This window comes from Bradyrhizobium sp. LTSP885 (assembly GCF_000938305.1).
Lineage (GTDB): Bacteria > Pseudomonadota > Alphaproteobacteria > Rhizobiales > Xanthobacteraceae > Bradyrhizobium.
In genome coordinates, this window is the sequence record NZ_JYMT01000015.1 from 114524 (window position 1) to 169935 (window position 55412).

At 64.3% G+C, this 55412-nt stretch carries 56 protein-coding genes (2 of these 56 running past the window's edge); 26 read left to right on the forward strand and 30 right to left on the reverse strand.

The window, feature by feature from the left end:
• A protein-coding gene (gene infC / locus UP09_RS09875) for a translation initiation factor IF-3 (RefSeq protein ID WP_044538017.1) crosses the window boundary here: on the forward strand, positions 1 to 306 show its 3' portion. The gene continues 234 nt to the left of window position 1, outside the view; the window shows 306 of its 540 coding nt (coding positions 235–540); its start codon lies off the left edge, out of view; it ends in the stop codon at positions 304 to 306.
• A 157-nt stretch (positions 307 to 463) separates the two neighbouring features.
• Here the strand turns inward: infC and UP09_RS09880 are convergent, their stop codons facing one another.
• Positions 464 to 904 (reverse strand): hypothetical protein, encoded by a 441-nt coding sequence (locus UP09_RS09880; RefSeq protein WP_044537946.1) that lies wholly within the window; start codon positions 902 to 904, stop codon positions 464 to 466.
• Positions 905 to 1155: 251 nt separating this feature from the next.
• On the opposite strand from UP09_RS09880, the gene rpmI reads away from it, so the two are divergent.
• Entirely contained in the window at positions 1156 to 1356 is a 201-nt protein-coding gene (gene rpmI, locus UP09_RS09885) for a 50S ribosomal protein L35 (RefSeq protein ID WP_044537947.1), read from the forward strand.
• A 77-nt stretch (positions 1357 to 1433) separates the two neighbouring features.
• A complete protein-coding gene (rplT, locus tag UP09_RS09890) occupies positions 1434 to 1793 on the forward strand; it encodes a 50S ribosomal protein L20 (protein WP_044537948.1) in 360 nt (119 codons plus the stop codon).
• A gap of 3 nt (positions 1794 to 1796) precedes the next feature.
• Here the strand turns inward: rplT and UP09_RS09895 are convergent, their stop codons facing one another.
• Positions 1797 to 2207, reverse strand: coding sequence for a hypothetical protein (locus UP09_RS09895; protein ID WP_044537949.1), 411 nt, complete (start codon positions 2205 to 2207; stop codon positions 1797 to 1799).
• 148 nt (positions 2208 to 2355) lie between these two features.
• Here UP09_RS09895 and pheS point away from each other — a divergent pair, with 148 nt between their 5' ends.
• From pheS to UP09_RS09915, 4 genes are all read left to right on the forward strand, one after another.
• Positions 2356 to 3438 carry a phenylalanine--tRNA ligase subunit alpha gene (gene pheS, locus UP09_RS09900; protein ID WP_044537950.1) on the forward strand — a complete coding sequence of 361 codons (1083 nt, stop codon included), beginning with the start codon at positions 2356 to 2358 and terminating at the stop codon, positions 3436 to 3438.
• Positions 3439 to 3547: 109 nt separating this feature from the next.
• Positions 3548 to 6157 carry a phenylalanine--tRNA ligase subunit beta gene (gene pheT, locus UP09_RS38965; protein ID WP_044537951.1) on the forward strand — a complete coding sequence of 870 codons (2610 nt, stop codon included), beginning with the start codon at positions 3548 to 3550 and terminating at the stop codon, positions 6155 to 6157.
• A gap of 202 nt (positions 6158 to 6359) precedes the next feature.
• Entirely contained in the window at positions 6360 to 7136 is a 777-nt protein-coding gene (locus UP09_RS09910) for a sulfite exporter TauE/SafE family protein (RefSeq protein WP_044537953.1), read from the forward strand.
• A gap of 39 nt (positions 7137 to 7175) precedes the next feature.
• On the forward strand, positions 7176 to 8117 hold the full coding sequence (locus tag UP09_RS09915; RefSeq protein WP_044537954.1) for an MBL fold metallo-hydrolase: 942 nt from the start codon (positions 7176 to 7178) through the stop codon (positions 8115 to 8117).
• Positions 8118 to 8486: 369 nt separating this feature from the next.
• Here UP09_RS09915 and UP09_RS09920 read toward each other — a convergent pair whose 3' ends face one another.
• Positions 8487 to 9164, reverse strand: coding sequence for a Dph6-related ATP pyrophosphatase (locus tag UP09_RS09920; RefSeq protein ID WP_044537955.1), 678 nt, complete (start codon positions 9162 to 9164; stop codon positions 8487 to 8489).
• Entirely contained in the window at positions 9164 to 10579 is a 1416-nt protein-coding gene (locus UP09_RS09925) for a flavin monoamine oxidase family protein (RefSeq protein ID WP_044537956.1), read from the reverse strand. Before UP09_RS09925 ends, UP09_RS09920 begins: the two co-directional genes overlap by 1 nt.
• Before the next feature lie 211 nt (positions 10580 to 10790).
• Between UP09_RS09925 and UP09_RS09930 the strand changes: the two genes are divergently transcribed.
• Positions 10791 to 11678, forward strand: a complete 888-nt coding sequence (locus UP09_RS09930; protein WP_245301864.1) for a YiiX/YebB-like N1pC/P60 family cysteine hydrolase — start codon at positions 10791 to 10793, stop codon at positions 11676 to 11678.
• Positions 11679 to 11770: 92 nt separating this feature from the next.
• On the opposite strand, the gene UP09_RS09935 is transcribed toward UP09_RS09930, so the two are convergent.
• Together UP09_RS09935 and UP09_RS09940 are read right to left on the reverse strand one after the other, a co-directional pair.
• Entirely contained in the window at positions 11771 to 12718 is a 948-nt protein-coding gene (locus tag UP09_RS09935; protein WP_044537957.1) for a hydroxymethylglutaryl-CoA lyase-like TIM-barrel protein, read from the reverse strand.
• Between the two features lie 7 nt (positions 12719 to 12725).
• Positions 12726 to 13895, reverse strand: a complete 1170-nt coding sequence (locus UP09_RS09940; RefSeq protein ID WP_044537958.1) for a CaiB/BaiF CoA transferase family protein — start codon at positions 13893 to 13895, stop codon at positions 12726 to 12728.
• A 105-nt stretch (positions 13896 to 14000) separates the two neighbouring features.
• Between UP09_RS09940 and UP09_RS09945 the strand changes: the two genes are divergently transcribed.
• The 3 genes from UP09_RS09945 (at position 14001) to UP09_RS09955 (ending at position 17300) form a co-directional block, all read left to right on the forward strand.
• Positions 14001 to 14927 carry a LysR family transcriptional regulator gene (locus UP09_RS09945; protein WP_044537959.1) on the forward strand — a complete coding sequence of 309 codons (927 nt, stop codon included), beginning with the start codon at positions 14001 to 14003 and terminating at the stop codon, positions 14925 to 14927.
• A gap of 128 nt (positions 14928 to 15055) precedes the next feature.
• The gene (locus UP09_RS09950; protein WP_044538019.1) at positions 15056 to 16468 is read left to right on the forward strand and encodes an MFS transporter; all 1413 of its coding nucleotides are present in this window, start codon (positions 15056 to 15058) and stop codon (positions 16466 to 16468) included.
• Between the two features lie 79 nt (positions 16469 to 16547).
• Positions 16548 to 17300: a sulfate transporter family protein gene (locus UP09_RS09955; RefSeq protein WP_044537960.1), complete on the forward strand. Its 753-nt coding sequence runs from the start codon at positions 16548 to 16550 to the stop codon at positions 17298 to 17300.
• Here the strand turns inward: UP09_RS09955 and UP09_RS09960 are convergent.
• The 6 genes from UP09_RS09960 to nth form a co-directional block, all read right to left on the reverse strand.
• Complete coding sequence (locus tag UP09_RS09960; protein WP_245301866.1) at positions 17297 to 18856, reverse strand: DHA2 family efflux MFS transporter permease subunit; 1560 nt, start codon at positions 18854 to 18856, stop codon at positions 17297 to 17299. The genes UP09_RS09955 and UP09_RS09960 overlap by 4 nt on opposite strands.
• A complete protein-coding gene (locus UP09_RS09965; protein ID WP_044537962.1) occupies positions 18853 to 19365 on the reverse strand; it encodes an isoprenylcysteine carboxyl methyltransferase family protein in 513 nt (170 codons plus the stop codon). The genes UP09_RS09960 and UP09_RS09965 overlap by 4 nt, the downstream gene beginning before the upstream one ends.
• On the reverse strand, positions 19362 to 20414 hold the full coding sequence (locus tag UP09_RS09970; RefSeq protein ID WP_044537963.1) for a type III polyketide synthase: 1053 nt from the start codon (positions 20412 to 20414) through the stop codon (positions 19362 to 19364). Before UP09_RS09970 ends, UP09_RS09965 begins: the two co-directional genes overlap by 4 nt.
• A 109-nt stretch (positions 20415 to 20523) precedes the next feature.
• Positions 20524 to 22164, reverse strand: coding sequence for an MFS transporter (locus UP09_RS09975; RefSeq protein ID WP_044537964.1), 1641 nt, complete (start codon positions 22162 to 22164; stop codon positions 20524 to 20526).
• A complete protein-coding gene (locus tag UP09_RS09980) occupies positions 22151 to 23287 on the reverse strand; it encodes an HlyD family secretion protein (RefSeq protein WP_044537965.1) in 1137 nt (378 codons plus the stop codon). Before UP09_RS09980 ends, UP09_RS09975 begins: the two co-directional genes overlap by 14 nt.
• Before the next feature lie 66 nt (positions 23288 to 23353).
• A complete protein-coding gene (gene nth / locus UP09_RS09985; RefSeq protein WP_044538020.1) occupies positions 23354 to 24112 on the reverse strand; it encodes an endonuclease III in 759 nt (252 codons plus the stop codon).
• Positions 24113 to 24134: 22 nt separating this feature from the next.
• On the opposite strand from nth, the gene UP09_RS09990 reads away from it, so the two are divergent.
• Together UP09_RS09990 and UP09_RS09995 are read left to right on the forward strand one after the other, a co-directional pair.
• Positions 24135 to 24698 (forward strand): DUF2244 domain-containing protein, encoded by a 564-nt coding sequence (locus UP09_RS09990; protein WP_082070075.1) that lies wholly within the window; start codon positions 24135 to 24137, stop codon positions 24696 to 24698.
• A gap of 134 nt (positions 24699 to 24832) precedes the next feature.
• On the forward strand, positions 24833 to 25729 hold the full coding sequence (locus UP09_RS09995) for a methylated-DNA--[protein]-cysteine S-methyltransferase (RefSeq protein WP_044537966.1): 897 nt from the start codon (positions 24833 to 24835) through the stop codon (positions 25727 to 25729).
• 147 nt (positions 25730 to 25876) lie between these two features.
• Here the strand turns inward: UP09_RS09995 and UP09_RS10000 are convergent, their stop codons facing one another.
• The 8 genes from UP09_RS10000 to dnaK form a co-directional block, all read right to left on the reverse strand.
• Positions 25877 to 26500 carry a 2,3-bisphosphoglycerate-dependent phosphoglycerate mutase gene (locus UP09_RS10000; RefSeq protein ID WP_044537968.1) on the reverse strand — a complete coding sequence of 208 codons (624 nt, stop codon included), beginning with the start codon at positions 26498 to 26500 and terminating at the stop codon, positions 25877 to 25879.
• A 26-nt stretch (positions 26501 to 26526) separates the two neighbouring features.
• A complete protein-coding gene (dapB, locus tag UP09_RS10005) occupies positions 26527 to 27339 on the reverse strand; it encodes a 4-hydroxy-tetrahydrodipicolinate reductase (RefSeq protein ID WP_044537969.1) in 813 nt (270 codons plus the stop codon).
• Between the two features lie 60 nt (positions 27340 to 27399).
• Positions 27400 to 27696: a DUF1330 domain-containing protein gene (locus UP09_RS10010; RefSeq protein ID WP_044537970.1), complete on the reverse strand. Its 297-nt coding sequence runs from the start codon at positions 27694 to 27696 to the stop codon at positions 27400 to 27402.
• Between the two features lie 18 nt (positions 27697 to 27714).
• Positions 27715 to 28425 carry an orotidine-5'-phosphate decarboxylase gene (pyrF, locus tag UP09_RS10015; protein ID WP_044537971.1) on the reverse strand — a complete coding sequence of 237 codons (711 nt, stop codon included), beginning with the start codon at positions 28423 to 28425 and terminating at the stop codon, positions 27715 to 27717.
• A 6-nt stretch (positions 28426 to 28431) separates the two neighbouring features.
• Entirely contained in the window at positions 28432 to 29010 is a 579-nt protein-coding gene (locus UP09_RS10020) for an NADPH-dependent FMN reductase (RefSeq protein ID WP_044537972.1), read from the reverse strand.
• Between the two features lie 47 nt (positions 29011 to 29057).
• Positions 29058 to 29657, reverse strand: a complete 600-nt coding sequence (locus UP09_RS10025; protein ID WP_044537973.1) for a class I SAM-dependent methyltransferase — start codon at positions 29655 to 29657, stop codon at positions 29058 to 29060.
• A gap of 92 nt (positions 29658 to 29749) precedes the next feature.
• Positions 29750 to 30889, reverse strand: coding sequence for a molecular chaperone DnaJ (gene dnaJ, locus UP09_RS10030; protein WP_044537974.1), 1140 nt, complete (start codon positions 30887 to 30889; stop codon positions 29750 to 29752).
• Between the two features lie 158 nt (positions 30890 to 31047).
• On the reverse strand, positions 31048 to 32949 hold the full coding sequence (dnaK, locus tag UP09_RS10035) for a molecular chaperone DnaK (RefSeq protein WP_044537975.1): 1902 nt from the start codon (positions 32947 to 32949) through the stop codon (positions 31048 to 31050).
• 593 nt (positions 32950 to 33542) lie between these two features.
• Here dnaK and UP09_RS10040 point away from each other — a divergent pair.
• Positions 33543 to 34481 (forward strand): hypothetical protein, encoded by a 939-nt coding sequence (locus UP09_RS10040; protein ID WP_044537976.1) that lies wholly within the window; start codon positions 33543 to 33545, stop codon positions 34479 to 34481.
• Positions 34482 to 34704: 223 nt separating this feature from the next.
• A complete protein-coding gene (pncA, locus tag UP09_RS10045) occupies positions 34705 to 35427 on the forward strand; it encodes a bifunctional nicotinamidase/pyrazinamidase (protein WP_044537977.1) in 723 nt (240 codons plus the stop codon).
• Positions 35428 to 35483: 56 nt separating this feature from the next.
• Here pncA and grpE read toward each other — a convergent pair whose 3' ends face one another.
• Entirely contained in the window at positions 35484 to 36089 is a 606-nt protein-coding gene (gene grpE / locus UP09_RS10050) for a nucleotide exchange factor GrpE (protein ID WP_044537978.1), read from the reverse strand.
• Positions 36090 to 36279: 190 nt separating this feature from the next.
• Positions 36280 to 37368: a heat-inducible transcriptional repressor HrcA gene (gene hrcA, locus UP09_RS10055; RefSeq protein ID WP_044537979.1), complete on the reverse strand. Its 1089-nt coding sequence runs from the start codon at positions 37366 to 37368 to the stop codon at positions 36280 to 36282.
• A gap of 258 nt (positions 37369 to 37626) precedes the next feature.
• Between hrcA and rph the strand changes: the two genes are divergently transcribed.
• The 3 genes from rph to hemW are packed head-to-tail and all read left to right on the forward strand — an operon-like array spanning position 37627 to position 40131.
• Entirely contained in the window at positions 37627 to 38340 is a 714-nt protein-coding gene (rph, locus tag UP09_RS10060) for a ribonuclease PH (RefSeq protein WP_044537980.1), read from the forward strand.
• A gap of 11 nt (positions 38341 to 38351) precedes the next feature.
• On the forward strand, positions 38352 to 38987 hold the full coding sequence (gene rdgB, locus UP09_RS10065) for an RdgB/HAM1 family non-canonical purine NTP pyrophosphatase (protein ID WP_044537981.1): 636 nt from the start codon (positions 38352 to 38354) through the stop codon (positions 38985 to 38987).
• Positions 38974 to 40131: a radical SAM family heme chaperone HemW gene (hemW, locus tag UP09_RS10070; protein ID WP_044537982.1), complete on the forward strand. Its 1158-nt coding sequence runs from the start codon at positions 38974 to 38976 to the stop codon at positions 40129 to 40131. The genes rdgB and hemW overlap by 14 nt, the downstream gene beginning before the upstream one ends.
• A 510-nt stretch (positions 40132 to 40641) precedes the next feature.
• Here the strand turns inward: hemW and UP09_RS10075 are convergent.
• Positions 40642 to 41841: a penicillin-binding protein activator gene (locus tag UP09_RS10075; protein WP_044537983.1), complete on the reverse strand. Its 1200-nt coding sequence runs from the start codon at positions 41839 to 41841 to the stop codon at positions 40642 to 40644.
• A 224-nt stretch (positions 41842 to 42065) separates the two neighbouring features.
• Here UP09_RS10075 and rsmI point away from each other — a divergent pair, with 224 nt between their 5' ends.
• From rsmI to UP09_RS10110, 7 genes are all read left to right on the forward strand, one after another.
• Positions 42066 to 43019 (forward strand): 16S rRNA (cytidine(1402)-2'-O)-methyltransferase, encoded by a 954-nt coding sequence (rsmI, locus tag UP09_RS10080; RefSeq protein WP_044537984.1) that lies wholly within the window; start codon positions 42066 to 42068, stop codon positions 43017 to 43019.
• Positions 43006 to 43389, forward strand: a complete 384-nt coding sequence (locus UP09_RS10085) for a YraN family protein (protein WP_044537985.1) — start codon at positions 43006 to 43008, stop codon at positions 43387 to 43389. Before rsmI ends, UP09_RS10085 begins: the two co-directional genes overlap by 14 nt.
• Positions 43390 to 43422: 33 nt before the next feature.
• Positions 43423 to 44370: a glutathione synthase gene (gshB, locus tag UP09_RS10090; protein WP_044537986.1), complete on the forward strand. Its 948-nt coding sequence runs from the start codon at positions 43423 to 43425 to the stop codon at positions 44368 to 44370.
• Between the two features lie 180 nt (positions 44371 to 44550).
• On the forward strand, positions 44551 to 45522 hold the full coding sequence (locus UP09_RS10095; protein WP_044537987.1) for an MBL fold metallo-hydrolase: 972 nt from the start codon (positions 44551 to 44553) through the stop codon (positions 45520 to 45522).
• 107 nt (positions 45523 to 45629) lie between these two features.
• Complete coding sequence (locus UP09_RS10100) at positions 45630 to 47168, forward strand: YifB family Mg chelatase-like AAA ATPase (protein ID WP_044537988.1); 1539 nt, start codon at positions 45630 to 45632, stop codon at positions 47166 to 47168.
• Positions 47169 to 47285: 117 nt separating this feature from the next.
• The gene (locus tag UP09_RS10105; protein ID WP_044537989.1) at positions 47286 to 47753 is read left to right on the forward strand and encodes a hypothetical protein; all 468 of its coding nucleotides are present in this window, start codon (positions 47286 to 47288) and stop codon (positions 47751 to 47753) included.
• A 114-nt stretch (positions 47754 to 47867) separates the two neighbouring features.
• Positions 47868 to 50117: a response regulator gene (locus UP09_RS10110; protein ID WP_044537990.1), complete on the forward strand. Its 2250-nt coding sequence runs from the start codon at positions 47868 to 47870 to the stop codon at positions 50115 to 50117.
• A gap of 17 nt (positions 50118 to 50134) precedes the next feature.
• On the opposite strand, the gene coaA is transcribed toward UP09_RS10110, so the two are convergent.
• From coaA to hisB, 7 genes are all read right to left on the reverse strand, one after another.
• Complete coding sequence (coaA, locus tag UP09_RS10115) at positions 50135 to 51091, reverse strand: type I pantothenate kinase (protein ID WP_044537991.1); 957 nt, start codon at positions 51089 to 51091, stop codon at positions 50135 to 50137.
• 51 nt (positions 51092 to 51142) lie between these two features.
• Positions 51143 to 51463, reverse strand: coding sequence for a phosphoribosyl-ATP diphosphatase (locus tag UP09_RS10120; RefSeq protein ID WP_044537992.1), 321 nt, complete (start codon positions 51461 to 51463; stop codon positions 51143 to 51145).
• A gap of 97 nt (positions 51464 to 51560) precedes the next feature.
• The gene (gene hisF / locus UP09_RS10125) at positions 51561 to 52337 is read right to left on the reverse strand and encodes an imidazole glycerol phosphate synthase subunit HisF (RefSeq protein WP_044537993.1); all 777 of its coding nucleotides are present in this window, start codon (positions 52335 to 52337) and stop codon (positions 51561 to 51563) included.
• 9 nt (positions 52338 to 52346) lie between these two features.
• Positions 52347 to 53078 carry a 1-(5-phosphoribosyl)-5-[(5-phosphoribosylamino)methylideneamino]imidazole-4-carboxamide isomerase gene (hisA, locus tag UP09_RS10130; RefSeq protein WP_044538022.1) on the reverse strand — a complete coding sequence of 244 codons (732 nt, stop codon included), beginning with the start codon at positions 53076 to 53078 and terminating at the stop codon, positions 52347 to 52349.
• Positions 53075 to 53725, reverse strand: a complete 651-nt coding sequence (gene hisH / locus UP09_RS10135; protein ID WP_044537994.1) for an imidazole glycerol phosphate synthase subunit HisH — start codon at positions 53723 to 53725, stop codon at positions 53075 to 53077. The genes hisA and hisH overlap by 4 nt, the downstream gene beginning before the upstream one ends.
• The gene (locus UP09_RS10140; RefSeq protein WP_044537995.1) at positions 53722 to 54252 is read right to left on the reverse strand and encodes a DUF2628 domain-containing protein; all 531 of its coding nucleotides are present in this window, start codon (positions 54250 to 54252) and stop codon (positions 53722 to 53724) included. The genes hisH and UP09_RS10140 overlap by 4 nt, the downstream gene beginning before the upstream one ends.
• Positions 54253 to 54279: 27 nt before the next feature.
• Positions 54280 to 54873, reverse strand: a complete 594-nt coding sequence (hisB, locus tag UP09_RS10145; protein ID WP_044537996.1) for an imidazoleglycerol-phosphate dehydratase HisB — start codon at positions 54871 to 54873, stop codon at positions 54280 to 54282.
• 242 nt (positions 54874 to 55115) lie between these two features.
• Between hisB and hslV the strand changes: the two genes are divergently transcribed.
• Positions 55116 to 55412 carry the 5' portion of an ATP-dependent protease subunit HslV gene (hslV, locus tag UP09_RS10150; RefSeq protein ID WP_044537997.1) on the forward strand. It continues 261 nt past the right edge of the window, so only the first 297 of its 558 coding nucleotides appear in the window; it begins with the start codon at positions 55116 to 55118; its stop codon lies off the right edge, out of view.

Genomic DNA, 55412 nt, shown 5'->3' on the forward strand with positions numbered 1-55412 from the left:
TCTGCGCAGAAGAAAGCCGCCGAAGCCCGCAAGAAACAGAAGGTCGTCGAGATCAAGGAGATCAAGCTCCGCCCGATGATCGACGATCACGACTATGACGTGAAGATGCGCGCGATGCAGCGCTTCTTCGAGGAAGGCGACAAGGTCAAGATCACCTTGCGCTACCGCGGTCGTGAGATGGCGCACCAGGAGATCGGCACCAAGCTGCTGGACAAGGTGAAGGCCGACGTTGCCGAATTCGCCAAGGTCGAGCAGGACGCAAGGTTCGAGGGCCGCCAGGTCGTGATGGTGCTGGCGCCGCGCTAATTCGAATTTGTTCGATTGCCGATAGAAAGCGGCCCGTCAGATCATCTGGCGGGCCGTTTCTTTTTCGTAGCCCGGATGGAGCGAAGCGAAATCCGGGGCAGGTCGATCCGCGTATGCACCTGCCCCGGATTGCGCTGCGCTTCATCCGGGTTACCCGCTACGTCCGTGTCGCCTGCCAGGTGCCGCTGCAGCGGTCGCCGGAGATTTCGCCGCGCCAGGTCCCGGCACCGTTGCCGGCAGCCAGCCGACCGCCGCCCGTGGCGTGGGAGCGGCCGACCGAGACGTTGACCGCGACGCTGCCGGTGCGGTTGACCGCGCCCGAGACCCGTCCGCCACCGGCCGACGACACCCGGCTGCCGGTCACCGTGAACGGGACGCTGTAACCGGAGCTGCAGGTGCCTTGTGTCGTGGCAAAGACCACGTTCCAGACACCGTCATAGGCGCCACCACGCGCGGGCCTCGCCTTGGCCTCGGTGGGGCCTGACATCATCCCGACCGCAAGGCAGGCCAGCAAAGGGAGCGCCCGCAGGGCGCGAGAGGGCCGCAAAACAGCAAAAGGGGAACTTGCAAAGGAACTTGATGGGGAGGAATGGGTCATGATTATCGCACCTTGGGTGACTGCAATGCCCCTCAGTCACATCAGCCGGCTGCCCGGTTCATCGTTGCAAAACTGCTTTTCCTCTGTCATAAGCCCGGCTTCGTCGACCGGCTGATCAAGGGCTGCCGTGGCGACGTCTGTGCGGGTTCTTTCAATTCGGGAAAAACCTTAGCACTTCCAACGCTCTAACGAGCATTTTAGCCGACCGAACGCCTTTTGGGCGATATTCGTGTTGGCCATAGGAGAGCCAAATGCCCAAGCTGAAGACCAAGTCGGGCGCTAAAAAGCGCTTCAAAGTGACTGCCACCGGCAAAGTAATGCACGCCCAGAGCGGCAAGCGCCACGGCATGATCAAGCGGACAAAGAAGCAGATCCGTCAGCTCCGCGGCACCCGCGTGCTGTTCAAGACCGACGGCGACAACGTCAAGAAGTACTTCTTGCCGAACGCCTGATCGCGTCCATCCGCTTGAACCCGGCCGCGTCCGCGCAGGCCAACCAGTCACCTCTTTAGAATCCAAGGATTTCCGTCATGTCACGCGTCAAACGCGGTGTGACCTCTCACGCCAAGCACAAGAAAGTCTACAAGGCCGCCAAGGGCTTTCGCGGCCGCCGCAAGAACACCATCCGCGCCGCCAAGCAGGCCGTCGAAAAGGCCGGCCAGTACGCCTTCCGCGATCGCAAGCGCAAGAAGCGCACCTTCCGCGCGCTCTGGATCCAGCGCATCAATGCCGCGGTTCGTCCGTTCGGCATGACCTACAGCGTCTTTATCAACGGCCTCTCGAAGTCGGGCGTCATGGTCGACCGCAAGGTGCTGTCGGATCTCGCGATCACCGAACCGGCGGCGTTCCAGGCGATCGCCGAGAAGGCCAAGGCCGCGCTGGCCGCCTGATATCTAGCGGGCCTTCGGGCCCGCCTTCAGCGCCTTCTGAGAATAACGCTGCGACACCTCTGCCCGGCAAAACGCCGTGAACGAGCGGTACATGGTGCCGCTGTCGTTCGCGTATTTGGCGTCACAACGGCTGAGTTGGCTCGCATAAGCCTTTTTCTGCGATGCTCCGAGGCGAGGCAGAAAATCCGCCTCGCATTTTTGCTCGACGATGGCGCCGAACTGCACGTCAGGGCTGGCGCCATATTCACATGCTCGAAAAATCTTCATCGCGCGGTCGCAGTTTGGCGCTGCCTGCAGCGCCGCGATGATGACGTCCCCCTCGGTCGATTGGGCGGGACACTCCTCGGTGGCGGCCCGTGCCTCACTGAGGGCACACAGCACCGCCAAAGCGGCCAGGCAAGATCGCAACACCATCGCGTGGGCCTCCCAAAGCTCCCCTTGATCCCACGTCGCGACCAGGGGTTCAACAGCCGATCATCCGCCCGAAATGACCGGCTTTTTGCTTGACGTTACGGCCTTTGGGCGGCGACAACCCAGCGGCTTTTGCAAACAGAGAACGCCAGTGTCCGACCTCGCAACGCTCGAAACATCCATCCTCGACCAGATCGCCGCCGCCGGCGACGAAGCCGCCCTTGAGGCGGTCCGCGTCGCCGCCCTCGGCAAGAAGGGCTCGATCTCCGCTCTGCTCGCGACCCTTGGAAAAATGTCGCCGGACGAGCGCAAGACGGAAGGCGCGAAAATCAATCTCGCCAAGGATGCGGTAACGCAGGCGCTGACCGCGCGGCGCGACGTGCTGAAGTCCGCCGCACTCGATGCGCGCCTCACGTCGGAGACCATCGACGTCACGCTGCCGCTGCGCGAGACGCCGGCGGAGGCCGGCCGTATCCACCCGCTGACCCAGGTCTGGGACGAAGTCACCACGATCTTCGCCGACATGGGATTTTCGGTCGCCGAAGGTCCTGACATCGAGACCGACGACTACAACTTCACCAAGCTGAATTTCCCGGAAGGCCATCCGGCGCGGGAGATGCACGACACCTTCTTCTTCAACCCGAAGGAAGACGGTTCGCGCATGCTGCTGCGGACCCACACCTCGCCGGTGCAGGTGCGCACCATGCTGACCCAGAAGCCGCCGATCCGCATCATCTGCCCCGGCCGCACCTATCGCATCGACTCCGACGCAACCCATACGCCCCAGTTCCATCAGGTCGAAGGCCTCGTGATCGACAAGGGCTCGCATCTCGGTCACCTCAAATGGATCCTGCACGAGTTCTGCAAGGCGTTCTTCGAAGTCGACCACATCAACATGCGGTTCCGGCCGTCGTTCTTCCCGTTCACCGAGCCGTCGCTCGAAGTCGACATCCAGTGCCGCCGCGACAAGGGCGAGATCCGCTTCGGCGAAGGCGAGGACTGGATGGAGATCCTCGGCTGCGGCATGGTGCACCCGAACGTGCTGCGCGCCTGCGGCATCGATCCTGATGTCTACCAGGGTTTCGCCTGGGGCATGGGCATCGACCGCATCGCGATGTTGAAATACGGCATCGCCGATTTGCGCCAGATGTTCGAGAACGACGTCCGCTGGCTCAACCATTACGGCTTCAAGCCCCAGGACATCCCGACACTGGCGGGGGGATTGAGCTCGTGAGTCTCACCCTCGCTGCCATCGCGGAGAGAGCCCCCACCCTAACCCTCTCAGCGCGAGCGAAGCTCGTCGCGACCCGCAAGCGGGAGAGGGGACAAGAGAAGCCAACGTCATGAAATTCACCCTCTCCTGGCTGAAGGATCATCTCGAGACCGACGAGCCGCTGGAAAAACTCGCCGACAAGCTCACCATGATCGGGCTCGAGGTCGAGAGCATCGAGGACAAGGCGAAGGCGCTGGCGCCGTTCACCATCGCGCGCGTCATCTCGGCCGAGCAGCATCCGAACGCCGACCGCTTGCGCGTCTGCATGGTCGACACCGGCGACGGCGGGGCGCCGGTGCAGGTGGTGTGCGGGGCGCCGAATGCGCGGGCGGGGCTGATCAGCGTGTTCTCACCGCCCGGCACTTACATCCCCGGCAAGGACATCACGCTTGGCGTCGGCACCATCAGGGGTGTCGAGAGCCGCGGCATGCTGTGCTCGGCGGCCGAGCTGCAAATCTCCGAAGACCATGACGGCATCATGGAGCTGCCCGCTGATGCACCCATCGGCAAGGGTTATGCCGCCTGGGCCGCGCTTGGCGATCCCGTGATCGAGATCAATCTGACACCCAACCGGCAGGACTGCACCGGCGTGCATGGCATCGCGCGCGATCTCTCCGCCGCCGACATGGGCAAGTTTAAGGATCCCGGCATCAAGCCGATCAAGGGTGAATTCCCCTGCCCGGTGCAGGTGACGGTGGAAGACGCCACGCTGTGCCCGGGCTTCGCGCTGCGCCTGGTGCGCGGGGTGAAGAACGGCCCGTCGCCGGACTGGCTGCAGAAGCGCCTGACTTCGATCGGGCTCCGTCCGATCAACGCGCTGGTCGACATCACCAATTTCATGACCTACGACCGCGCGCGTCCGCTGCATGTGTTCGACGCCAAGAAGGTGAAGGGCAATCTGACCGTCCGTCGTGCGAAAGACGGCGAGACGCTGCTCGCGCTCGATGGCCGTACCTACACGCTCGACAGCAAGGTCTGCGTGATTGCAGACGAGCACGGCGTCGAATCGCTCGCCGGCATCATGGGCGGCGAGGCCTCGGGCTGCGACGAAGCGACCACCGACGTGCTGATCGAATCGGCGCTGTGGAACGAGATCAATATCGCGCAGAGCGGCCGCAAGCTCGGCATCAATTCCGACGCGCGCTACCGCTTCGAGCGCGGCGTCGATCCCGCCTTCATAGTGCCCGGGCTCGAGCTCGCGACCAAAATGGTGCTGGAGCTCTGCGGCGGCACACCGTCCGAGAATGTCGTGGTGGGAAAACGCTTCGGCGAGGGTCGCGTGATCGATTTTCCGGTCAGCGAAGTCAAGCGCCCAGCCAGTAGCTACGGGCTCCTAGCCAAGATAAAGCGCCTCTTTGCCGGCCTCTTCATGGTCAACGGCAGCGACCCGGCGGTGAAAGTCGCGGCTCCCTCTTGGCGCACTGACGCGGATGGCAAGGCTGATGGCGTGGTGGCCGGCAACCGCCTTGGCGACGACCGCGCGATCGATTTTCCGTTGTCTGAGGTGAAGCGGCTCGCCGGCATAGAGGTGCCTCTGCCGCAGATGCGGGGCATCCTCAAGCGCCTCGGCTTCGTTATGGCCGGCAACGGCCCGGTGGTGAAGGTCGCGATCCCGTCCTGGCGCACCGACGTGCAGGGCAAGGCTGATATCGTCGAAGAGATCGTGCGCATCGTTGGCGTCGACAAGGTGCCGATGACGCCGTTCGAGCGTGGCGACGCGCCGCGCAAGCCGGTGCTGACGCCACTGCAGAATCGCACCCGCCGCGCCAAGCGGTCGCTGGCCGCGCGCGGCATGGTGGAGGCCGTGACTTACTCGTTCATCACCAGGCCTGCCGCCGAACTGTTTGGCGGCGGACAGGCCGAGTTGGTGCTTGCCAACCCGATCGCGGCTGATTTGTCCGACATGCGGCCGAGCCTGCTGGCGGGCCTCGTCGCCGCCGCGCAGGCCAACATCAACCGCGGCTATCCCGATGTCGCACTGTTCGAGGTCGGCCAGGTGTTCCGCGGCGACAAGCCCGAGAACCAGTTCGTTGCCGCCGCCGGCGTGCGCCACGGCTATGCGTCGTCCAGCGGACTCGGCCGCAACTGGTCGGGCTCGGCAACAGCAAATGTAATGGACGCCAAGGCCGACGCCTTCGCCGTGCTTGCTGCGGCCGGCGCGCCGATGCAGGCGCTGCAGATCGTATCGGGCGGCCCGGCCTGGCTGCATCCGGGACGCTCCGGCACCATCCAGATCGGTCCGCAGAACGTGCTCGGCAGTTTCGGCGAGCTGCATCCGCGCGCACTGGAAGCGCTCGGCGCCGACGGCCCGATGATCGCCTTCGAGGTGATCCTCGAGCGCATCCCGGACGGCAAGCAGAAGCCGACCCGCGCCAAGCCGCTGCTCGACTTGTCCGCATTCCAGCCGGTGTCGCGCGACTTCGCCTTCATCGTCGACCGCAGCGTCAAGGCGGGCGACATCGTCCGCTCCGCGCAGAATGTCGACAAGAAGCTGATCACAGGCGTCACCGTGTTCGACGTCTATGAAGGCAAGGGCATCGACCCCGACAAGAAGTCGATCGCCATCGCGGTGACGATCCAGCCGCGCGAAAAGACCATGACCGACCAGGAGATCGACGCAGTCGCGGCGAAGGTGGTCGCCGAAGTGACCAAGAAGACCGGCGGCACGCTGCGGGGATGATGTTCTTCTCCCTCTCCCCGTTCTTACAGAGAGAGGGTTGGGGTGAGGGGCTCTCTCCCCGTACGGACTGGTAGACGTACTCGCGGAGACTCCCCCTCACCCGGAATTCAAGCTCTGCTTGAATTCCGACCTCTCCCCGCAAGCAGGGCGAGGTGCAGCTGAGATTGCGGCCCATAACAAGAAAAGCCATTACGCCCATCGCATGACCCCACTCAGCCTCATCCCCTCCGACATCTCAACCAACGTCGCGCTCGCGATCTGTGCGATCGCCTTCGTCTCGGGCACCGCGCGCGGATTTTCCGGCTTCGGCTCGGCGCTGATCTTCATGCCCTTGGCGAGCAGCATCGCGGGGCCGCGGCTGGTCGCAGCGCTGCTGCTGCTGATCGATTTCGTTGCGGCAACCCCGCTGCTGCCGAACGCCTGGGCCCACGCCGATCGCAAGGCGACCGCGATCATGGTCGCCGGCGCGTTCGTCGGCGTTCCCATCGGCACCTATTTCCTCACCGTGCTCGATCCCGTCACCACGCGCTGGATCATCTCCTGCTTTGTCGCCGCCCTCCTGCTGCTGCTGCTGTCGGGCTGGCGTTACCACGGCAAGGATCACATCGCGCTGTCGGTCGGCGTTGGCGGCCTCTCCGGCTTCTGCAGCGGTTTGGCGCAGACCGGTGGGCCGCCGATCGTCGCCTACTGGCTCGGCCGCCCGGTCTCATCGATCATTTCCCGCGCCAATATCGTGCTGTTCTTCGGCGCCTCCGACTTCTTTTCGCTGGTGAGCTACTGGTTCACCGGATTGATTACGATCGACTCGATTAAGTTCTCGCTGATCGTCGGTCCGGTCTATGCCATCGGCGTCTGGTTCGGCGCCTCGCTGTTCGGCAAAGCGAGCGAGAACGTGTTTCGCGCGATCTGCTACGCGTTGATTGCCGCCGCCGTCATCGCCGGCCTACCCGCGCTTGATGGCATTTTGCGCGGCGGCTAGGCTGCGTCGCCATAACGAGAAAACGACGGGGAGAGACCCATGATCGACCGCCGCAATGCATTGAAACTGGCGCTCGGCAGCGCCGCAGTGCTCGCCGCTTCCCCCGTGCTTGCCCAGACCGCAAAACCGCGCACCCGCATCGTGTTCCTCGGCACCAAGGGCGGCCCGCGGGTCGGCGTCGGTCCGTCCAATCCTGCCAACCTTGTCGTCGTCAACGGCACCCCGTTCGTGATCGATTGCGGCATGGGCGTCAGCCACCAGCTCGTCAGCGCCGGCGTGCCGCTGGAATCGGTGAAGTACATCTTCATCAGCCATCATCACTCCGACCACAATCTCGAATACGGCAACCTTGTCTACAACGCCTGGGCAACCGGGCTGTCGACCCCGATTCACTCGTTCGGGCCGAACGGCATCGAGGCGATGACGAAGACCTATTGGGAGCTGAACAAATTCGACATCGAGACCCGCATCGAAGATGAAGGCCGCCCCGATCTCCGCAAACTTCTGATCGCGAAGGACATCACCGAGGACGGCGTGGTGCTGCAGACCGATGATGTGAAGGTGACGGCATTCCGGACCCCGCATCCTCCGATCACTGACAATTTCGCCTACAAGTTCGAGACGCCGGACGGCACCATCGTGTTCTCCAGCGACACCGCCTACAATCCCAAGCTCGCGGAGTTCGCGCATGGCGCCGACGTCCTCGTGCACGAGGCGATTTATCTCCCCTGGGTCGACAAACTGGTGGCGCGCGTCAAGAACGGCGCCACGTTGAAAAAACATCTGCTCGAGAGCCACACCGCCGCCGAGGACGTCGGCCGCATTGCGGATGCTGCCGATGTCAAGGTGCTGGTGATGAGCCACCTCGTACCCGGCGAGCTTGACGTGACGGACGAGGACTGGAGCAGCGAGGCCAGGAAGCATTTCAAAGGCCGCCTCATCGTCGCCCGCGACCTGATGGAACTGAGGCTGCCGGTGTGAGGCGGCGAGCGCTATCGTCTCGCGTAGTCCGTGAACAGAGCAAGACTCTTTTGAGGTCAGCAGGCTCCCTCCCTCCTTGCGGGCAGGGGCGCACTGCCAAAATATCGAAAACAACCCCATGCAAAGTAGGCGCTCGACACGACAACTCGACATGTCGGGCAAATCGGCGGCATTATTCCATTATACCGAAATCGTGCAAGCGCCCCTCGCCCGGACTCACAGATCACGCCACAAATTCGCTGTCGTCCCGGGCTTGACCCGGGACCCATAACCACAAATGCGAATTGCCTTGCGACGCTGGAACGACGAGTCCCATTCACAACATCGGCCGCGGAGGTTGGGTCCCTGCTTCCGCAGGGACGAAAGCGGTTATGTGGCAGGCGCCATCACCAAATCGCAATACGCATAGCCGTCGCGTTCGACGCGCTCTCCGGTTGTGACTGCAAGCCGATGCTTGAACATCGGCCCCGCCACGACGCAGGTGTGGAACTCGCCGTTCTCGCCGCAGGGATCGACGCTCGCGGGCAGGTCGGCCAGCAAACGCGCATCGAACTTGCGGCCGGCGAACTCGGCCGGAATTTTTTTCAGATCCACCGTGGCGAGCCAGGCTTCGAGCCCGCTTGCGAGCATCGCAGCCGCCAGCGCCTCGGTCGGCCGCTCCCACAATGGAAACACCGGCGCGATGCCGGTGCCGGCGAGCTTCTGCTCGCGATAGGCGCGGATATCGGTCAAGAACAGATCGCCGAAGATCATGTGGGTGACGCCGTCACGAACGGCCTGCGCCACTGCTTCTCCCATCCGCGCCTCGTAGACCTCGTTCGGGCAGGGATAGGGTATCGGCACGATCCGCTGCGGCAATCCCGCCGCTTCGCACTGTGCGTGCAGGATCTCCTGACGGACGCCGTGGATCGAGACCCGGCCGAAGGTCTCGGTGACGGTCGTCAGCGCACCGACGACTTCGAACTCGCCGGCACGCCGCACCTCGTGCAGCGCGAACGCGCTGTCCTTGCCGCTCGACCAGGAGATCAGTGCCTTTGGCGGTGACATCAGTTCATCGGCGAGGCTGTGTGAGAGCGCGCACGGTGCGGCCGCGGCTTCGCGGCCGGTGCGGCGGCTTCGGGCGCCGCGTCCTTCAGCGCACCGATCCGCCGCAGCGCGGCCTCGGCAGCGCGCTCGCCGCTCTCCCAGGCGCCATCGACGGTGCCCCACAGCGTCTCATGCGTGGCTTCACCTGCGAGATACAGGCAGCCGATCGGCTCGGTCAGGATCTTTCGCGAGAGCTGCGCGCCCGGAGCGGCGGCCGACATCGCGCCGAGGATGAAGGGCTGCGCATTCCAGCGGGTGGCGGTCGTCTTCTTCACGGCGGCACCGATTTCGCTGCCATAGAGCTTGCTCAGCCATTCGACCGCGAACGCACCCATCGCCTGCTCGCCCTGCGCAGAGAGATCGCGCCCGAAAGAGCCGGCGACATCGATCGTGCACAGCGACGAGCCGCCGATATTGCCGTAAAGGAGCGCCGTCCGGGTCGAATTGCTCTGCTCGATGATGACGTCGTCGCGCGAGAGTCCGAGCGGATTGCCGGGAAGTTGCAGCGCGATGCGATCGTAACTGCCGAGGCTCAGTTTCGCCGCAGCATCGAGCGTGCGCTTCGGAATGTCGGGGCCGAATTTGATGTTGCCGCTCGTGAGCACATTGCTCGACACGGTGACGATGGCGGCGCGGGCGCTGATCTTGCCGGAAGGTGTCTCGACCACCACGTCGCGATTGCTCCACAGAATCCGCTGCGCGGGCGTCGAGAGCGCCAGCGGAAGCTGCTCGCCGAGCTTGGCGATCAGGGCCCCCAAGCCCTGCCGGCAGGCGATCGCGCCGTTGCGGTCCTGCGCACGGACCTTGTCGACGGCGGAGACGTCCTTCAGATCCTTGCCGCTGAAGCTGGCGCCGAGCAGAAACTCGGCCGTGCCAGCCCAATCGCCGAGATCCTTCGGCAACGCCGGCGCGCAGGCGATATCGGCCCTGCGCGAGGCATCGTCGATGGCGCGGTTGGTGCGCACCAGCGCGGCCAGAAACTCCTCGGTCTCGCCGGGACGGGCATAGCGCCGGCCGATGCGGATTTTCTGGCCCGCGGGTGCCGTGACGATCTCGAAGCCGGCGGCGCGGGCCAGCCGGATCATCGGATTGGTCTCGGGATTATGCATCCAGCGCGCGCCGCGATCGAACGGCACGTCGAAGCTCGACGCGTCGGTCTGGCAGCGCCCGCCGATCTGGCCTGCGGCCTCCACCACAATCACCTTGCGGTTCGCGGCTGCAATCCGGCGCGCCGCGGCAATGCCTGCGGCGCCCGCGCCGATCACGACAATGTCAGCCTCGCGCGGCAACGGCGCAGCCAGGACCCGGCCACTGAGCGCTGGCGCAGACGCCAGTACTGCAGACGCCGACAGGAAATCGCGGCGGGTCATTGTCATGGCGAGATCACTGGCAAGATTACTGGCATGGTTTCCGGGGACTTGCAGCAAAGGGGAACGCTTCGCGAACTTAGCCGTATCTCACCGATCGCAGCAACCGTCATGGTAAATCAATCATGATTGATCCGCGTCATGCATGAACTAAATTGAAACGGCTTGCGACCATGCTAAGGGAACACAAGCGGTCGTAGAACCGCTGGGGGAGATTCCAATGGGGGTCGTGCTTGATACCGTCGGCCAATGGATCGCGGGGTACCTGCAAAAGGAAGTCCCGGGTTACGAGCCGTTTACGCCGAGCGATCCGGAACATCTGCGCGGCATCATCCAGCCGGGCGACGTTCTGCTGGTCGAAGGCAACAACCGGATTTCCGGCATCATCAAGTACCTGACGCAGTCGACCTGGTCGCACGCCGCGCTCTATGTTGGACCGATCGACGGTGCGTTCGAAGCCGACGGCGAGCAGCATATGCTGATCGAGGCCAATATCGGCGAGGGCGTGACCTCAGCGCCGCTGTCGAAATATTTCCCCTACCACACAAGGATGTGCCGTCCGGTCGGACTGTCCTACGAGGACCGCACCACGGTGTGCCGCTATGCGATCAACCGCATCGGTTTCGGCTACGACACCAAGAACATCGTCGACCTGGCACGTTTCCTGTTCCCGCTGCCGATCCCGCAGCGCTGGCGGCGGCGCATGATCGCGTTCGGCTCCGGCGATCCGACCAAGATCATCTGCTCGGCGCTGATCGCGCAGGCCTTCGATGCCGTTCGCTATCCGATCCTGCCCAAGATCACGCGCGCCGCCAGCCGCAAGGCGCGCCGCGAGATCCTGCATATCCGCGATTCCTCGCTCTACATGCCGCGCGACTTCGACATCTCGCCCTATTTCGAAGTCGTCAAACCCACCATCGTGCACGGATTCGATTACACGGCCCTGCACTGGGCCGACAAGCAAAAGCCGCTCCAGGAGGTAGCGGGCGAATTCGGCGTGTTTCCAGAATGCAAATCGCCGCCGCTTGCTCCTGAAGAGATTGACGAGGAGGCACCGGTTCCGGTTGCGGAAGTGACGCGCGTCGCCGCGGAGCCGGCACTGGTCTAGCGCATCGCGCGTCCGCTATGGCCGCGTGGTGATGATCCCGACCGCGTCAGGAAAGAAGCCGCGCAAGCGAGGGCATCACCACGATTAGACGGTCACGCCGCCCGTGCCTTGGCCCCAGATGGCAGCCCGGCACGCGCGAGACCGCCATACAGCGCCTCGTTCGGCATCTCCGACTTCAGGATCGCCCGCACCGCGATCAGCCGGTCGAGATCGACGCCGGTCGGAAATCCCTTGCTCTCGCAGAGGAACACGAGATCCTCGAACACCACATTGCCGGTCGCGCCCGGTGCGAACGGGCAGCCGCCGAGGCCACCCAGCGAGCCGTCGAGCACGCGGGCGCCTTCATCGAGCGCGGCGGAGGCATTCGCAATGCCCATGCCGCGGGTGTCGTGCAGGTGAACGCAGACCGGCTTCGAGCCTGCGATCCTCACGGCGCCCCGCGTCAGTTCACCAACCTGCTTCGGCCCGGCATAGCCGACGGTATCGGCGATCGCGACCATGTCGACACCGGCCTCGTAAAGCTGCTCGGTGAGGCGCAGCACTTCGGTCGGATCGACAGGACCGACGATCGAGCAGCCGAGCGCCATCGAGATCGCCGCATTGACCAGCGGCTTGTGCGCGCTGGCGTCACGCAACTCGCAGAGCCGCTTGATGTTCGCGATCGCGGACTCGCGCGAACGATTGGCGTTGGCCTGGCTGTGCTCCTCGGTTGCCGAAACGACAGAGGCGATCTCGGCGACACCGGAGGCCAGCGCCTCATTGACGCCGCGCTCGTTCAGCGCCAGCGCGACGCCGTGCGCGCCGGGCAACGAGGCAACGGTTGCGACGACGTCCCTGACATCGACGAACTGCGGAAAGGTCTTGGCCGGCAGGAACGAACCGACCTCGAAATGCCTGACGCCGGCGGCGTATTCATCGCGCACCCAGCGCTGCTTGGCCGATGTCGACGGCAATGTCTTCACCAGCTGCAGGCCGTCGCGCAGGCCGACCTCGCGCAGGCTCACTCGGTCGTTAGGATAGATATCATGGACGCGGGTCATGGCAGCCTCACGCAGCGTTTCCGGTTGAAGAGCATTTTTGTTGTTCGAGCTCGGCACGGACATCGTCGGTATCGGCACCAAGCGCCGGCACTTTCAGGCCCTCACCGATATTGCAGCCGTTCCACTCGACCGGCAGTGCCGGCACGCGGAACGGCTTGCCGTCGGCGTTGACATTGTTGACGAGGCCGCCCGGGCGCAACACATGCGGGTCCTGCAGCAGATCCTCGGGCCGGTTGATCGGCGAGAAGCAGATGTTGAGCGCGTCAAGCCTGGCCGACAGCTCCGCCACATTCCAGCGTTTGATCACCTCGGCCACGCGGGGGATGATCCGATCGCGCGCCATAATGCGGTCCGTGGTGGTGCGCAACGTGGGATCCTCGGCAAATTCCTGCAAGCCGAATTCGCGGCAAAAACTCTGCCAATGACCTTCGGTGACGACGCCGATGAAGATGCGATCGCCGCCGGCGGCGTTGAAAATATCGTAGATCGGCCAGGCATGCTCGCGCTCAGGCATCGAGCGCGGCTTGCGACCGGTCATCTCGTACTCGACCATGTGCTGGGCGACCAGGAACAGGCAGTTCTCGAACAGCCCGATACGAATATCGGCGCCGCCCCTGTTGCCGCCGCGCTTCTGATAGAGCGCGGCCAGGATCGCGATGGCGCCGAACATGCCGCCCATAATGTCGTTGGCGGAGGAGCCGACGCGCTGCGGCTTGTCGCGCGTGCCGGTCATCGCCGCGAGCCCCGACATCATCTGCACGACCTCGTCGAGCGCCGGGCGGTGGTCGTAGGGGCCGGACAGAAAGCCCTTGTGGCCGGCGACGATCAAATCCGGATATGTCTTGCGCAGCTCCTCGACACCGAGTCCCTGCTTCTCGAGCTGGCCGTCGCGAAAATTCTCCAGGAACACATCGGCGCTGGCGAGCAGCCGGTGCATCGTCTCGCGGTCTTCAGGTTTCGCGAGATCGAGCACGACGCTGCGCTTGCCGCGGTTGAACAGCGGGAAGAACGAGACACCCATGCCGCCGAGCGAGCGGGTCTTGTCGCCGGCCGGGGGCTCGACCTTGATCACCTCGGCGCCCAGTTGCGCCAGGACCATGCCGCAGGTCGGACCCATCACCATGTGGGTCATCTCCACGACCCTCACGCCTTCCAGCGGCAACCCGCTCCCGGTCATCGGCTTCTCCGTGCTCACTCTTCCCTGAGATTAGGCTTCCGCACGCTATCTGAAAAATATAATCTGTCGAATAGTGCATTCGCGGTTCTAGAACGCTTTGGTCCCATGGATTCGCGCCAGCTTCGCTATTTCATCGCGGTTTACGAGCAGCGCAACCTGTCGCGGGCGGCGGATCAGGTCAATGTCGCGCAATCGGCGCTGAGCCACCATATCGCGAACCTCGAGGCTGAATTCGCCACGCCGCTGTTCGAGCGCAAGCCGCGCGGCATGGAACCGACCGCGGCCGGGGAACGGCTCTATGAGCATGCCCGCATCATCCTGCGCGCGATGGCCGCGGCCGAACGCGAGATCAAGGAAGGTGGCGGCGCGATTGCCGGCGACATCTCGATCGGCATGGCCAATTCCGGGATGAAGGCGATCGGCGTGCCGCTGATGCGGACCGTGCTGACGAAATATCCGAACCTGAAGCTGTCGCTGACCGAGAGTCTCTCGGGTGCGACGCTGCTGCATCTGATGAGTTCGGAGGTCGACCTCGCGCTGGTCTACAACCCGCCGTCGGAGAAGGACCTGATCGCCGAGCCCGTGCTGGAAGAGCAGATGTTCTGTGTCGGCACCGAGACGCTGATCGGCAAGACCAAGGCGCCGATCCGCCTGGAGGAGGTGGCTCGGCTGCCGCTGATCCTGCTGCGGCAAGGGTTGTCGGCCCGCGCGCTGCTCGACGACCCCGTGCCGCTGAAGCGGCTGGAGGCCAACGCCATCATGCATCTCAATTCGACCAGCGGCATGATCGGCGCGCTCACTGCTAGCTTGGGCTGCACGATCGCAACCACTCATTTCGTGAGCGAGCCATTGAAGGCCGGGAAACTGGTGGCGCGCGAGGTGATCGACCCGCAGCTGACCCGCACGCTCTATCTGTGCCGGCTGCGCAACCGCCCGATGACCTATGCGATGGAGGAAATGTGCCGGCTGATCCGCGCCCTGATCGCCGAACAGGTCGGCCGCGGCGCCTGGGAGGCGACTCTCCTCATCTGAGTTCGAAAATATCGAACGATTGCTTCGATATGTTCGTCTGGATTTCTGGCTCCCGGTTGCCAAACATGGTCCGATTGGACCGCCTTCGGAAAGAAAGGCGGCCATTGGGCGATTCGGGGAGGATCATGATGAGCGCCGTCGAACTCGGCTCGGTTGCCGACCTTGCCAGCACCACAAGCGAGCCCGACGAGATTTCGCGGCGGCTCGAGGCATTGCCGGCCTCGCCCCATGTCTGGCGGCTGGTGATCCTGCTCTCGCTCGGTGGCTCCTTCGAGATGTATGACCTCTTCTTCACCGGCTATATCGCGCCTGGGCTCAGCCGCAGCGGGCTGATGACCGCGACGACCCAGGCGTTCTTCGGCTTCTCCGGCATCGGCGCCTTCGTCGCCGCGACCTTCGCCGGCCTGTTCGTCGGCACCTTCTTCCTCGGCTTCCTCGCCGACCGGTTCGGGCGACGGGCCATCTTCACCTTCGCGCTGCTCGGCTACAGCGCGGCATCGGTGGTGATGGCGTTTCAGACGACGTCAGAGGGGTTGCTGCTGTGGCGATTCATCGCTGGTATCGGCATCGGTGTCGAGATCATCACCATCGATGCCTACATCACCGAACTGGTGCCGAGCTGGATGCGCGGCCGGGCCTTTGCGATCAACCAGTCCGTGATGTTCATATCGATCCCGATCGTGGCGTTCCTGTCATGGTGGCTGGTGCCGCTGCAACCTTACGGTCTCGATGGCTGGCGCTGGGTGGTGTTGATAGGTGCCGCCGGCAGCATGGTGATCTGGGTGTTGCGGCTATTTGTTCCGGAAAGCCCGCTCTGGCTGGCACGCCACGGCCGGACCGAACAAGCCCTGAAAATCCTGGCGTCGCTTGAAGCCTCCGCGGGCGTCGGCAACACGCAGCTAGGTGCAATCGCCAACAGAGGGCCGGCACGCACGCCGACCAAGGTTGGTTTCGCCGAGTTATTCCGGCCGCCTTATCTTTCGCTCGTCGTGATGTTCATGGTGTTCAATTTCTGCCAGGCGTTCGGCTTCTATGGCTTTGCCAATTGGGTGCCGACGCTGCTGGTCGAAAAGGGCATCACGGTCACCAAGAGCCTGGAATATTCCTTCATCGTCGCATTCGCCTATCCGATCGCGCCCTTGCTGGCGTCAAGCTTCGCCGATCGGCTCGAACGCAAATGGATCATCTGCGGGGCGTGCGTGGCGATCATCGCGTTCGGTGCAGCCTTCTCGCAATTCACCGCACCTGCCCTGCTGATCCTGAGCGGCGTTCTGCTGACAGCGGCGAACACGACGATGTCGTATGCCTATCACGCCTATCAGACCGAGGTGTTTCCGACCGCAATTCGCGCCCGCGCCTCGGGCCTCGTCTATTCGATGAGCAGGATCAGCGCGATGTTCTCAGGCTTCATCGTCGCTTACATGCTGCGCATCGGCGGCGTCGGCGGCGTGTTCGGCCTGATCACCTCGGCCATGATCCTCGTGATCATCGTCGTGGCGACGTTCGGCCCGAATGTGCGCGGCAAGCCGCTCGACGTGTGATCGCGACACAAACGGCACTTGCCGAAGCCATATTGGGTGTCTACCTCTCGCCGGGAACTTTTACAGAGGTCGACCCATCATGCTGAACGCCGCCGTCAAGGCGATTTCGCAAATCCTGTCGCCGCCGATGCGCTCGATCCTGTGGCGCTCCATCGGGCTTGCGCTCGTGCTGATCACCGTGCTGGCAATCGGATTGCAGCGGCTGCTGAGCTGGTTTGCCGAGTACGGCGAGGTTTGGGCCGAGGCCATGCTCGGCCCCAACTTCCATACCACGCTAAATGTCGTGTCCTGGATCGTCTCGATCGCCGCGGGCCTTGGCGTCGTGCTCGGCGCCGTCTTCCTGATGCCCGCAATCACCTCGCTGGTGGCGAGCCTGTTTGTCGACGACGTCGCCGACCATGTCGAGCGCGAGCACTATCCGGCCGAGCAGCCCGGTGTGGCGCTGCCATTGGCGATCGCAATGACTGAAGGCGTCAGGACGGCGTTGCTGACCATCCTCGTCTATCTGGTGGCACTCCCATTCGTACTGTTCGCCGGCGCCGGCTTCATCGTCTTCTTCATCGCAACCGCTTGGCTGTTGGGGCGGGAATATTTCGAGCTCGCGGCGATGCGCTTCCGTTCGCCTGAGGATGCCAAGGCGATGCGCAAGGACAACGCCGCGACCGTGTTCACCGCTGGCCTGTTCATTGCAGCCTTCGTCTCGATCCCGATCGTCAATTTGGCGACCCCGCTGTTCGGCATGGCCTTCATGGTCCACATGCACAAGCGGCTGTCCGGACCGCGGCCGGAGCTGTTGGAGCCAGCGCGGCGGAGTGATGTCTCGGTCGTCTAGGCCGTCTCTGGCGGCATCGAAGCCGCCCGATCGTGCGCGAACGGCACCAGCAGCAATCCAACGATCGCCACGCAGGCGAGCATCGCCCATGCCTCGTTGACGGTAAGCGCCAGCGACGCCCTCTCAACCAGCGGACGGACAAATGCCACGGCGGCTTCGGTGGGTGGTCCGAGCGGGCGGTCGATGAGCATCTTCGGATCGAGCCCGATAGCCTGCGCCGCGGTGATATCTCCTGCCAGCAGCCGGACGCGAAAATCTTCCGCGTAAACCGGGCTTCGGCCGTAGAGTATCGTATCGATCAGGGCGATCCCGATCGCTCCCCCCAGATTGCGCGCCAGATTGAACAATCCGCTGGCGTCAGCGACCTCGGCTTCCGGCAACGCGCCCAGCGCAATTCGCGTCGGCGGCAGCAAGCAGAACATGATCGCGACCCCGCGTATGAGCTGCGGCCAGAACATCTCGTCGAAATCAGTGGTCCGCGGCTGAAAGGCGCTCAGGCTCAAGCCGAGCGCGAACAGGCCAAAGCCGATGCCGGTCAACAGACGCGCGCCGATGCGGCCTTCGAGGAACGCGGCAAGTGGCGCCGCGACGAGTTGCGCAATCCCCGTTACCAGCATGATGGCGCCGATCTCAAAGGCATCGCGCCGCCGGACGAAGCCGAGAAAGACCGGCATCAGATAGACCGAGCCATAGAGGCCGACACCAAGGCAAAGGCTCAGGGCGCAGCCGATTGCGAACGAACGCCGCGTGAACGTCGACAACCGTGCGATCGGATGCGCTGCACGCAACGTGCGCCGGATCAGGACCGCCATCCCGACAATGCTTCCCGTCAGCAGGCTCACGCAAAGCAGCGAGGCCCAGCCAAGCTGCGGTGCTTCCTTGAGCCCGATCTCGAAACTTGCGAGCGCCGTCGCAAGCAGGACAAGCGACCACCTGTCCAGCTTCGACAATTCGTGGAGATCTCCGGCCGCACGCGGAAGCAGAAATGGAGCCACGGAGGCCGCGATGATCCCCGGAACGACGTTTATCAGGAACAACCACGGCCACGACCAGGTCTGCGTGATCCAGCCGCCAACGACAGGTCCGACGGTTGGGGCAAGCACCGCAACGACGCCGCCGATTGTGGTGGCCACCGCGTGGAGACGCGGCGGAAACAGCGTGAACACCGCGGAGAACACTGCCGGGATCAAGACACCGCCGGAGAATCCCTGCAACACACGAAATATCAGCAGCAAGGCAAGGCTGCCACTGAAGGCACAGCCGATCGACGCGACGGTGAACAGGCCCACGGCCGTCACGAACAGCCAACGCAGCGACAGCGCGCGCGTGAACAGCCCGGTCAGCGGGATCGCGATCACCTCCGCAATCAAATAGGCGGTCTGGATCCAGCTCATCGCCGCTGGCGAGATCGCGAGCGCGCGCTGGATCGTCGGCAGCGAGGTCGCGACGACCTGGATATCCAGGATGGCCATGAACATGCCGAGGCACATCAGGAGGAATCCGGCCCACGTCGCGACGGATGGGCTGTCGGCTCGATGCTCGGCCCGCTCGCTCATGGCGTACCGGTGCGCGGCTGGCCGGGACCGGAAAGCGCACGCGTCTCGGCGCTGATCCGGACCGAGAGCACCGCGAGATTGAGGATCGTGAAGATGAGCGCCAGCCGCGGCAGATGCAGCGCGAGCGGAAGCAGCGCGATCTCTGCGACGACGACGGCATAGTTCGGATGCGAGAAGTACCGGTAAGGCCCCGATGCGACCAGCGGCTCGCCTGGCAGCACGATGATCCGCGTGGTCCATCGCCGCCCGAGTGTGGCGAGGATCCATAGCCGCAAGCCCTGCAGCGCCAGGTAGATCGCGAGCGCCGCCAGGTTGACGTCCTGGTCGCGACCCCATACCCACAGAGTGACCAGCCAGGCAGCGTGAACCGACACGACGAGCGGGTAGTGGTTTACGCCGACTTCGATGGCGCCGCGCGCCAGAAGCCGCTCCGTATTGTGCCGTGACAGCACGAGCTCGCCCAGACGCTGCAGCGTGACCAGCGCGAGAATGATCGACGCCAGGCTCACGCCGCGTGCCGTAGCGCGACGCAGCTCAACGTGAAGCCGGGTCCGAGTGCCGTCAACAATGAGCGTGGTGGCAGGCCCTTCGCGCGCGCCCGTTCGAGGACGAAGAGAACGGTCGGGGCCGACATGTTGCCGCAATCGGCAATGATGTCGCGCTCGTGATCGAGCGTGCCCTGATCGAGCGCCAGCGCCCGCTCCAGCGCCACGATGACCTTCGTGCCGCCAGGGTGGCAAAGGAAGCGGTCGATATCGTCGACCGAAAGCTCCATCCGCGCGAGGATTTCGGCGACCGCCGGCCCTAGATGCTGGCGGACAAAGTCGGGAATCGTCCGCTGAAAGACCACGCCGAATCCTTCCGGATCGACCGTCCACCCCATGACGTCGACCGTATCGGGCCAAAGCTTTTCGCCGGACGTCTCGATCCGCGTCGTCCCGCCGTCGCCGGCGCGCAGCACGATCGCCGCGGCACCATCGCCGAACAGGCTGGCGGCGACGATGTTCGCCTTGGTGAGCTCATCATGCCGGACTGCGAGCGTGCAGAGCTCGAGCGCGACCAGCAACACATTGGCGCCAGGCCGCGCTTCCGCGAGCCGCGATGCGATCGACAAGCCCGAAACACCGCCAGCGCATCCGAGACCGAACACCGGCACACGTGACACGTCGGACCGCAGGCCGAGCTTGCCGGCCACGCGCGCCTCCAAGGTCGGCGTCGCAATCCCTGTCGAGCACACCGTGACCACGACATCGATGTCGCCGCCGGTGAGGTCGGCCTGGGCGATCGCCTTGCGCGCGACGTCGACGAACAGTGATTCCGCGCCTTCCAGGAAAGCCTGCGTCCGCTCGGGCCAGCCGCGCCGCTCAAGATACCATTCGATCGGCTTCACGCCGTAGCGATGCTGGATGCCGGTATTGGCGAAGAGGCTTGAGAGGGTTTCGAATTCCGGATAGCGGTCGGCCAGCAGGCCGCGCGCCGCCTGCAGGATCTGCCCTTGATGGAATAGATGCGGCGGAACCGCGGTTGCCACGGAAACAAGGGCGGCCGTCTGCTTCATGATGCTTGTCCTGGATTGGTCCCCGCTACGTGAAACCACCGGGCAAGCCGAATATTTCAGGAGTTGCCAACATCGGGCCCGAGCCCGCATTCAACATAAATTGAATGCTTCAACTGCGAGCCGCAGCGATCTTTACGCCGCATTTGCGCAGCGCGTTCTTCGCAAAACCAAACGGCGCCGGCGTAAACGGACCCGGCGGTGCGCGCGCGATCAGCGCAACCACGAAGAGGGCCGTCATCGCCAGCCAGAAGCACAGCCAGAACCCGTCGATATAGGCCAGCACATTCGCCTCGCGCTGCACCAGCGCAGCAAGCGTGCCGACGGCCCTCCCCATGGCGGCCCCGGCGCCATGACCGGAAAAGCCCTCCGCCAACTCTTGCAGCAAGCGCCTGACGTCGACATCGCCGCTCTGGACATGCTGTCCGAGATAGTTCGAGTGAATCTGCTCGCGGACCCGCAGCCACGTGCCCATCAGTGCGACGCCGATCTCGGCACCGCCGAGCCGCATGATCTGGATGTAGGCCGCGAACGAGGTGGCGCGCGACGGATCGGAGTTGGACAATGCGAGGATGATGATCGACAGCAACGTGAACGCCTGCCCAACCGACTGCAGCAGCACGATGCCGATGAAATCCTCCCGCGCCCAGACGTGGGTCAACTGCGTGCCCCAGAGATTGGCGGCGGCAAACGCCGAGAATCCAAGCACGAGGACGGTGCGTGCATCGAAGTGCCGGAGCAGATAGATCGAGATCGGCACCAGCACGAACATCGGCAGTGCGCCATAGATTAACAGTAACGCGCCCGACTGCTCCGGCCGCAGCGCCGGGATGGCGCCGAGGAAATTCGGCACCAGCGACGAGTTGGAAAGGCTGGTCAGCGTGTACAGCAGGATCGCGACCAGCGAGAGCCCGATATTGCGCGAGAACAAGATGTTGAAATGCGCCCATGGGCGGTCCACCAGGGTCTCATTGATCATGAAGCAGACGATCAACACGCCGCCGCTGATCAGGAGCGCCGTCACCGTGCCCGATCCCAGCCAATCCAGCCGATTGCCCTGATCGAGACCGGCATAGACCATCGACAGGCCCGCACCGAGCAGCAGCATGCCGCCCCAATCGGCATGGCGCACCAGGTCGCGATTGACCGGATCATTGGGGGTGCCGAGATACACCATCAGGCCCATCAGCGGCGCAACGATCACGCTCTGCCAGTAGATCCACTGCCAGCCGAGATGCTCGACATAGAAGCCGACCAGCGAGCTCGACGTATCCAACGCGAATCCGACACGGATCGAATACAGCGAAATCCCCAGCAGCCACCAGCGGATCGGCAGGTTGCGGAGAATGATCATCAACGACGCCGGCACGAAGGTGCCGAGCAGCATGCCGTGGACGATGCTCAGCGCGATCAGCGTCGTGAAATCGTGGACGAACGGAATGATCAGCGAGATCACCGCATAGACGAGGCTCGGGATCCCAAGCACGCGCCGCAGCCCGAACGCGGTGGCGAGCCAGGCCACCGCGGGCGCGACCAGGATCTGCGAGCCGATGCCGGCAGTCGAGAGCCAGGCGCCCTCGTCGAACGAGAGCAAGAACGCGCCGCGCAGATCGGGCAGGCCGACCGAGGTCAGGCGGCTGTCGAAATTCGTGAGAAATGATCCGAGCAGAACCGCAACGACGGCAAATATCGGCTGCGGCGCGACGCCGCCGCGCGAGATCGGGCCGCGATCGCGATCGTCACTTTCCGCCATCCGTAACCGCCTCGCTGGTGTTGATGTCGGTGACGACGGACATGCCCGGCAGCAGGCGCTCGAGCAGCGGCTGGTTCTTGTCGAACTGGATCCGCACCGGAATGCGCTGCACCACCTTGGTGAAATTGCCGGTGGCGTTGTCGGGCGGCAGCAGCGCGAATTGCGAGCCGCTCGCCGGCGCAATGCGCTCGATGCGGCCGCGCAGCCTCTCGCCCGGGAACGAATCCACCATGATCTCAACCGGCTGACCCGGCCTGACGCGCGTCAGCTGCGTTTCCTTGTAATTGGCGATCACGTAAACATTCGGCAGCGGCACCACATTGACCAGATTGGTGCCGATGTTGACGTAGTCGCCCGGCTGTACCTGACGCTCGCCGGTGACGCCGTCGAATGGCGCGGCGATCTTGGTGTAGCCGAGCTTGAGCTTGACCGCGGCGAGTTGCGCCTTAGCGCCATCGATATCGGCGGCGCGCTGCTTCTTGGTCCCTTGCAGCACCTCGATCTGATGACGCTGGGCTGCGATCACCGCGCGGCTTGCACTGACATCGGCCTGCGCCTTGGCATAGGCGGCGGTGGCCTGCTCGAACTTTTGTCGCGTGCCGGCTTCGGTTTGCGACAGCGACTGCTGGCGCTCCTGCTCCTGGCGCGCCTCGATCGCCTGTGCCTCCGCGGACAGCCGCGCGGCCTCCGCCTGCGCGATGGTCGCGTATTGCAGCTCGACCTGGTTGCTGAGGTTGTCGAGCGCGGCCTGCGCGCCGACCACACCGGCCTCGGCCTGCGCGACCTGCGCCTGATAGTCGGCCGGATCGATCTGCACCAGCAGATCGCCGGCCTTGACGCGCTGGAAATCGGTGACGGCGACGGTGAGAACCTCGCCCGCGACCCGGCTGGAGAGCTGGGTCAGATCGGCGCGAACATAGGCGTCATTGGTGCTCTGGATCGTGGCGCTGCCGACCCAGGCGTCCCACCGCACCGTTGCCAGCACAATGAACGCCAGTGCAACCAGCACCGCGAACAATGGAATCGCGAAGCGACCCCAGAACCCGCTTGTCGTGGCTTGCGGCTTTGCGGTTGGCGCGGCCTGGCTGGCCGGTGGCGGGGTGGTTTGAACCTGCTCTGTCACGACACTCCCCTCACTCACGCTCCGGACCGCCGGACGAGGTTACAAGCACATGATGTCAATCATGCCTCAGACGGTCTTCTCCGGCCAACGGCAAAGATCGTTGATCAGGCATACCTCGCAACGCGGCTTGCGCGCGAGGCAGGTGTAGCGGCCATGCAGGATCAGCCAGTGATGGGCATGCAGCATGAACTCCGGCGGGATCACCTTCTCCAGCCCGAGTTCGACCTCGAGCGGAGTCTTGCCGGGTGCCAATCCAGTGCGGTTGCCGACGCGAAACACATGGGTGTCGACCGCCATCGTGTGCTCGCCGAACGCCATGTTGAGCACGACATTCGCGGTCTTGCGGCCGGCGCCGGGCAGCGACTCGATCTCGGCGCGGGTGCGCGGCACTACGCCGCCGAATTCGGCGATCAGCTTCTCCGAGAGCGCGATGACGTTCTTGGCCTTGTTGCGATAGAGCCCGATGGTCTTGATGTGGTCGCGCACCTTGTCCTCGCCGAGCGCGAGCATCTTTTCCGGTGTGTCGGCGATCGCGAACAGCGCGCGGGTCGCTTTGTTGACGCCGGCGTCGGTCGCCTGTGCCGACAGCACGACTGCAACCAGCAGCGTGTACGGATTGAGATGCTCCAGCTCGCCCTTCGGCTCGGGATTGGCTTTGCGGAACCGGCTGAAGGCCTCAAAGACCTCCGCCGCCGTCCACGGCTTCGGTTTTGCGACCCTCTTTGCCGCGGGTTTTGGCAGCGGCTTTGCCGCCTTCGCGGTCTTCTTCGGCACGGACCGAACGCTTGATGTCTTGGTGCGTTGAGAGCGGGTGATTTTGGCCATGATCGGGATATACTGATACGCCATGACCGCAGGCAACGATTTTGATCCCAAGAGTAATCTTGAGGGCGATCTTGAGAATGGTCTCGAGGCCGACAACCTCGAGCCGAAACTGTTCTCGGCATTGCTGACGCCGCACCGTTCGCTCAACCGCACCGGCTTCGTGGTGCTGATGTCAGCGGTGACTGCGATCAGCTTCATTGCCGGCGCGGTGTTCTGGTGGCTGGGCGCCTGGCCGATCTTCGGCTTCTTCGGCCTCGACGTGCTGGTGATCTATTGGGCGTTCAAGGTCAATTTCCGCACCGCGAAGGCGAGCGAGGAGATCACCGTGACGCCGTCGGAATTGCGGGTACGCCGGATCAGCCACCGCGGCCACGTCATGGAATGGGTGCTCAACCCGCTCTGGGTGCAGTTCGAGCAGATCTCGCACGAAGAGTTCGGCGTCGAGCGGCTTTTTCTGGTCTCCAGGGGCCGCCGGGTCAGCGTCGGCAGCTTCCTTGGACCGGACGAAAAGGCCAGTTTTTCCAAAGCCTTGATGGCCGCGCTGAATGCCGCCAAGCGCGGTCCGACCTACAACCCTATCAATTAGGCTTTTTTGTTTGAGCATGATCTTGTTGGAAAACCGGTTCCCACTTTGCGCTAACGCGGCCGTACCGGTCCGGATCATGCTCTTTGTCGGAAACCGGGTGGTTTGGACGCGCGATGGCTCCTAAATCAGGTCCCATGATGACACTCGCCATACATGACCAGCGCCTGACCAAGCCGGGCCCGCAGAACGCCGCGCTACGCGACTATGATTCGGTGCGGCGTGCGATCGCCTTCATCTCGGACCACTGGCGCGCGCAGCCGACCATCGAGGCGATGGCCGACGCCGCAGCCGTGACCCCGGATGAGCTCCACCATCTGTTCCGCCGTTGGGCCGGGCTGACGCCAAAGGCCTTCATGCAGGCGCTGACCCTTGACCACGCCAAGGGCCTGTTGCGCGATTCCGCCAGCGTGCTCGACGCGGCGCTCGACTCGGGCTTGTCAGGCCCGGGCCGGCTGCACGATCTGTTCGTCACGCACGAGGCAATGTCGCCCGGCGAATGGAAGCATGGCGGCGCCGGCATGACGCTGCGCTACGGCTTCCATCCCTCGCCGTTCGGCACTGCGATCGTGATCGCGACGGACCGTGGACTGGCGGGGCTTGCCTTCGCCGACCCCGGCGACGAACAGACGGCGTTCGCCGACATGACGCGGCGCTGGGCGAACGCGACCTTTGTCGAGGACACCGACGGCACCGCCGCGTTGGCGCAGCGCGTCTTCGACAAGCAGCTGTGGCGGCCGGACCAGCCGTTGCGCGTGGTGCTGATCGGCACCGATTTCGAGGTGCGGGTGTGGGAAACGCTGCTGAAGGTCCCGATGGGCCACGCAGTCAGCTATTCCGACATCGCCACCAAGATCAGCAATCCGAAGGCGTCGCGCGCCGTCGGCGCCGCGGTCGGCCGCAATCCGGTGTCATTCGTGGTGCCCTGCCATCGCGCACTCGGCAAGAGCGGCGCGCTGACCGGCTATCACTGGGGCATCACCCGCAAGCAAGCGATGCTCGGCTGGGAAGCCGGCCAGGTGGGATTGCATTAAGGCGAACGGTTCTCTTTCCCCGTCACCCTGAGGAGCGCGTAGCGCGTCTCGAAGGGTCGACGGCCACCAGCCGGGCCATGCATCCTTCGAGACGCGCGCAAGGGCGCGCTCCTCAGGATGACGGATCGAGAATCTTGATCGCTTCGCTTACCCCGCCAAATCAACCTTGGACGCAACGGTGGAATCGGCATTGAGCCGATAGACCACCGGCGCGCCGGTCGCGAGTTCACGCTTGAGGATCTGCTCGGGCGTCAGCTTTTCCAGCACCATGATCAGCGCGCGCAGCGAATTGCCGTGGGCGGCGACCAGCGTGCGCTGGCCGCGCAACACGCCGGGCAGGATCTCCTGCACATAATAGGGCAACGTGCGTGCCAGCGTGTCCTTCAGGCTTTCGCCGCCGGGTGGTGGCACGTCGTAGGAGCGGCGCCAGATCAGCACCTGGTCCTCGCCCCATTTCTTGCGGGCGTCATCCTTGTTAAGACCGGAGAGATCGCCATAGTCGCGTTCGTTGAGCGCGAGATCTTGGGTCGTCGGCAATCCGGTCTGGCCGATCTCGGCCAGCATCAGCTTCAACGTGTGCTGGGCGCGCGTGAGATCGGAGGTGAAGGCGACGTCGAACGACAGACCCTGCGCCTTCAGCTTGCGTCCCGCTTCCTTGGCCTCGTTGATGCCCTGTTCGGTGAGATCAGGATCCTTCCACCCGGTGAAGAGATTCTTCAGGTTCCATTCGCTCTGGCCGTGCCGGACCAGCACAAGAAGACGATCGCTCATTCCACGGTTTCCGTTCTCAGCTTGATTTATTCACCCAGTCCCAGCACGTCGGCCATCGAGTACTGGCCCGGCTTCTTGCCATGCGCCCACAACGCCGCCTTCAGCGCGCCTTGCGCGAACAGCGCGCGATCCTCGGCATGGTGCGACAGCGTGAGGCGCTCGGACGGACCGGCAAAGATCACGCTGTGATCGCCGGCCGCGGTACCGCCGCGCAGTGACGCAAAGCCGATGTCCCCGGCGCGCCGCGCGCCGGTCAGGCCATCGCGGCCGCGCGCCGAGCGTTCCGCCAACGCGATCTGGCGTCCGGCCGCGGCGGCTTCGCCGAGCATCAAGGCGGTGCCCGACGGTGCATCGATCTTGGACTTGTGATGCATTTCAAGAATTTCGATGTCAAAGCTCTGGTCGAGCGACTGCGCAACGCGCTTGACCAGTGCGGCGAGCAGATTGACGCCGAGGCTCATATTGCCCGACTTCACCACGATGGCGCGATTGGTAACGCTCTTGATCACGGCATCGTCCGATGACGACAGGCCGGTGGTGCCGATGACATGAACGAGACCGCGCTCGGCTGCGATCGCGACATTGGCGATGGTCGCGGCCGGTACCGTGAAATCCAGGATGCCGTCGGCGTTGGCCGACATCGTCCACAGGTCGGCCGACAGCGCGACGCCATTGGCCGGCAGGCCGGCGAGCACGCCGGCGTCTTTGCCCAGCAATTCGGAGCCCGGCGCTTCCAGCGCGCCGACCTGAACTGCCCCGGGGGTTTCGGAAATCACCCGCGCCAGCGTGCGGCCCATCCGGCCGCCGGCTCCCGCAACAATCAGACGCATGTCAGCCATGGCATCACCTCTGATGGCCGTATAGCGGGCGGAGGCTGTTCCGGCAACCGGACCGGCGGCCTACGGACTGTCGTAGCCTTCGATGATAATGAGATCGGCCATCGAATGCGGCTGCCGTACCTTGATGTTGGCCTGGTATTCCGGCGAGTTGTAGCAGGCCAGCGCCGTCTCGTAGTCGGCGAATTCGATCACGACATTGCGCGAGCGCTTCTCCCCTTCGGGATTGGTGAATCTGCCGCCGCGAACAATGAACTTGCCGCCGAATTTCTGGAAGATGGCCGGGTTGGCCGCCATGTAGGGCTTGTAGCCCTCCTCATTGTGAACGTCGACGCGTGCAACCCAGTATCCCTTCGCCATATTCTTCTCCTTTGTCGTTCAGGTGAGCGCCTGTGCGATTTCGGCCTGGATGGCCTCCGCCGCGGCCTTCGGATCCGATGCTTCCGTCACCGGCCGTCCAACAACCAGATAGTCAGCGCCGGCTGCAATCGCACGGGCCGGCGTCATGATGCGCTTCTGGTCGCCGGTGGCCGATCCCGCGGGCCGGATGCCCGGCGTCACCAAGTTGATCTGGTCGCCGACGATCTTGCGCAGGGCGGAAGCCTCTTCGGGCGAGCTGACAATGCCGTCGACGCCGAGCGCCTGCGCCTGCTGGCCGCGCGCTGCGACGAGATCGGCGACGTTGAGACGATAGCCCGCGGCATGGAGATCGCTGTCGTCGTACGAGGTCAGCACGGTGACTGCGAGGATCTTCAAGGTAGAGCCTGCGCGCGCGTCGACCGCGGCTTTCATGGTCTGCGGATAGGCATGCACGGTGAGAAAGGTCGCGCCGAGCTTTGCGACGCTTTCGACGCCGCGCGCGACCGTGTTGCCGATGTCGTGCAGCTTGAGATCGAGGAAGACCTTCTTGCCACTGCCCGCGAGCTGCTTCGCTAGCGGCAGGCCGCCGGCATAGCCGAGCTGATAGCCGATCTTGTAGAAGGTCACGCTGTCGCCAAGCCGTTCGATTATCGCCTCCGCCGCTGCCACGGAGGGCAGATCGAGCGCCACAATCAACCGGTCTTTTGGAGCGATCCTGGCTGGCTGCATGTCACCTCACATCATGCGTTGGGAATGGTCGATCAACTGCCGCACCAGCGCCCGCATCGCTTCGATGTCGGCGTGGTGTTTCAGACGATCCATATCGTCATAGGCCTGTTCGGCAAATGACAGCGCGAGCTGGTTCGGGATCACGGTCGCCTGGCACGCCGACAGGATCAGCCGCAGCGCCGCCAACGCGCGCGTGCCGCCGAGCCGGTTGCCGGACGCCGCTGCGATCGCGAAGACGCGGTCGCGGAACACCTGGCCGCGGGCCTCATGCGGATCCTGCACGCGGCTCACCCAGTCGATCGTGTTCTTCACCAGCGCCGGTACCGAGGAATTGTATTCCGGGGTCACGATCAGCACGCCGTGATGGGCGCCGATCATTCGCTTGAGGTTGACGGCATTCTGCGGCACGCCCGATTTGGCCTGCAGGTCGCCGTCATAGATCGGCAGCGGAAAATCGGCGAGCGAGATGCGGGTGACGTCGGCGCCGAGCTGCACCAATTCCCGCGCCACGACGGCCGCCAGCTTCGCATTGAGCGAGCCTGATCGAAGCGATCCCGGGATCACGAGGATTTTCAGCGCGGACATTTTGAAATCGCGGGTTCAGTCGAGCCCACGCGACGGCGCAGGGCAAATTAACCCTTGCGATACACCCAGACCCGGGCGGGCGGAAGGTTCATCCAGATCCGCTCGGAAGCTTCTGTGGACACGCCCGGCAACGATTTCGGAATCGGGGGCACGACCGAATAGGTGAACTGAACGAAGGGAGCGCCGGGCGCCAGCGCCACGAAGGCATCGCGGATCAGCCTCAGGCGCGTCAGCATCGGCTTGGTGACCAGCGGCAGGCCGGAGACCACGGCCGAGGCGGGAGACTTCAGGACGTCCCACAGCGCATCGCGGAGCGCATAGGCATCACCTTGCACGACCTTGGCCTGCGGATAGCGCTCACGCAGCAGCGCGCAGAAGCCGGGATTGTATTCGACCAGGACCAGCCGCTTCTGATCGACGCCATGCTCGATCAGCGCGTTGGTGATCGCACCGGTCCCGGGTCCGAGTTCGACGACCGGCCCTTCCGCTTTCGGGTCGACATATTGTGCCATGGTGCGGGCGAGCAGTCGCCCCGAGGGCATCACCGCGCCCATGTGCAGCGGCTTCTCGATCCATGAACGGAGAAAACGAACCTCGTCGTCAAGACGGAGGGGTTTCTTCAACGCACGCACGGACGATTGGGGCATGTCGCTTCCAGGCGGGACCGCACAACCGAGCGGTTGTCAGAAAACAGTCACAAAGACGTATATGTCAGAGCCGTTACGGTCAAGCATAACGACTACTGCGGCGCGGCGCGGTTTCCGAAGAAGTCCTTGACCTTAGAGAAGAAACCTGCGGCCTCGGGTTGGGTTGCACCGGACGACAGTTTTTCGAACTCCATCAGCAATTCTTGCTGTTTCTTGGTCAGATTCTGCGGCGTTTCGACCATAACCTGGACATACATGTCGCCGGTCTGGCGGGACCGCAGCACCGGCATACCCTTTGATGCAATGCGGAATCGCCGGCCGGACTGCGTGCCGGACGGCACTTTCACCTTGGTCTTGCCCTTGTCGATGGTCGGCACCTCGAATTCGCCGCCGAGCGCGGCTGCGACCATCGAGATCGGCACGCGACAATGCAGGTCGGCGCCGTCACGTTGGAAGAACTGGTGCGTGGTCAGCGACAGGAAGATGTAGAGGTCGCCGGGCGGGCCGCCGCGAACGCCGGCCTCGCCTTCGCCGGCCAGGCGAATCCGCGTGCCGTCCTCGACGCCCTGGGGAATGTTGACCGACAGCGTCCGGTCGCGCGTCACCCGGCCGGAACCGACGCAGGAGGCGCAGGCGTCCTCGATCATCTGGCCGCGGCCCTGGCAGCCGGGGCAGGTGCGCTCCAGCGTGAAGAAGCCCTGCGCCTGCCTGATCCGTCCAGCCCCGCCGCAATGCGAGCAGGTCTTCGGCTTGGTGCCGGCCTTGGCGCCGATTCCCGAACAGGATTCGCAGGTGACCGAGACCGGAATCTCGATCTGCGCGGTCTTGCCCAGGAAGGCTTCCTCGAGCGTGATCTCCATGTTGTAGCGCAGGTCGGCGCCGCGCTCGCGGCCACCGCTGCCACGGCGCTGCCCGGCCATGCCGAACAGGTCTTCGAAGATGTCGGAGAAGGAGGAGGCGAAGCCGGCGCCGAAGCCCGGACCGCCGCCACCCATGCCCTGCTCGAAGGCCGCATGACCGAAGCGGTCATAGGCGGCGCGCTTGTCGCCGTCCTTCAGCACTTCATAGGCTTCGTTGATTTCCTTGAAGCGGACCTCGCTGGAGGCATCGCCCGGATTCTTGTCCGGATGCCACTTCATTGCGAGCTTGCGGAAAGCCGCTTTCAGCTTGGGCTCGTCCGCGTTCCGCTCGACCTCGAGGGTCTCGTAATAGCAGCGCTTGGTGGTGGACATCCTTCAATTCCGTCCGAAGTTCGGAGCCATCGCCGAGGATCGCGATAAGGATCGCACCTGTCTGCAAGATGCAGCGATCGCCTTAAAAAAAAATGACCCCCACTCCTCCGAGACGCGTCGCGTGCTCATTGGCGTGAGGGTCATGATCTCAAGCCCGCTTAAGCAGACTTCTTGTTGTTCTTGTCGTCGTCGACCTCGGTGAACTCCGCGTCGACGACGTCATCCTTTGCAGCGTCCTTGGCCGCATCGGCCTCGGCCTGCTGCTTGTACATGGCCTCGCCGAGCTTCATCGAAGCCTGCGCCAGCGTCGCGCTCTTGGCCTTGATCGCCTCGGCGTCGTCGCCCTTCAGCGCTTCCTTGAGGTCGCTGACGGCGTCCTCGATGGCGCGGCGCTCGTTCTCCGGGATCTTCGACCCGTGCTCGGCTAACGCCTTCTCGGTCGAATGCACCAGGCCATCGGCATGGTTCTTGGCGTCGACCGCCTCGCGGCGCTTCTTGTCCTCGACCGCATTGGCTTCGGCGTCCTTGACCATCTTGTCGATGTCGGCCTCGGACAGACCGCCGGATGCCTGGATCCGGATCTGCTGTTCCTTGCTGGTCGCCTTGTCCTTGGCCGAGACGTTGACGATGCCGTTGGCGTCGATGTCGAAGGTCACCTCGATCTGCGGCATGCCGCGCGGCGCCGGCGGAATACCCATCAGGTCGAACTGGCCGAGCATCTTGTTGTCGGCCGCCATTTCACGCTCGCCCTGGAAGACGCGGATGGTGACGGCGCTCTGGCTGTCCTCGGCCGTCGAGAACACCTGGCTCTTCTTGGTCGGGATCGTGGTGTTGCGGTCGATGATGCGGGTGAACACGCCGCCCAGCGTCTCGATGCCCAGCGACAGCGGGGTCACGTCGAGCAGCAGCACGTCCTTGACGTCGCCCTGCAGCACGCCGGCCTGGATCGCAGCGCCGATCGCAACGACTTCGTCGGGATTGACGCCCTTGTGCGGCTCCTTGCCGAACAACTGCTTCACCACTTCCTGAACCTTCGGCATGCGCGTCATGCCGCCGACCAGCACCACTTCGCCGATTTCGGCGGCGGTGAGGCCCGCGTCCTTCAGCGCCTTGCGGCACGGCTCGATGGTCTTCTGGACGAGATCGTCGACCAGCGCCTCGAACTTGGCGCGGGTCAGCTTCATCGTCAGATGCTTCGGACCGGTCTGGTCAGCCGTGATGAACGGCAGATTGATTTCGGTCTGCGTGGTCGAGGACAGCTCGATCTTGGCCTTTTCGGCGGCCTCCTTCAGGCGCTGCAGCGCCAGCTTGTCGTTGCGCAGGTTGATGCCCTGTTCCTTCTGGAACTCGTCGGCGAGATAGCCGACCAGGCGCATGTCGAAGTCCTCACCACCGAGGAAGGTGTCACCGTTGGTCGACTTCACCTCGAACACGCCGTCACCGATCTCGAGGATCGAGACGTCGAAGGTGCCGCCGCCGAGGTCGTACACGGCGATCGTGCCGGTCTTCGTCTTGTCGAGACCGTAAGCGAGCGCGGCAGCCGTCGGCTCGTTGATGATGCGCAGCACTTCGAGGCCGGCGATCTTGCCGGCGTCCTTGGTGGCCTGACGCTGTGCGTCGTTGAAATAGGCGGGAACCGTGATGACGGCCTGATCGACCTTCTGGCCGAGATGCGCCTCAGCGGTCTCCTTCATCTTCTGCAGAATGAAGGCCGAGACCTGCGAGGGCGAATAGGTTTTGCCGTCGGCTTCGACCCATGCGTCGCCGTTCGATGCCTTGACGATCTTGTAGGGAACGAGCTTCTTGTCCTTCTCGACCATCGGGTCGTCATAGCGGCGGCCGATCAGGCGCTTCACCGCAAAGAACGTACGCTCGGGATTGGTTACTGCCTGGCGCTTCGCCGGCTGGCCGACAAGGCGTTCGCCATCGTCGGTGAAAGCAACGATCGACGGCGTGGTGCGCATGCCCTCGGCGTTTTCGATGACCTTCGGTGTTTTGCCATCCATTACGGCGACGCACGAATTCGTGGTGCCGAGGTCGATCCCAATGACCTTACCCATGGTTTTTCATATCCTTGTTGCTACGGCAGGCTGGTTGGGCCCTGACGGCACCCCGAACCGAACCCCCAGACGTTCACATACTCGCGATATTGCGACGGTGAGCCTGATATAGGAGAGAGGGTCCTGCCCGCAAGGACTGGACGCAACGTTGAGGCCTGAAAAGACTGACGTTTGAAAGATTGTGTCAGCTTGGGGCCCGCGCCGGCTCAACCTCTAATCAAGTTAACAAATAGGCAATGTTGCCGGGCGCGATCAAGCGCGATCCACACCACGCGCACAGGTCATGCGTGTTGAGTGAACGCTCACAACGGGCCCGACACGCAACCGGCTCGCCGGTTGACCGGGCGCGCTATTTGGCCGCCGGCCGTTGTGCTGCCAGCGCGATTGTTTCACCGAGAAATGTCGGGAAACCCTGGAAAGGACCGCCTTGTCTGGCGAAAAGCCCGTGGAATCGTGACGACAGAGCGGAAACGAAGATCAGGCGGACCTGTTGCAGAGCCATCAAAACCGCTAAAAGCGGGCCGACTGATGCGGCCCACCCAGCCCTGCACCGGCCCTTTGAGCGGCCTCCAAGCAAACCCGGTAGATCCTTCATGACGCCCTTTCGAGTTCTCGCTGCGGTTGCCGTGCTGATTGCCACCACCTGGTCTGCTTTCGCTGATGACGTGGTGTTTCCGCCGGGTGCCCATGTCGGCATGAAGCCGCTGGTCGGCCTCGTTCGCGCAAAGTCCTTCATCGGCTTCGAGACCGAGGACCAGGGCGTCAAGGTCCTGATCGCCGATCTGCCCCCGGATGCCTATGGCGAGGTCGTCAACGCCTTCAAGGCCAATCCCGCCGGCAGCGGCGGCATCAAGCCCGAGAGCCTCGAGACCCCGGCCGGACTCGCCTATTATACCGTCGAGAGCGCACGGGACGGCGCGACCAATGTGCGCCGCTACTCCATGATTTTGCCCGGCCCGACCTTCTCTGGCTACATCGCGGTGCAGGTGCCCGAGAACGCCGCGAGGATCTACACCGACGACGCCGTACGGCAGATGTTCGCCACCGCCTTCATCCGCAACGAGGTGCCGGTCGACGAGCAGCTCGGCATGATGCCGTTCAAGATCACCGAGCTGAGCAATTTCAAGACCGTCCGCATGGTGGCGCCCGGCGCAGCGCTGATGCTGGCCGACGGCGACGAGAAGACCGGCTTCGAAACCAAGCCCTTCATCCTCCTCGGCATCATCGGCTCGACCGCGGCCTCTCCCGACGATCGCGGTCGCTTCGCCCAGCAGATTGCCACCACGATTCCCGGCGTGCGCGATGGGCACATCACCATGTCGGAGCCGATCCGTATCGACGGCCAGGCCGGCTACGAGACACGGATCGACGCGATCAGCGGCAAGGACAACACGCCTGTCACCATCGTGCAGTGGCTGCGATTTGGCTCGCAGTCGTCGATGCGCATCATCGGAAGTTCGCCGCGCACCGACTGGGAGAAGGCATTCCCGCGCTTCCGCGCGGTGCGTGACGGCATCCAGCCGCGCGGCTAAAGCCGTTTCCGTTCCGATGGAATCCGAACGGGGCTCTCGAGCCTTGATTTGAAGCGCTTTCTATACGCGAACCGGAATCCATCCCGGATCAGGTCCGGGACAGGCTTCGCTCGAAAACGCTCTGATCGAAGTTTCCGCAGCGCCCGCCGAAAAATCGGACTTTCGTTTGTACGCAAACGGAACTAGCCTCCTCGCACGGTTCACCCCAGCGAGGAGAGGCACGATGTTGGATCGACGGCAGGTTGTTGCAGGTCTTGTTACAGGTCTTGGCGCGACGGCTCTTGCAACCCTGGCTCCGGGCGAGCTTTGGGCAGCAGCGGTCAAACCTGACGACGGCTCGGCGCTGCTGGTGATCGACGTCCAGAACTGCTTCCTGCCCGGCGGCAGCCTGGCGGTGAAGGACGGCGAGCAGGTGGTGCCGATCATCAACAAGATGGCCAAGAGCTTTGCCAATGTGGTGATGACGCAGGACTGGCACACGCCCGGACACATCTCCTTCGCCTCGGTCCATTCCGGCAAGAAGCCGTTCGAGACGATCGATCTCGCCTATGGCAAGCAGGTGCTGTGGCCCGACCATTGCGTGCAGGGCACCGACGGCGCCTCGCTGTCGAAGGATCTCGCGATCCCGCAGGCCGAACTGATCATCCGCAAGGGTTTCCACAAGGACGTCGACAGCTATTCCGCCTTCACCGAGGCCGATGGCAAGACCAGCACCGGTCTTGCCGCCTATCTGAAGGCGCGCAACGTCAAGCGCGTGTTCGTCGCCGGGCTCGCCACTGATTTCTGCGTGGCCTGGACCGCGCTGGACGCGCGCAAGACCGGCTTCGAAACCTATGTGGTGGAAGACGCCTGCCGCGGCATAGACACGCAAGGATCGCTTGCGAAGGCCTGGACCGACATGGCCAAGGCCGGCGTCAAGCGGATCCAGTCATCGGACATCGCCTAAGGTTTCTTGACTTAAGGTGTCTTGGCGCAGGATTTCCTCGCGTGACGTCGAAACGATCAGGCCGTGAAATCGGCCGCCGGGGCGGCTTTGGCGCCGCCCTTGGAGACACCCACCAGGGCCGGGCGCAAGATGCGCTCGCCGATCATGTAGCCGGCCTGCATGACCTGCACCACGGTGCCTGACGGCACCGACACATCGGGCACCTCAAACATCGCCTGCTGGAAATTCGGATCGAATTTCTCGCCGATCGGATCGAACTTTTTCACGCCGTTCTTTTCCAGCGCGTTGAGCAGCGAGCGCTCGGTCAGCTCGACGCCTTCGATCAATGCCTTCAGGCCGGGATCGGCGGCTTCCTTGGCCTCGGCCGGAACCGCATCGAGCGCGCGCTGCATATTGTCGGCGATATCGAGCACGTCGCGGGCGAAGCCGGTGATCCCGTAGGTCTTGGCATCAGCGACCTCGCGGCGGGTGCGTTGACGAAGATTCTCCATCTCGGCCAGCGTACGCAGCATCTTGTCGCGCGTCTCGGCCAGTTCCTTGCTCAAGGCCTCCGTCGATCCGACCTCGGGATCGTCGGGCATGATGTAAGGCTTGGAGACCACAGGCTCGCCCGTCGGCGCCGGATTCTCGGTATTGTCATTGGTCCGGTTCGGATCGATCATGGCTTGCCTTCTCGAAAAAACGCGCGTCGTTCAAATCTTGGGGATTGGCTGGCCCGGATATCGTGCTTTAAGCGACGAAAATCAAGCGCCACATAGCGTTTTCGAGCGAAAGCCTGTCCCGAACTTGACCCGGGATGGCCCCCCGGCTCGCGTGAAAAAACGCGTCAAATGAAAGGCAACTTCCGTCCGGTCAGCCGCCCAGGATCTGGCTGACGATACGCGCGGCGTAATCGACGGTCGGGATCACCCTGGCATAGTTCAGCCGCGTCGGGCCGATCACGCCGAGGACACCGACGATCCGGCCATGGGCATCGCTGTAAGGCGCGATGATGGTCGAGGAACCCGACAGCGAGAACAGCTTGCTCTCCGAGCCGATGAAAATCCGCACCCCCTCGCCACGTTCGGCGCGGCCGAGCAGGTCGATCACGCCGCGCTTGGTCTCGAGATCATCGAACAGCGACTTGACGCGCTCGAGATCATCGAGCGCATGCAGATCCTCCAGCAAATTGGCGTGGCCGCGCACGATCAGCTGCCGGTCTTCGTTCTCGCCGCCGGACCAGCTCGCGATGCCGGCCGCCACCACCTTCTGCGTCAGCTGGTCGAGCTCGGCGCGGTTCTGCGTCAAGGCGGTCTCGAGCTCGAGGCGCGCTTCGGCCAGGGTCCGGCCACGGATCCGCGCGTTGAGGAAGTTGGTCGCTTCCGTTAGCGCCGAAGAGGGAACCCCGGGCGGCAGTGCCAACACCCGGTTTTCGACCTGGCCGTCTTCGCTGACCAGCACGACCAGCGCCTTCTCCGGTTCCAGCCGCACGAATTCGATGTGCTTCAGCCGCGCGTTCGATTTCGGCGTCAACACCACGGCCGCGGCGCGGGTCAGCCCCGACAGCCGGGTCAGCGCTTCCCCGAGCGCCGCCTCGACCGATTGCGCGCGGCCGACGGAGGCGAGCTGGGTCTGGATCGATTGGCGCTCCGCCTCGGTGAGGTCGCCGACCTGCATCAGGGCGTCGACGAAGAAGCGCAGGCCGAGTTCGGTCGGCAACCGGCCGGCGGAGGTATGCGGCGCGTAGATCAGGCCGAGCTGCTCGAGATCCGACATCACGTTGCGGACCGACGCCGGCGACAGCGGCAACGCAATCAGGCGCGAGATATTGCGCGAGCCGACGGGCTCGCCGGTCGCAAGATAGCTTTCGACAATTTGACGAAAAATGTCGCGCGAGCGCTCGTTGAGCTGGGCAAGCCCCGCATGCGGCGTGATCAGGCTGATCGGATCGTGGTGAGCCACGCACTACTCCCTCACAATTGCCCCTAATCTGTCGATCCGCGAGGTCCGTGACAAGCAGGCATTCAGACCAAATAGCCTGGCCGAAAACCCTTGCCGCTGCCCGTTCCCCCTCCTACAAGCACGGCTTGAGCACGATCCGGAAGAATTGCAACCGGTTTTCCGAAAAGGTCGTGCTCAAACAAAACGTTAGAGCGCGATGACGATTCGAGACAAGTCGTCACGCTCCGGCACCTTCTCGGATTTTTCGGAGGATTCCCCATGCGGCCAAGCCGCCGTGCGCCCGATGAACTGCGTCCCGTGTCGCTGGACCGCGGCGTCGTCAAATATGCCGAGGGCTCCTGCATGGTGAAATTCGGCGACACCCATGTGCTGGTGACCGCCACGCTGGAGGAACGGCTGCCGCCGTGGCTGAAGGGCCAGGGCCGCGGTTGGGTCACCGCCGAATATGGCATGCTGCCGCGCGCCACGCTGGAACGCACCCGCCGCGAGGCGTCCGCCGGCAAGCAGGGCGGCCGTACCGTCGAAATCCAGCGGCTGATTGGCCGCTCCCTCCGCGCCGCGGTCGACCTGGAAGCGCTGGGCGAACGCCAGATCACCGTCGATTGCGACGTCATCCAGGCCGATGGCGGCACCCGTACCGCCTCGATCACCGGCGCATGGGTCGCGCTTGCGGATTGCATCAACTGGATGAAGACCCGCAACATGTTGAAGGCCAACGTGCTGCGCGACAACGTGGCGGCGATCTCCTGCGGCATCTACAAGGGCACGCCGGTGCTCGACCTCGATTATGCCGAGGACTCCGAAGCCGATACCGACGCCAATTTCGTCATGACCGGTGACGGCCGCATCATCGAGGTGCAGGGCACCGCCGAGAAGACGCCGTTCTCGCAAGACGAATTCCTGGCGCTGATGGCGCTGGCGCGCAAAGGTGTCGCGCGTCTGGTCGACTTGCAAAAGCTCGCGGTGGCGTAGTCAGATTGGCCATGCACCGCCGAATCACCGGAAAGCTCGTGATCGCCACCCATAATCCCGGCAAGCTCGCCGAGATGCGGGAGCTGCTGGCGCCGCACGGGGTGGAAGCGGTGTCGGCCGGCGAGCTTGGCCTCGCCGAGCCCGAGGAGACCGGCGACAGCTTTCGCGCCAATGCGGCGATCAAGGCGATCGCTGCGGCGAAGGCTGTGGGATTGCCCGCCTTTGCCGACGATTCCGGCCTCGTGGTCGACGCGCTCGACGGCGCACCCGGTATCTATTCGGCGCGCTGGGCCGGCGAAACCAAAGATTTCATGGCGGCGATGACCCGGATCGAGCGCCTGCTGCAAGAGCGCGGCGCCACCACGCCGGACAAGCGCAAGGCGCACTTCGTCTCCGCGCTATGCGTGGCCTGGCCCGACGATCATCTCGAAGAGGTCGAGGCCCGGGTCGATGGAACCTTGGTCTGGCCGCCGCGCGGCACCGCCGGCTTCGGCTACGATCCGGCCTTCCTGCCTGACGGACACGGGCGTACCTTCGGCGAGATGACCAGCATCGAGAAGCACGGCCTGCCGCCGATCGGGCTCGGCCTGTCGCATCGCGCCCGCGCCTTCGTCAAGCTCGCGGAGATCTGTCTTGAGCCACGCTGAACGAAGAGCCTTCGGCGTCTACGTGCACTGGCCGTTCTGCCTGTCGAAATGCCCTTATTGCGATTTCAACAGCCACGTCCGGCATGCGCCGATTGACGAAGATCGCTTCGTGCGCGCCTTTGCCCGCGAGATCGAGACCACCGCCGCGCGCGTGCCGGGGCGCGAAGTCTCCTCGATCTTCCTCGGCGGCGGCACCCCATCGCTGATGCAGCCGCAGACCGTCGGCGCCGTGCTCGATGCGATCGGCAAGCACTGGTCGGTCGCGCCTGACGTCGAAGTCACGCTCGAGGCCAATCCGACCAGCGTCGAGGCGACACGCTTTCGCGGCTATCGTGCAGCCGGCGTCAACCGCGTCTCGCTCGGCGTGCAGGCACTTGACGATGGCTCGCTGAAGGCGCTTGGACGCCTGCACACCGCGCGCGAGGCGCTCGATGCGGTTGCGATCGCGCGCACCGCGTTCGACCGTTACTCCTTCGACCTGATCTACGCTCGCCCCGACCAGACCCCGCAGATGTGGGCAGGCGAATTGAAGCAGGCGATCTCGGAGGCGGCCGAGCATTTGTCGCTCTACCAGCTGACGATCGAGGAAGGCACGCCGTTCTTCGGGCTGCACGCCGCGGGCAAACTGAAGACGCCCGATGAGGCGATGGCGCGCGCGCTCTACGACGTCACCCAGGAGGTCTGTGGGCGCGAGGGATTGCCGGCTTACGAGATTTCCAACCACGCGCGCGCCGGCGCCGAGTGCAAGCACAACCTCGTCTATTGGCGCGGCGATGAATATGCCGGCGTCGGACCGGGCGCGCATGGCCGTCTCGATATCGATGGCATCAGGCACGCGACCGCGACGGACAAGCGCCCCGAGGCCTGGCTATCGAAGGTCGAGGAGCGCGGCCACGGTGTCATGACCGACGACTCGCTCAACAGCGAAGAGCGCGCCGACGAATTCCTGCTGATGGGGCTGCGGCTCGCGGAAGGGATCGATCCCAAGCGCTATGCGGCGCTGTCCGGCCGCCAGCTCGATCCGCACCGGATCGCCACGCTGCGCGAGGAAGGCGCGATCGCCGTCGATCCTGATGGGCGGCTGCGCGTGACCAAGTCGGGATTCCCGGTGCTCGACGCCGTCGTCGCGGATTTGGCTGCCTAGCTAGCTCTCATGTCGTCAAGCCTTGGGCCGTGTCTCAGCTTGAAGTCTGAGCGCTTGTGCTTGTCGGCTTTTTGTCAGGTCTGGCCACAAGCCAAAAAATCAGGGCTGTGAAGGTGCCCAGGAGGCCAAAGTACCAGGTCAAGAAAACTGTTCCGATGATGTTGTTTTTCAGATCCGACGCGGTCACGAGGCTCCCGACGACTGGAACGGCAGTTGTGAGGAACCCTATCAACAAATAGGGCCAGAGCCGCTGACTTCCTCTCCGGGAAAAAATTAGAAAAGCCGGGACGCCAACGAGGCCTTGCAACAAATAGATCAGACAGCAAACGAAAATGTATGCCGATGGTCCGGTTCTATTTGGAGCTTGAGCCATGTACCAAGCTGGCAATATGGCAGGCAGCAATGGGGCAACCAGGAATGCGACAAGGATTCGCATGAAATACGTTCCTCCGAAGTGCCGGGATGGCGGACGTAGTCATGGGCCCCGGCGCTCGCTGGCGTGACAAAGAACTACGCTCCAAAACTCTTCGGCGAGCCGGCGACCGGCGTGCCGCCGCCCGATGCCACCTTCATGACCGCAAGGCCGCGCTCGTTGGTGCCGTCAGCGCGAAAGCGGAACAGGCCGTCGATGCCGGCAAATCCGGATGGATTGGTCAGGGTTTCGGCCGAAAAGCGCTGCGCACCTTGTGTGCGCGCGAGTGCTGCAACGAGGGCCACCGCGTCATAGGCAAGCGTCGCGGTGCGCACCGGCTCAGCCCCAAACTTGGTGCGGTAGCGGTTGGCGAAGCTGCGGAAACCGGCCGGATCGGGCGCGGCATAGAGCCCGCCCTGCAAAACCGGGCTCGCAAACACCCGCGGATTGTCCCACAGCCCGGTTCCGAGCAGCTGGATGTTGCGCAGGTTGGAGCCCGCGGCGGTCAGCGCATCCGCGGTCGCGACGACCGAATCACCGTCATCGGCGAGCAGCAGCGCGTCGGCCGAGCCGAGCGCCTGCGCCACTGTGCGTGCCGGCGTGGCGCGATCGGCGCCGTATTTCTCGAAGGCGACGACGCGTCCGTTCTTGCGGCCGACGGCCTGCTTGAACGCGGCCTCGACCACGTTGCCATAGGCATTGTCGGGCACCATCGCCGCAAACGAGCGTTTTCCGGTGCCGGCGGCATAATCGACAATGCGATTGATGTCGGATTCCGGCAGAAAGCTCAGAAGAAACACGCCGCGCGAAGCCACGCTCGAATCGGTCGAGAATGCGATCACGGACGTGCCGCGCGTGCGTGTCAGCTGCGCCGTGGGCGGCACCGAGCCGGCAAACAACGGCCCCAGAATGATCTCGGCCCCTTCGGACAGCGCCTGCTGGGTGCCCTGCGCCGCGCCCTGCGGGCTGCCGCCATCGTCCTTGATCAGGAGCTGGATGTTCGGGTTCTGGAATTCCGCCAGCGCCATTTCGGCAGCGTTCCGCATCGACTGTGCGGCGACCGCGGCATTGCCGGACGCCGACAGCGGCAGGATCAGGCCGACCTTGACCTGCCCGGTTCCGACCGCCTGCGGCTGCTGCTGGGGACCGGCGGGCCCGGCATCCTGACCGCCAAACTGGCTCAGACTCTGCTGGATACCGGAGCAAGCCGACAGCAGCGGCGCACCAATGATGAGGCCAAGCGCTGTCCGCCGGGTCGCGCCCGACGGCGGGGACTTGCGGTTATGCGGGCCTGCCATCGTCTCTCTTCTCTTGACCGACCGTGATCGGCCGGGATTCCATCCAGCCCTGATAAAGGGGGGGTGGATTTGGGCATATTGTCGGCGAATAGTTAACCAAAACAAAAGGATTATGGCCTTGCGGCGCCGTTGCCGGGGCTTGCCATTCTCGGCGTTTCAGCGGGCTTTCGACCGGCCCTGTCGGGATGTTGGCGAAAGCGCCGCCATCCCTTTAGATTGGTATTATGCGCGCAAAAACCAGCACCCTCCACAGCTCCGATGCCACGACGCCGCCTGCGGACCGAACCTTTTCCGTGGCCGGCCAGGTGCTGACCGCGCCAAAAGCTGTGCCCGGGCTACACCTGGTCGCGACACCGATCGGCAATCTCGGCGATATCACCCTGCGCGCCTTGGAGACGCTGGCCGGCGTCGACGTCGTCGCCTGCGAGGACACAAGGATCACCCGCCGCCTGACCGAGCGCTATGCAATCACGGCCGAGCTGAAGCCCTATCACGAACACAACGCTGCGCAGGCGCGGCCAAAAATCCTGGAACGGCTGGCGCAGGGCGCCTCGGTCGCGCTCGTCTCGGATGCCGGCACGCCGCTGATATCGGACCCCGGCTTCAAGCTGGTGCGCGAGGTCTGCGCCGCCGGGCATCAGGTGATCGCGCTGCCCGGACCGTCATCGGTCCTGACCGCGCTGTCCGTTGCGGCGCTGCCGACCGACCGGTTCTTCTTCGAAGGGTTCTTGCCGTCAAAGGAGCATGCGCGGCGTGCGCGGCTCACCGAGCTCGCCAGGATCGATGCGACGCTCGTGATGTTCGAATCCGGCAATCGCGTTCAGGACAGCTTACGCGATCTCGCCGCGATCATGGGCACGCGCGACGCCGCGATCTGCCGCGAGCTGACCAAGCTGCACGAGGAGGTCCAGCGCGCGCCGGTCGCCGAACTAGCGGCGCGCGCAGATACGCTGGAGACCCGCGGCGAATTCGTGCTCGTCGTCGGGCCGCCTGCGGAGGATGCCGGAATGATGGGTGAGGCAGCGCTGGACGATCTGCTGCGAACATCGCTCGCGCGCGGCAGCGTCAAGGATGCGGTGGCGCATGCGGTCGAACTGTCGGGGCGGCCGCGCCGCGAGGTCTATGCCCGCGCCCTCGAGCTTGCCAGGGCCACCGGGGACGGCGATGGCGAAGACTGATAACGCCTCCCCCGAACGCGTCGCAGCCTTTCGCACCGGCCTCTCCGCCGAGATTCGCGCCGCCGCTTTTCTGATGGCCAAGGGCTATCGCATCCTGGCAAAACGTTTCCGTACGCCCTATGGCGAGATCGACCTGGTGGCGCGCCGGCGCAATCTGATCGCCTTCATCGAGGTCAAGGCCCGCGCCAGCCTCGATGACGCCGCCTATGCGGTGACGCCGCGCCAGCAGCAGCGCATCATCAATGCCGCCCAGGTCTGGCTGATGACGCATCCCGAGCATGCGGAATTTGATCTCAGATTCGACGCCGTTCTGATTGCGCCGCGCAGCCTGCCGCGCCATCTGTTAGCGGCATTCGACGCAAGCACTTAAAGATACCCCTCCAGACCTCCCGGGACACGCCCCATGAAATTGAACGTCGCCGTCCAGATGGACCCCATCGCGCGCATCAACATCCGCGGCGATTCGACTTTTGCGTTGCTGCTCGAGGCGCAGAAGCGCGGCCACGGCCTTTCCTATTACACGCCGGACAAGCTATCACTGCGCGGCGAGGAGCTGGTGGCGCCACTGCAGTCTCTCACCGTGCGCGACGAGGTCGGCAATCATTTCACGCTGGGCGAGCCGAAGCGCGAGCCGCTCAATGCCTTCGACGTCGTGCTGCTGCGGCAGGACCCGCCCTTCGATCTCGCATACATCACCTCGACGCATCTCCTCGAACGCATCCATCCGAAGACCCTGGTCGTCAACGACCCGGCCAGCGTGCGCAACGCGCCGGAGAAGCTGTTCGTGATGAATTTCCCGCAGCTGATGCCGCCGACCCTGATCTCGCGCGACCTCGACGAGATCAACGCGTTCCGCGATCAGCATGGCGCCGTTGTCATGAAACCATTGCACGGCCACGGCGGCGCCGCGGTGTTCCGCGTGATGCCGCAGGACATGAATTTCGGCTCGCTGTTCGACATGTTCTCGGTCACGTTCAAAGAGCAATGGGTGATCCAGCGCTTCCTTCCCGAGGTCAAGCATGGCGACAAGCGCATCATCCTGGTCGACGGCGAATTCGCCGGCGCCGTCAACCGCGTGCCCGCCCCCGATGATCTGCGCTCCAACATGGTGCGCGGCGGCGCCGCCAAGGCGACCGAGCTGTCCGACCGCGAGCGCGAGATTTGCGCGACCCTCGGCCCGGCGCTGCGCGAGCGTGGGCTGCTGTTCGTCGGCATCGACGTGATCGACGGCAATCTCACCGAGATCAATGTCACCTCTCCGACGGGTATCCGCGCGATCCAGCGGCTCAACGGCCCGGATGTCGCAGCGATGATCTGGGATACCATCGAGGCCAAGCGCACTGCAAAATAAGCGTTCCTTATGCGGTGCGCATCGCGGTTGCAGTCAATCTAGAATTCTACCGCGCGCTCTTTGACCTGATTCTGCTTGCCTGCTTTCGCGGGCGAGCGCAGCATCCTCGTGCCTGCGTCAGGTCATAGCGGCCGATTGTCGCAGGCGACAAAAATCATAAAGCTACAGGGAGGAAGACGTATGACGCTCAATGTCTCACGACGATCCTTGCTTGCGCTCGGTGCCGGTCTCGGCGCCAGCACCATGCTCGGCGGCACCGCCGTCGCACGCGCCCCGAAACTCGGCACGCAAACGCCCTATTGGCACCGCTTCATTCTCGGCGACGCTGAGGTCACCGTCGTGTCCGACGGTCCGCTGCCGCTTGGTCCGCCCAAGGGCACCTTTGTCGGCATACCCGATGAAGATGTGCGGAAGATGCTCTCCGATAACTTCCTCAATCCCGACAATGTCGTGCTCGAGCAGAACTCGCCGATCGTGAACACCGGCGACAAGTTGATCCTGTTCGATACCGGCATGGGCACCTCGAAGGCGTTTGGGCCAACCACGGGCCGGCAGCAGAAGAGCATGGCGGAAGCCGGCATCAAGCCTGATGACATCGACGCCGTGGTGTTGTCGCACGCGCATATCGACCACATCGGCGGCATCGTCGACGCCGGCGACAAGCCGCTGTTCCCGAACGCGCAATACTACATCGCCCAGAGCGATTTCGATTTCTGGACTGATGAAGGCAAGCTTGGCAGCCCGCTGAAGGATTTCGTGGTTCACGCCCGCAAGAACCTGCTGCCGGTGCGCGACCGCCTGGTGTTCTTCAAGGACGGCCAGGAATTCCTGCCCGGCGTGCAGGCGATGGCGGCCCCCGGCCACACCGTGGGCCACCACATGTTCATGGTGACATCAGCCGGCAAATCCTTCGCCTTCCTCGGCGATCTCACCCATCATGCGGTGCTGCTGCTCGAAAAGCCGCTGATGGAATTCTCCTACGACACCGATCCGAAGCAGGCGGCGCAGTCGCGGGTGAAGATGCTGACCATGCTGGCGGCCAACAAGACGCCGATCATGTCCTACCACTTCGCCTGGCCCGGCTACGGCCATGTCGCCAAGACCGGCGAGGGGTTCCATTACTATCCCGAGCCGATGCAGATGACGCTGTAACGGAATCGACGTTCGGGGGCGGCGCATGTCGCCCCCGACTGTTCCCGTAATGTTCTTGCGCTTCGGACCCGGTTCCGCTACCTTCTGACGGGGAAGATAGGGGCAGCATGGTCCAGCGCGTTTCCACCGTCGCTTTCGAGGGAATTGAGGCCCGCGCGGTCGATGTGCAGGTGCAGGTCGCGCCCGGATTGCCGGCCTTTGCCATCGTCGGACTACCCGACAAGGCGGTGTCGGAGGCGCGGGAGCGGGTTCGTTCGGCGCTGATCGCCTCGGGGCTGGCGTTGCCCGCCCGCCGGATCATCGTCAACCTTGCCCCGGCCGACCTGCCCAAGGAGGGCAGCCATTACGACCTGCCGATCGCGCTCGGGCTGATGGCGGCGATCGGGGCGATCCCGCCGGATGCCCTCAGCGGCTTCACTGTGCTTGGCGAGCTCGGGCTCGACGGCTCGATCGCACCGGTCGCGGGCGTGCTGCCGGCGGCGATCGGCGCCAATTCGCGTGACGAGGGGCTGATCTGCCCGGCGGCCTGCGGCTCGGAGGCCGCGTGGGCCAGCCCCGACATCCAGATCATCGCGGCGCAGTCGCTGATCCAGATCGCCAACCACTTCAAGGGCACGCAGGTTCTGTCGCGCCCCTCGCCGAAGGTGCATGAGCGCGAAGAGACGCTCCTGGACCTCCGCGACATCAAGGGCCAGGAGAGTGCAAAACGCGCGCTCGAGATCGCGGCCGCCGGCGGACATCATCTGCTGATGATCGGCTCGCCCGGCGCCGGCAAGTCGATGCTGGCGGCGCGCCTGCCCTCGATCCTGCCGCCGCTGTCGCCGTCGGAATTGCTCGAGGTCTCGATGATCGGTTCTGTCGCCGGCGAAATCCGCGACGGCGCGTTGACCGCGCGGCGGCCGTTCCGCAGCCCGCATCATTCCGCCAGCATGGCCGCGCTGACCGGCGGCGGCATGCGCGCCAAGCCGGGCGAGATCTCGCTCGCGCATCAGGGCGTGCTCTTCCTCGACGAGTTGCCGGAATTCGATCCGCGGGTGCTGGATTCGCTGCGCCAACCGCTGGAGAACGGCGAGGTCGCGGTGAGCAGAGCCAACCATCGCGTCACCTATCCGGCGCGCTTCATGCTGATCGCCGCGATGAACCCGTGCCGCTGCGGCCGTGCCTATGAGCCCGGCTATTCCTGCAAGCGCGGACCGATCGACCGCTGCACCGGCGACTATCAGATGCGGATCTCGGGCCCGCTGATGGATCGTATCGACCTGCGGATCGAGGTGCCGGCCGTGACCGCGGCCGATTTGATCCTCCCGCCGCCGTCGGAAGGATCGGCCGAGGTCGCCGCCCGCGTCGCGGCCGCGCGCGACATCCAGCTCGCGCGTTACGCCGCGGCGGGCATGCCGCATATTCGCACCAACGCCGAAGCCCCGAGCGCGCTGCTCGAAACCATCGCGCAACCGGATGCTCAGGGCCAGAAATTGCTGCGTGAAGCTGCCGAGAGCATGCATCTCACCGCGCGCGGCTATCATCGCGTGTTGCGGGTCGCACGTACGCTTGCCGATCTGGACGGCGCGGAGAAGATCGGGCGACTGCACCTGGCCGAGGCGCTGTCCTATCGCGCGTTGGCCGACGATCTGCGCCGCGCCGCCTGATCTGTCCCGTTTCGTGCCGGACTCATTCCGCGTCAACGCGATGGTAACGAGTTTTGTTTACGCTCCGCAAACCATAAGCCCGGCGATGCGCGGGGTTTGGGTCGAGCGAGTAGCGTCATGTTGCGTTTCAAGGTTCTGGCCTCGGTGGTCCCTCTCGCCGTGGCCGCGGTGTTTGCCCGCGCCGAGTTCCTGCCCGGCCCCCGGCCGTGCATCGAGGTTGGCGGGTCTGCGATGCAGATCGCGTCGATGCCCTGGCAAGCCCAGCTTCACGTCAGCTTCACCGACGATCCCCGCCTTGCCACCGTCAGGGTGCAAGTCACCGACAGCGCCGAGGCCGCGGACTTCACCGTGATCGACGATGTCGACGACAACGAAGCCGGCGCCTGCGAGAGCAACGCCGTGCCACAACTGATCGCGATTTCCGGCGCTCCGTCCGCAACCGATCCCGTGATCTACCTTTCGCATGACGGCCCGTTCGACTACCGCGTCTTCGTGCAGTCGAAGACCTTTTCGGTCCGCGAGGCCGCGGCCCTGATCGTCAGCGCCCGTGGCGGACATCGCCGCCTCGAAGCGGCGGCGCTTTAACCGTTCGCTAACCCTGTTCTCAGCGCCGCGCCAAACGGTCATCAACCTCAAGCACTTTGCAAGGTGGACGACGCATCGTCGTGGGCAGATCAAGCTATCTCAGGGCCACCATTGATGGGGCGTTTCTTCCGGATCAAGTTGCGCTTTCGTCGTTTGCTGCGGCGCCATCCCTGGATCACGTTGATCATCCGATCCTTCATGATTTTCTCCGCCGCGTTCGGCGGCGCCTTTGGATTCATTACAGGCGCTCTTTCGCAGAGAAATCAGTACGACCCCAATCTCTTCGCGATCGGGGTCAGTTTCCTGTTCGCGCTCGCCTGTCTCTGGATCGTGACATTGGGCATCCGTTTGCGGCTGATGCGCACGAAGCTGCGCACGATCGCCACGCACAATGAAGCGATGGCGGACCGCAACTGGGAACTGCAGGAGGCGGAGCAGCGTGTCCGCAACCTGTTCGAAGCGCAGGGCGACCTGATCGTGCTGCGCGACGCCGAGGGCCGCATCACCTATGCCAACGACGCCTATTGCGAGCTGGCGCAGGTTCCATGCGACGATCTGATCGGCAGCAACGCCGTGCTGAAGGTCCTCGAACAGGGCGACACCGCGCTCGACGCCAACGGCATGCGCGTCCACGACCAGAAAATCGAGGGACCGCAAGGGCCGCGCTGGATCGCCTGGCGCGAGGGACTCGTCCGCAACGACGCCGGCGGCCCGGCCGAGATGCAGAGCGTCGGCCACGACGTCACCGACCGCACCGAGAGCGAGCGCGCGGTGGCCGAAGCGCGCGATCAGGCCAACGCCGCCAACCGCGCCAAGTCGCGCTTCCTCGCGATGGCCAGCCACGAAATCCGCACGCCGCTGAACGGCATCATCGGCATGAGCGGACTGTTGATGGATACATCGCTGACGCCTGAGCAGACGACGTACGTCAAGGCGGTCAAGACATCCGGCGACGCACTGCTGTCGCTGATCGAGGAGCTGCTCGACTATTCCAAGATCGAGGCCGGCAAGATCGACCTCGAGCACCGCGCCTTCGCGCTATCAGGCCTGATCGAGGACGTCACCGAGTTGCTGGCGCCGCGCGCGCAGGCCAAGGGCATCGAGATCGCCGCCTATGTCGACGAACGGCTGCCGATGCAAGTGGCCGGCGACGCCGCGCGGCTGCGGCAGGTGCTGCTCAATCTCGCCGGCAATGCCATCAAGTTCACCGCAACCGGCGGCGTTGCGCTGATCGTCGAGCCCGGCATCTGGCCGAACGAGATCAGCTTCCTGGTCCGAGACACCGGGATCGGCATCGCGCCGGAAGCCCAGCAGCGGATTTTCCGCGAGTTCGAGCAGGCCGACGAGCGCATCGCACGCAGCTATGGCGGCACCGGCCTCGGCCTCTCGATCAGCGACCGCATCGTCAAACGGATGGGCGGGCGGATCGCGCTCGCGAGCACGCCCGGCTCAGGATCGACCTTCGAAGTCTCGATCCCGCTCACCGCCGCCGACACCGGCAACGCCAACAGCTTCACCGCGCCCGACCTCTCCGGCCAGTCGATCATGCTGGTCGCGCCGCAGAGCATCGAGACCTCGCTGATCTCGCGTCGGCTGCAGCGCTGGGGCGCGCAGACCTGCATGGTGGCGGACACCGAGGTGGCCAAGGCGTTGCTGCCGGAGCGGACCTGGCACGCGGTCCTGATCGACCATGCGCTCGGCACGTCGGCGATGGAGACGCTGGCCAATGCCGCCCGCACCCACGCGACCCACCGGATCGTGATGTTCACGCCGGCAACGCGGCAGGACCTCCTGGCGTCCGAAACGCCGACCTTCACCGGATATCTGGTCAAGCCGCTGCGGGCGTCCTCGCTCGCCGCACGTCTGACCGCGGCGCCCGAAATCGCGGCCCCAAGTCTCGCGATCGAGGCGCTGGCCGAGCCTGCGCCCACAGCACCTGAAGCCACGCCGAAGAACACGGCGCTCTCGATCCTGGTCGCCGAAGACAATGAGATCAATGCGCTCCTGATGCGCTCGCTGCTCGCGCGGCTGGGCCATCATGCAGTCATCACCACCAACGGTGAACAGGCCATGGAGTCCTGGCAGTCGGCGAAGTCCGCCGGCGCTCCCTATGATCTCGTGCTGATGGACATCCAGATGCCGCGGCTCAACGGCATCGAAACCACCAAGCAGATCCGCGCGCTCGAGGCCGGCCAGTCCGGCCGTCAGACGCCGATCCTCGCGCTGACCGCCAACACGCTGGTGGAGGACCGCTATGCCTGCTTCGAAGCCGGTATGGACGGCTTCCTGATCAAGCCGCTCGATCGCGAAAAGCTGGAAGAAGCGCTCGCGGGCCTGGCCGCATCGCGGCACATCGCGGCGTAGGCCCGAAGCAGCGAGGGCTACAGCCGCCGCAGCGCGACCGATTGCACCACGTGGTCGGCGCCCTTTTTCAGGATCAGCGTCGCGCGCGGCCGGGTCGGCAGGATGTTGTCCTCGAGATTGGCGAGGTTGGTGCGTTCCCAGATCGCGATCGCGGTCGCAGTCGCTTCCTCGTCCGACAGCAGCGCATAGCGATGGAAATAGGACCTGGGATCGGTGAACGCGGTGTCGCGCAACGCCAGGAAGCGCTTGATGTACCACTGCCGCAACGCGGATTCGTCGGCGTCGATGTAGACCGAGCAGTCGAAGAAGTCGGAGACGAACGGGACCGCCTTGCCGTCGCGCGGCAGCCGTCCGGTCTGCAGCACATTGACGCCTTCGACGATCAGGATGTCGGGCTGGTCGATCTCAACCGATTTGTTCGGCACGATGTCGTAGGTGAGATGCGAATAGACCGGCGCGCGCACACGACGCCGTCCCGCCTTGATGTCGCTGAGGAACGACAGCAGCGTCGGCAGATCGTAGCTTTCCGGAAAGCCCTTCTTCTGCATGATGCCCTGCCGGTCGAGCACGGCATTCGGAAACAGGAAGCCGTCCGTCGTGATCAGGTCGACCTTCGGCCGCGGCGACCAGCGCGCCAGAAGGGCCTGCAACACGCGAGCGGTGGTGGATTTGCCGACAGCGACCGAGCCGGCTACACCGATGATGTAGGGCATCTTGCGGTCGCGGATCGCCAGGAACTGGCGTTGCGCGTAATAGAGCCGCTGGGTCGAATCGACATAGATCGACAACAGCCGCGACAGCGGCAGATAGATGTCCTCGACCTCCTGCAAGTCGAGGCGGTCGTGCATCGAACGCAGGCGGTCGAACTCGCCCGGCTCCAGCGTCATCGGTGTGTCGTCGCGCAGATGCGACCATTGCTGGCGCGTGAAGACGCGGTAGGGGTTGTATTGCTGATCTGGTGCCCGGATGTCCATGAGGCGGCCCTCTCAATGCGCTCGATCGTGCGCGCTAGTTACCCTTGCTAGTTAACCTTTGCGCGATGCTTTCTCTTCCAGTCCGGACATCGACGTGCGCTTCTCCAGCGCCGCCTCGACGTCTTCCAGCTTCACGTCACGTGACTTCAACAGAACCAGCAGGTGAAACACCAGATCGGCGCTCTCGGCGATGAGGTGATCGCGGTCATTCTCGACCGCGGCGATCACGGTTTCGACCGCTTCCTCGCCCAGCTTCTTGGCGCAGTGCTCCGCGCCTTTGTCGAGCAGCTTCCGGGTATAGGACGCCTCCCCGCCCGCGGCAGCGCGGGCATCGATGGTGGCGGCCAGATCGTGAATCGTGAAACGCGACATCAACTCAACTCAAGCACATGCGCCGGCACCGCCCGGGTGCCATCCCCAAGATGGGGCTTAGCATTTTTGTGACAAGGAGTCCCAAGTGGTATGGACTCTAGGGATCAAGGCGCATCGGCAACCCGGCGCGCACCATGTGATCCTTGGCTTGGCGGATGGTAAATTCCCCGAAGTGGAAGATCGAGGCGGCCAGCACACCCGTGGCGTGGCCCTCGCGGACGCCGTCGACCAGGTGATCCAGATTGCCGACGCCGCCGGACGCAATGACCGGTACGGGAACACTGTCAGCGATCGCCCGGGTCAACGGCAGGTCAAAGCCTTGCCGGGTGCCGTCCCGGTCCATCGAGGTCAGCAGGATTTCGCCGGCGCCGAGCGCGACCACTTCCTGGGCATATTCGATAGCGTCGATCCCGGTCGAATTGCGGCCGCCATGGGTGAAGATCTCCCAGCGCTCCCCGCCGCCGCCGCGCTTGACCCGCTTGGCGTCGATCGCGACCACGATGCATTGCTCGCCGAATTTCTCGGCCGCTTCCTTGACGAATTCGCGCCGGCTGACCGCCGCGGAATTGATCGAGACCTTGTCGGCGCCGTAGCGCAGCAGGGTCTTGATATCGTCGACGGTGCGGACGCCGCCGCCGACGGTCAGCGGCATGAAGCAGGCTTCCGCCGTCCGCCGCACCACGTCCAGAATGGTGCCGCGGTTTTCATGGGTGGCGGTGATGTCGAGGAAGGTGAGCTCGTCGGCACCGGCGGCGTCATAGGCGATCGCCGCCTCGACCGGATCGCCGGCGTCGCGCAGGTCGACGAAATTGACGCCCTTGACCACGCGCCCGTCTTTGACGTCGAGACAGGGGATCACGCGAACCTTGAACATACTGGTCTCCTAGGCTGCGTTGCGGATCAGTTGAAGGGCGGCGGCGGGATCAAGCCTACCGTCATAGAGCGCGCGACCGACGATGGCGCCGGCGAGCTTTTTCGCGCGCGGCTCGAGCAGCGCCTTCACATCCTCAATCGACGCAAAGCCGCCGGAAGCGATGACGGGAATCGAGATACGCTCGGCCAGCGCAATCGTCGCGTCGAGGTTGAGGCCCTTGAGCAGGCCGTCGCGGGCGATGTCGGTAAAGATGATCGCAGCGACGCCGGCATCCTCGAAGCGCTGCGCGATGTCGAGCGCGGTGACTTGCGACGTTTCGGCCCAGCCTTCGACCGCGACCTTGCCGTCGCGCGCATCGAGACCCACAGCGACACGGCCGGGGAACTGCTTCGCCGCGCCCTTCACGAGCTCGGGATCGCGCACCGCCGCGGTGCCGATGATCACGCGCGTGATGCCCTTGCCGAGCCAGGCTTCGATCGTCTTGAGATCGCGGATGCCGCCGCCGAGCTGCACCGGCATGGTGACGGCCTTCAGCATCGCCTCCACCGCCTGGGCGTTCATCGGCTTGCCGGCGAACGCACCGTCCAGATCGACGACGTGGAGATATTCGAATCCCTGCGCGGCGAAGGCACGGGCCTGCGCCGCCGGATCGAGATTGAACACGGTGGCGCGCGCCATGTCGCCCTGCTCCAGGCGCACGCACTGGCCGTTCTTCAGGTCTACCGCGGGAAAGAGGATCACGGCTTCCACTTCAAGAAGTTCGAGATCAGGGCCAATCCAAAACGCTGGCTCTTCTCGGGGTGAAACTGGGTGCCGATCGCTGTGTCCTTGCCGACGATCGCGGTCACCGGTCCGCCATAGTCGGCGGTTGCCAGCACGTCGGCCTCGTTGGCGGCATTGAGGTGATAGGAGTGCACGAAATAGGCGTGGCGGCCCTTCGGCCCAAGCGGCAGCCGCTCCAGCACCGGGTGCTCGCGAACCATATCGAGCGTGTTCCAGCCCATATGGGGCACCTTCAGGTTTTCTTCCCGCGGCTCGATCTTCTCGACGTCGCCGGCGATCCAGTTGAACCCTTCGGTCGTGACGTGCTCCTTGCCGCGCGTCGCCATCAGCTGCATGCCGACGCAGATGCCCAGGAACGGCCGCGCCTTGACCCTAACAGCCTCGGTGAGCGCCTCCAGCAGGCCATCGACCGCGTCGACACCACGGCGGCAATCGGCGAAAGCGCCGACGCCGGGCAGCACGATGCGATCGGCGCGATACACCGTGTCGGGATCACGCGTCACGATGATCTTCTGCGGATCGTGCGTGCCGCGCGTGGCGCGCTCGAAGGCCTTTGCCGCCGAATGCAGATTGCCGGAGCCGTAGTCGATGATGGCAACGCTCATCGCGATCCTCCTGGCTCTGGAAACAATCCAATAATGCCGCCTTGCGGCAGCGGCGGGGCTTTTGAGAACGGCTGGCCCGGAACATTTCGGGTCGGGGGCGGCGCGCCGCGATCGATCGATCGTTGGTCGTTGACGACGCCGCGATGGCGCGCCGTCCAGCGTTCGAAGAAGCGGCGCTCGGCTGCCTCCTCATCGTCGGCCACGACGACGTCGAGCTGGCGCCATTTGCGTCGCGACAGCGTCCAGCGTTGCAGGCTCGCGGCCTCGAACCCCATCAGCAGCGCCAGCACCAGGTCGACGGAAAAGATCGCGCCCGCCCCGACGCCGAGCTTGGCCAGTCCGAAGTCGACGACAAAGGTCAGAACGATCCAGCCGATCAGCGCCAGCCAGAGCCGATGCCAGGCAAGCCAGAACACGCTCGCGACCGCGGCCCAGAAATGGAAGCCGTCGCGCACGAAGGCGAACTTGTCCGTCGCCGCAAGATCGGCGCTATCAGCCACGGGGGCATGCACTGTGTAGACCGGCATTGGAAGCTCCGCCGAAAAGAAGAAAGGTCAGCCGCCGAGCTGGCCTTTTGTCGAGGGCACCTCGCCCGCGTTGCGCGGATCGATCGCGATCGCCGTGCGGAGCGCCCTCGCCAAACCCTTGAAACAGGATTCGGCGATATGATGGCTGTTATCGCCATATAGGGTCTCGACGTGGAGAGTCACGCCTGCGTTCATCGCGAACGCGTTGAACCATTCGCGCACCAGTTCGGTGTCGAATTCGCCGATCTTGTCGCGCGGGAATTCGACCTTGAACACCAGCACCGGGCGGCCCGAGATGTCGATCACGACGCGCGACAGCGTCTCGTCCATCGGCATGTGGATCGAGGCGTAGCGGGTGATGCCGGCCATATTGCCGAGCGCCTGTTTCACGGCTTGCCCGAGCGCGATCCCGACGTCTTCGGTGGTGTGGTGGTAATCGACATGGAGATCGCCATCCGCTTTCACGGTGATGTCGATGCGCGAATGCCGGGCCAGGAGGTCGAGCATATGGTCGAAGAAGCCGATCCCGGTCGAAACCGTGGATACGCCTGCTCCGTCGAGGTTGACCGTCACCTCGATGTCGGTCTCCTTGGTCTTGCGCTTGATGGTTGCGGTGCGCATGAAGATTAAGCTTTCCCGTGCCGAAAACGTGGGCCTTTTAACAGGCTGATGTCACCTTCGCTACTGCGGGATGACGCCGAAATGCCCCAACTTCGGGCCATGGTGACCGGAATTCGTGCCCATTTCCTCAAGAGGCGCTTTCTTCCCCATCCCGGATCAAGTGCCGGACCGAAAACGCTTCGAATGGCCCGATTGTAACCCCCTGCCTGACCGCCTAAATCAGCCCGGAAGAGAGGTCATCTATGCAAGCATCCCAAAATGAGCTCCCGGTCTGGCATGGCACCACGATTTGCACGGTCCGCAAGGGCGGCAGGGTGGTGATCGGCGGCGACGGGCAGGTCTCGATCGGCCAGACCGTGATCAAATCCAACGCCAAGAAGGTCCGCCGGATCGGCAAGGGAGACGTGATCGGCGGCTTTGCCGGCGCCACCGCCGACGCCTTCACCCTGTTCGAGCGTCTCGAAAGCAAGCTGGAGCAATATCCGGGGCAGTTGACCCGGGCGGCCGTCGAACTCGCCAAGAATTGGCGCACCGACCGC

What these genes read in the sequence shown, in the direction of transcription:
- UP09_RS09880 (WP_044537946.1), bottom strand. Translation starts at nt 904, where the DNA reads ATGACCCATTCCTCCCCATCAAGTTCCTTTGCAAGTTCCCCTTTTGCT.
- rpmI (WP_044537947.1), top strand. Translation starts at nt 1,156, where the DNA reads ATGCCCAAGCTGAAGACCAAGTCGGGCGCTAAAAAGCGCTTCAAAGTG.
- rplT (WP_044537948.1), top strand. Translation starts at nt 1,434, where the DNA reads ATGTCACGCGTCAAACGCGGTGTGACCTCTCACGCCAAGCACAAGAAA.
- UP09_RS09895 (WP_044537949.1), bottom strand. Translation starts at nt 2,207, where the DNA reads ATGGTGTTGCGATCTTGCCTGGCCGCTTTGGCGGTGCTGTGTGCCCTC.
- pheT (WP_044537951.1), top strand. Translation starts at nt 3,548, where the DNA reads ATGAAATTCACCCTCTCCTGGCTGAAGGATCATCTCGAGACCGACGAG.
- UP09_RS09910 (WP_044537953.1), top strand. Translation starts at nt 6,360, where the DNA reads ATGACCCCACTCAGCCTCATCCCCTCCGACATCTCAACCAACGTCGCG.
- UP09_RS09915 (WP_044537954.1), top strand. Translation starts at nt 7,176, where the DNA reads ATGATCGACCGCCGCAATGCATTGAAACTGGCGCTCGGCAGCGCCGCA.
- UP09_RS09920 (WP_044537955.1), bottom strand. Translation starts at nt 9,164, where the DNA reads ATGTCACCGCCAAAGGCACTGATCTCCTGGTCGAGCGGCAAGGACAGC.
- UP09_RS09925 (WP_044537956.1), bottom strand. Translation starts at nt 10,579, where the DNA reads ATGACAATGACCCGCCGCGATTTCCTGTCGGCGTCTGCAGTACTGGCG.
- UP09_RS09930 (WP_245301864.1), top strand. Translation starts at nt 10,791, where the DNA reads ATGGGGGTCGTGCTTGATACCGTCGGCCAATGGATCGCGGGGTACCTG.
- UP09_RS09935 (WP_044537957.1), bottom strand. Translation starts at nt 12,718, where the DNA reads ATGACCCGCGTCCATGATATCTATCCTAACGACCGAGTGAGCCTGCGC.
- UP09_RS09940 (WP_044537958.1), bottom strand. Translation starts at nt 13,895, where the DNA reads ATGACCGGGAGCGGGTTGCCGCTGGAAGGCGTGAGGGTCGTGGAGATG.
- UP09_RS09945 (WP_044537959.1), top strand. Translation starts at nt 14,001, where the DNA reads ATGGATTCGCGCCAGCTTCGCTATTTCATCGCGGTTTACGAGCAGCGC.
- UP09_RS09950 (WP_044538019.1), top strand. Translation starts at nt 15,056, where the DNA reads ATGAGCGCCGTCGAACTCGGCTCGGTTGCCGACCTTGCCAGCACCACA.
- UP09_RS09955 (WP_044537960.1), top strand. Translation starts at nt 16,548, where the DNA reads ATGCTGAACGCCGCCGTCAAGGCGATTTCGCAAATCCTGTCGCCGCCG.
- UP09_RS09960 (WP_245301866.1), bottom strand. Translation starts at nt 18,856, where the DNA reads ATGAGCGAGCGGGCCGAGCATCGAGCCGACAGCCCATCCGTCGCGACG.
- UP09_RS09970 (WP_044537963.1), bottom strand. Translation starts at nt 20,414, where the DNA reads ATGAAGCAGACGGCCGCCCTTGTTTCCGTGGCAACCGCGGTTCCGCCG.
- UP09_RS09975 (WP_044537964.1), bottom strand. Translation starts at nt 22,164, where the DNA reads ATGGCGGAAAGTGACGATCGCGATCGCGGCCCGATCTCGCGCGGCGGC.
- nth (WP_044538020.1), bottom strand. Translation starts at nt 24,112, where the DNA reads ATGGCCAAAATCACCCGCTCTCAACGCACCAAGACATCAAGCGTTCGG.
- UP09_RS09990 (WP_082070075.1), top strand. Translation starts at nt 24,135, where the DNA reads ATGACCGCAGGCAACGATTTTGATCCCAAGAGTAATCTTGAGGGCGAT.
- UP09_RS09995 (WP_044537966.1), top strand. Translation starts at nt 24,833, where the DNA reads ATGATGACACTCGCCATACATGACCAGCGCCTGACCAAGCCGGGCCCG.
- UP09_RS10000 (WP_044537968.1), bottom strand. Translation starts at nt 26,500, where the DNA reads ATGAGCGATCGTCTTCTTGTGCTGGTCCGGCACGGCCAGAGCGAATGG.
- dapB (WP_044537969.1), bottom strand. Translation starts at nt 27,339, where the DNA reads ATGGCTGACATGCGTCTGATTGTTGCGGGAGCCGGCGGCCGGATGGGC.
- UP09_RS10010 (WP_044537970.1), bottom strand. Translation starts at nt 27,696, where the DNA reads ATGGCGAAGGGATACTGGGTTGCACGCGTCGACGTTCACAATGAGGAG.
- pyrF (WP_044537971.1), bottom strand. Translation starts at nt 28,425, where the DNA reads ATGCAGCCAGCCAGGATCGCTCCAAAAGACCGGTTGATTGTGGCGCTC.
- UP09_RS10020 (WP_044537972.1), bottom strand. Translation starts at nt 29,010, where the DNA reads ATGTCCGCGCTGAAAATCCTCGTGATCCCGGGATCGCTTCGATCAGGC.
- UP09_RS10025 (WP_044537973.1), bottom strand. Translation starts at nt 29,657, where the DNA reads ATGCCCCAATCGTCCGTGCGTGCGTTGAAGAAACCCCTCCGTCTTGAC.
- dnaJ (WP_044537974.1), bottom strand. Translation starts at nt 30,889, where the DNA reads ATGTCCACCACCAAGCGCTGCTATTACGAGACCCTCGAGGTCGAGCGG.
- dnaK (WP_044537975.1), bottom strand. Translation starts at nt 32,949, where the DNA reads ATGGGTAAGGTCATTGGGATCGACCTCGGCACCACGAATTCGTGCGTC.
- UP09_RS10040 (WP_044537976.1), top strand. Translation starts at nt 33,543, where the DNA reads ATGACGCCCTTTCGAGTTCTCGCTGCGGTTGCCGTGCTGATTGCCACC.
- pncA (WP_044537977.1), top strand. Translation starts at nt 34,705, where the DNA reads ATGTTGGATCGACGGCAGGTTGTTGCAGGTCTTGTTACAGGTCTTGGC.
- grpE (WP_044537978.1), bottom strand. Translation starts at nt 36,089, where the DNA reads ATGATCGATCCGAACCGGACCAATGACAATACCGAGAATCCGGCGCCG.
- rph (WP_044537980.1), top strand. Translation starts at nt 37,627, where the DNA reads ATGCGGCCAAGCCGCCGTGCGCCCGATGAACTGCGTCCCGTGTCGCTG.
- rdgB (WP_044537981.1), top strand. Translation starts at nt 38,352, where the DNA reads ATGCACCGCCGAATCACCGGAAAGCTCGTGATCGCCACCCATAATCCC.
- UP09_RS10075 (WP_044537983.1), bottom strand. Translation starts at nt 41,841, where the DNA reads ATGGCAGGCCCGCATAACCGCAAGTCCCCGCCGTCGGGCGCGACCCGG.
- rsmI (WP_044537984.1), top strand. Translation starts at nt 42,066, where the DNA reads ATGCGCGCAAAAACCAGCACCCTCCACAGCTCCGATGCCACGACGCCG.
- UP09_RS10085 (WP_044537985.1), top strand. Translation starts at nt 43,006, where the DNA reads ATGGCGAAGACTGATAACGCCTCCCCCGAACGCGTCGCAGCCTTTCGC.
- gshB (WP_044537986.1), top strand. Translation starts at nt 43,423, where the DNA reads ATGAAATTGAACGTCGCCGTCCAGATGGACCCCATCGCGCGCATCAAC.
- UP09_RS10095 (WP_044537987.1), top strand. Translation starts at nt 44,551, where the DNA reads ATGACGCTCAATGTCTCACGACGATCCTTGCTTGCGCTCGGTGCCGGT.
- UP09_RS10100 (WP_044537988.1), top strand. Translation starts at nt 45,630, where the DNA reads ATGGTCCAGCGCGTTTCCACCGTCGCTTTCGAGGGAATTGAGGCCCGC.
- UP09_RS10105 (WP_044537989.1), top strand. Translation starts at nt 47,286, where the DNA reads ATGTTGCGTTTCAAGGTTCTGGCCTCGGTGGTCCCTCTCGCCGTGGCC.
- UP09_RS10110 (WP_044537990.1), top strand. Translation starts at nt 47,868, where the DNA reads ATGGGGCGTTTCTTCCGGATCAAGTTGCGCTTTCGTCGTTTGCTGCGG.
- coaA (WP_044537991.1), bottom strand. Translation starts at nt 51,091, where the DNA reads ATGGACATCCGGGCACCAGATCAGCAATACAACCCCTACCGCGTCTTC.
- UP09_RS10120 (WP_044537992.1), bottom strand. Translation starts at nt 51,463, where the DNA reads ATGTCGCGTTTCACGATTCACGATCTGGCCGCCACCATCGATGCCCGC.
- hisF (WP_044537993.1), bottom strand. Translation starts at nt 52,337, where the DNA reads ATGTTCAAGGTTCGCGTGATCCCCTGTCTCGACGTCAAAGACGGGCGC.
- hisH (WP_044537994.1), bottom strand. Translation starts at nt 53,725, where the DNA reads ATGAGCGTTGCCATCATCGACTACGGCTCCGGCAATCTGCATTCGGCG.
- UP09_RS10140 (WP_044537995.1), bottom strand. Translation starts at nt 54,252, where the DNA reads ATGCCGGTCTACACAGTGCATGCCCCCGTGGCTGATAGCGCCGATCTT.
- hisB (WP_044537996.1), bottom strand. Translation starts at nt 54,873, where the DNA reads ATGCGCACCGCAACCATCAAGCGCAAGACCAAGGAGACCGACATCGAG.